Origin of the sequence: Croceicoccus marinus (assembly GCF_001661675.2) — a bacterium.
Lineage (GTDB): Bacteria > Pseudomonadota > Alphaproteobacteria > Sphingomonadales > Sphingomonadaceae > Croceicoccus > Croceicoccus marinus.
Genome location: NZ_CP019602.1, coordinates 1,951,239 through 2,007,136 on the forward strand (window position 1 = coordinate 1,951,239; position 55,898 = coordinate 2,007,136).

Annotated in this window: 57 protein-coding genes and 1 riboswitch (2 of these 58 cut by a window edge); of the genes, 33 read left to right on the plus strand and 24 right to left on the minus strand. The window is 65.6% G+C overall.

From position 1 onward, the window contains the following. Positions 1 to 84: riboswitch (TPP riboswitch) on the minus strand (it extends 25 nt beyond the left edge of the window). Positions 85 to 218: 134 nt separating this feature from the next. From crtY to A9D14_RS09340, 10 genes are all read left to right on the plus strand, one after another. After that, on the plus strand, positions 219 to 1,436 hold the full coding sequence (gene crtY, locus A9D14_RS09295; RefSeq protein WP_066845612.1) for a lycopene beta-cyclase CrtY: 1,218 nt from the start codon (positions 219 to 221) through the stop codon (positions 1,434 to 1,436). Positions 1,437 to 1,445: 9 nt separating this feature from the next. Then, a complete protein-coding gene (locus tag A9D14_RS09300; RefSeq protein WP_066845615.1) occupies positions 1,446 to 2,954 on the plus strand; it encodes a phytoene desaturase in 1,509 nt (502 codons plus the stop codon). A 5-nt stretch (positions 2,955 to 2,959) separates the two neighbouring features. Beyond that, positions 2,960 to 3,964 (plus strand): phytoene/squalene synthase family protein, encoded by a 1,005-nt coding sequence (locus tag A9D14_RS09305; RefSeq protein ID WP_066845618.1) that lies wholly within the window; start codon positions 2,960 to 2,962, stop codon positions 3,962 to 3,964. A 100-nt stretch (positions 3,965 to 4,064) separates the two neighbouring features. Continuing rightward, a complete protein-coding gene (locus A9D14_RS09310; protein ID WP_087910486.1) occupies positions 4,065 to 4,553 on the plus strand; it encodes a thermonuclease family protein in 489 nt (162 codons plus the stop codon). 164 nt (positions 4,554 to 4,717) lie between these two features. After that, complete coding sequence (locus A9D14_RS09315) at positions 4,718 to 5,347, plus strand: hypothetical protein (protein WP_066845621.1); 630 nt, start codon at positions 4,718 to 4,720, stop codon at positions 5,345 to 5,347. An 86-nt stretch (positions 5,348 to 5,433) separates the two neighbouring features. Then, complete coding sequence (locus A9D14_RS09320; protein WP_232468488.1) at positions 5,434 to 8,292, plus strand: ATP-dependent DNA helicase; 2,859 nt, start codon at positions 5,434 to 5,436, stop codon at positions 8,290 to 8,292. A 53-nt stretch (positions 8,293 to 8,345) separates the two neighbouring features. Next, a complete protein-coding gene (locus A9D14_RS09325; protein ID WP_066848755.1) occupies positions 8,346 to 8,897 on the plus strand; it encodes a SixA phosphatase family protein in 552 nt (183 codons plus the stop codon). Between the two features lie 134 nt (positions 8,898 to 9,031). Beyond that, positions 9,032 to 10,108, plus strand: a complete 1,077-nt coding sequence (locus A9D14_RS09330) for a PAS domain-containing protein (protein ID WP_269769191.1) — start codon at positions 9,032 to 9,034, stop codon at positions 10,106 to 10,108. 8 nt (positions 10,109 to 10,116) lie between these two features. Then, positions 10,117 to 10,497: a response regulator gene (locus A9D14_RS09335; protein ID WP_083987817.1), complete on the plus strand. Its 381-nt coding sequence runs from the start codon at positions 10,117 to 10,119 to the stop codon at positions 10,495 to 10,497. A gap of 48 nt (positions 10,498 to 10,545) precedes the next feature. Continuing rightward, positions 10,546 to 10,929, plus strand: coding sequence for a VOC family protein (locus A9D14_RS09340; RefSeq protein ID WP_198301999.1), 384 nt, complete (start codon positions 10,546 to 10,548; stop codon positions 10,927 to 10,929). 27 nt (positions 10,930 to 10,956) lie between these two features. Here A9D14_RS09340 and A9D14_RS09345 read toward each other — a convergent pair whose 3' ends face one another. The 8 genes from A9D14_RS09345 to A9D14_RS09380 all read right to left on the minus strand — a co-directional run bounded on the left by A9D14_RS09345 (position 10,957) and on the right by A9D14_RS09380 (position 16,888). Next, the gene (locus A9D14_RS09345) at positions 10,957 to 11,364 is read right to left on the minus strand and encodes a MerR family transcriptional regulator (RefSeq protein ID WP_083987819.1); all 408 of its coding nucleotides are present in this window, start codon (positions 11,362 to 11,364) and stop codon (positions 10,957 to 10,959) included. Between the two features lie 10 nt (positions 11,365 to 11,374). Continuing rightward, a complete protein-coding gene (locus tag A9D14_RS09350; protein WP_066848767.1) occupies positions 11,375 to 11,671 on the minus strand; it encodes an integration host factor subunit alpha in 297 nt (98 codons plus the stop codon). A gap of 206 nt (positions 11,672 to 11,877) precedes the next feature. Beyond that, a complete protein-coding gene (locus A9D14_RS09355) occupies positions 11,878 to 12,876 on the minus strand; it encodes a beta-ketoacyl-ACP synthase III (protein WP_066848771.1) in 999 nt (332 codons plus the stop codon). A gap of 14 nt (positions 12,877 to 12,890) precedes the next feature. Next, complete coding sequence (gene plsX / locus A9D14_RS09360) at positions 12,891 to 13,961, minus strand: phosphate acyltransferase PlsX (protein ID WP_066845630.1); 1,071 nt, start codon at positions 13,959 to 13,961, stop codon at positions 12,891 to 12,893. A 24-nt stretch (positions 13,962 to 13,985) separates the two neighbouring features. Continuing rightward, complete coding sequence (rpmF, locus tag A9D14_RS09365) at positions 13,986 to 14,165, minus strand: 50S ribosomal protein L32 (protein ID WP_066845633.1); 180 nt, start codon at positions 14,163 to 14,165, stop codon at positions 13,986 to 13,988. Between the two features lie 188 nt (positions 14,166 to 14,353). Then, positions 14,354 to 14,887: a hypothetical protein gene (locus A9D14_RS09370; protein WP_066845638.1), complete on the minus strand. Its 534-nt coding sequence runs from the start codon at positions 14,885 to 14,887 to the stop codon at positions 14,354 to 14,356. Positions 14,888 to 14,956: 69 nt separating this feature from the next. Beyond that, on the minus strand, positions 14,957 to 16,126 hold the full coding sequence (locus A9D14_RS09375; RefSeq protein ID WP_066845641.1) for a CNNM domain-containing protein: 1,170 nt from the start codon (positions 16,124 to 16,126) through the stop codon (positions 14,957 to 14,959). A gap of 117 nt (positions 16,127 to 16,243) precedes the next feature. Then, positions 16,244 to 16,888: an MBL fold metallo-hydrolase gene (locus A9D14_RS09380; protein ID WP_066848773.1), complete on the minus strand. Its 645-nt coding sequence runs from the start codon at positions 16,886 to 16,888 to the stop codon at positions 16,244 to 16,246. Positions 16,889 to 17,035: 147 nt separating this feature from the next. Here A9D14_RS09380 and A9D14_RS09385 point away from each other — a divergent pair, with 147 nt between their 5' ends. Further along, entirely contained in the window at positions 17,036 to 18,217 is a 1,182-nt protein-coding gene (locus A9D14_RS09385; RefSeq protein ID WP_157668185.1) for an acyltransferase family protein, read from the plus strand. On the opposite strand, the gene A9D14_RS09390 is transcribed toward A9D14_RS09385, so the two are convergent. Beyond that, a complete protein-coding gene (locus A9D14_RS09390; protein ID WP_066845647.1) occupies positions 18,214 to 18,909 on the minus strand; it encodes a LexA family transcriptional regulator in 696 nt (231 codons plus the stop codon). The two genes, A9D14_RS09385 and A9D14_RS09390, sit on opposite strands and share 4 nt — an antisense overlap. A 100-nt stretch (positions 18,910 to 19,009) precedes the next feature. Between A9D14_RS09390 and A9D14_RS09395 the strand changes: the two genes are divergently transcribed. Both A9D14_RS09395 and A9D14_RS09400 read left to right on the plus strand, forming a co-directional pair. After that, positions 19,010 to 19,201 carry a hypothetical protein gene (locus A9D14_RS09395; RefSeq protein ID WP_066845650.1) on the plus strand — a complete coding sequence of 64 codons (192 nt, stop codon included), beginning with the start codon at positions 19,010 to 19,012 and terminating at the stop codon, positions 19,199 to 19,201. Then, positions 19,191 to 19,556 (plus strand): hypothetical protein, encoded by a 366-nt coding sequence (locus A9D14_RS09400; protein ID WP_066845653.1) that lies wholly within the window; start codon positions 19,191 to 19,193, stop codon positions 19,554 to 19,556. Before A9D14_RS09395 ends, A9D14_RS09400 begins: the two co-directional genes overlap by 11 nt. A 28-nt stretch (positions 19,557 to 19,584) precedes the next feature. Here A9D14_RS09400 and cysS read toward each other — a convergent pair whose 3' ends face one another. After that, positions 19,585 to 21,069 carry a cysteine--tRNA ligase gene (gene cysS, locus A9D14_RS09405; RefSeq protein ID WP_066845656.1) on the minus strand — a complete coding sequence of 495 codons (1,485 nt, stop codon included), beginning with the start codon at positions 21,067 to 21,069 and terminating at the stop codon, positions 19,585 to 19,587. Positions 21,070 to 21,446: 377 nt separating this feature from the next. Between cysS and A9D14_RS09410 the strand changes: the two genes are divergently transcribed. Further along, positions 21,447 to 21,956, plus strand: a complete 510-nt coding sequence (locus A9D14_RS09410) for a TonB C-terminal domain-containing protein (protein WP_066845659.1) — start codon at positions 21,447 to 21,449, stop codon at positions 21,954 to 21,956. Between the two features lie 81 nt (positions 21,957 to 22,037). On the opposite strand, the gene cobT is transcribed toward A9D14_RS09410, so the two are convergent. The 4 genes from cobT to A9D14_RS09430 form a co-directional block, all read right to left on the minus strand. Next, positions 22,038 to 23,861, minus strand: a complete 1,824-nt coding sequence (gene cobT / locus A9D14_RS09415) for a cobaltochelatase subunit CobT (protein WP_066845662.1) — start codon at positions 23,859 to 23,861, stop codon at positions 22,038 to 22,040. A gap of 20 nt (positions 23,862 to 23,881) precedes the next feature. Further along, positions 23,882 to 24,535, minus strand: a complete 654-nt coding sequence (gene fsa, locus A9D14_RS09420; RefSeq protein WP_066845666.1) for a fructose-6-phosphate aldolase — start codon at positions 24,533 to 24,535, stop codon at positions 23,882 to 23,884. Between the two features lie 169 nt (positions 24,536 to 24,704). Then, positions 24,705 to 25,232 (minus strand): hypothetical protein, encoded by a 528-nt coding sequence (locus tag A9D14_RS09425; RefSeq protein WP_066845669.1) that lies wholly within the window; start codon positions 25,230 to 25,232, stop codon positions 24,705 to 24,707. After that, on the minus strand, positions 25,229 to 25,924 hold the full coding sequence (locus tag A9D14_RS09430; RefSeq protein ID WP_066845670.1) for a DUF4197 domain-containing protein: 696 nt from the start codon (positions 25,922 to 25,924) through the stop codon (positions 25,229 to 25,231). The genes A9D14_RS09425 and A9D14_RS09430 overlap by 4 nt, the downstream gene beginning before the upstream one ends. Before the next feature lie 72 nt (positions 25,925 to 25,996). On the opposite strand from A9D14_RS09430, the gene A9D14_RS09435 reads away from it, so the two are divergent. The 3 genes from A9D14_RS09435 to A9D14_RS09445 are packed head-to-tail and all read left to right on the plus strand — an operon-like array spanning position 25,997 to position 30,409. Beyond that, positions 25,997 to 28,162 (plus strand): primosomal protein N', encoded by a 2,166-nt coding sequence (locus tag A9D14_RS09435; RefSeq protein WP_066848783.1) that lies wholly within the window; start codon positions 25,997 to 25,999, stop codon positions 28,160 to 28,162. A gap of 26 nt (positions 28,163 to 28,188) precedes the next feature. After that, positions 28,189 to 28,821 carry a glutathione S-transferase family protein gene (locus tag A9D14_RS09440; RefSeq protein ID WP_066845671.1) on the plus strand — a complete coding sequence of 211 codons (633 nt, stop codon included), beginning with the start codon at positions 28,189 to 28,191 and terminating at the stop codon, positions 28,819 to 28,821. Between the two features lie 19 nt (positions 28,822 to 28,840). Beyond that, the gene (locus A9D14_RS09445) at positions 28,841 to 30,409 is read left to right on the plus strand and encodes a cryptochrome/photolyase family protein (protein WP_066845678.1); all 1,569 of its coding nucleotides are present in this window, start codon (positions 28,841 to 28,843) and stop codon (positions 30,407 to 30,409) included. Here the strand turns inward: A9D14_RS09445 and A9D14_RS09450 are convergent. After that, positions 30,406 to 31,449, minus strand: coding sequence for a bifunctional transcriptional activator/DNA repair enzyme AdaA (locus tag A9D14_RS09450; protein WP_066845681.1), 1,044 nt, complete (start codon positions 31,447 to 31,449; stop codon positions 30,406 to 30,408). The two genes, A9D14_RS09445 and A9D14_RS09450, sit on opposite strands and share 4 nt — an antisense overlap. 152 nt (positions 31,450 to 31,601) lie before the next feature. On the opposite strand from A9D14_RS09450, the gene A9D14_RS09455 reads away from it, so the two are divergent. The 7 genes from A9D14_RS09455 (at position 31,602) to A9D14_RS19815 (ending at position 38,865) form a co-directional block, all read left to right on the plus strand. Continuing rightward, a complete protein-coding gene (locus A9D14_RS09455) occupies positions 31,602 to 33,272 on the plus strand; it encodes a S1C family serine protease (RefSeq protein WP_083987821.1) in 1,671 nt (556 codons plus the stop codon). A 236-nt stretch (positions 33,273 to 33,508) separates the two neighbouring features. Beyond that, positions 33,509 to 34,063 (plus strand): F0F1 ATP synthase subunit delta, encoded by a 555-nt coding sequence (locus A9D14_RS09460; RefSeq protein WP_066848797.1) that lies wholly within the window; start codon positions 33,509 to 33,511, stop codon positions 34,061 to 34,063. Positions 34,064 to 34,096: 33 nt separating this feature from the next. After that, positions 34,097 to 35,626: a F0F1 ATP synthase subunit alpha gene (gene atpA, locus A9D14_RS09465; protein ID WP_066845684.1), complete on the plus strand. Its 1,530-nt coding sequence runs from the start codon at positions 34,097 to 34,099 to the stop codon at positions 35,624 to 35,626. Positions 35,627 to 35,657: 31 nt separating this feature from the next. Further along, positions 35,658 to 36,533: a F0F1 ATP synthase subunit gamma gene (locus A9D14_RS09470; protein ID WP_066845686.1), complete on the plus strand. Its 876-nt coding sequence runs from the start codon at positions 35,658 to 35,660 to the stop codon at positions 36,531 to 36,533. 87 nt (positions 36,534 to 36,620) lie between these two features. Then, a complete protein-coding gene (gene atpD / locus A9D14_RS09475; RefSeq protein WP_066845688.1) occupies positions 36,621 to 38,096 on the plus strand; it encodes a F0F1 ATP synthase subunit beta in 1,476 nt (491 codons plus the stop codon). 69 nt (positions 38,097 to 38,165) lie between these two features. Further along, a complete protein-coding gene (locus A9D14_RS09480; RefSeq protein WP_066845691.1) occupies positions 38,166 to 38,423 on the plus strand; it encodes an ATP synthase F1 subunit epsilon in 258 nt (85 codons plus the stop codon). A gap of 292 nt (positions 38,424 to 38,715) precedes the next feature. Further along, positions 38,716 to 38,865, plus strand: coding sequence for a hypothetical protein (locus A9D14_RS19815; protein ID WP_185885216.1), 150 nt, complete (start codon positions 38,716 to 38,718; stop codon positions 38,863 to 38,865). A gap of 12 nt (positions 38,866 to 38,877) precedes the next feature. On the opposite strand, the gene A9D14_RS09485 is transcribed toward A9D14_RS19815, so the two are convergent. After that, a complete protein-coding gene (locus A9D14_RS09485) occupies positions 38,878 to 39,171 on the minus strand; it encodes an HNH endonuclease (RefSeq protein ID WP_066845696.1) in 294 nt (97 codons plus the stop codon). A 113-nt stretch (positions 39,172 to 39,284) separates the two neighbouring features. On the opposite strand from A9D14_RS09485, the gene A9D14_RS09490 reads away from it, so the two are divergent. The 6 genes from A9D14_RS09490 to A9D14_RS09515 are packed head-to-tail and all read left to right on the plus strand — an operon-like array spanning position 39,285 to position 46,090. Further along, positions 39,285 to 40,337: a glycosyltransferase family 2 protein gene (locus A9D14_RS09490; RefSeq protein ID WP_066845699.1), complete on the plus strand. Its 1,053-nt coding sequence runs from the start codon at positions 39,285 to 39,287 to the stop codon at positions 40,335 to 40,337. 2 nt (positions 40,338 to 40,339) lie between these two features. Continuing rightward, the gene (locus tag A9D14_RS09495) at positions 40,340 to 41,455 is read left to right on the plus strand and encodes an ArnT family glycosyltransferase (RefSeq protein ID WP_087910487.1); all 1,116 of its coding nucleotides are present in this window, start codon (positions 40,340 to 40,342) and stop codon (positions 41,453 to 41,455) included. Continuing rightward, positions 41,452 to 43,134 (plus strand): ArnT family glycosyltransferase, encoded by a 1,683-nt coding sequence (locus A9D14_RS09500; protein WP_066845708.1) that lies wholly within the window; start codon positions 41,452 to 41,454, stop codon positions 43,132 to 43,134. Before A9D14_RS09495 ends, A9D14_RS09500 begins: the two co-directional genes overlap by 4 nt. 3 nt (positions 43,135 to 43,137) lie before the next feature. After that, entirely contained in the window at positions 43,138 to 44,343 is a 1,206-nt protein-coding gene (locus A9D14_RS09505) for a glycosyltransferase (RefSeq protein ID WP_066845709.1), read from the plus strand. Between the two features lie 59 nt (positions 44,344 to 44,402). Further along, positions 44,403 to 45,293, plus strand: a complete 891-nt coding sequence (locus tag A9D14_RS09510) for a glycosyltransferase (protein WP_232468917.1) — start codon at positions 44,403 to 44,405, stop codon at positions 45,291 to 45,293. Then, a complete protein-coding gene (locus A9D14_RS09515; RefSeq protein WP_066845711.1) occupies positions 45,290 to 46,090 on the plus strand; it encodes a rhamnan synthesis F family protein in 801 nt (266 codons plus the stop codon). The genes A9D14_RS09510 and A9D14_RS09515 overlap by 4 nt, the downstream gene beginning before the upstream one ends. A 44-nt stretch (positions 46,091 to 46,134) precedes the next feature. Here the strand turns inward: A9D14_RS09515 and A9D14_RS09520 are convergent, their stop codons facing one another. After that, a complete protein-coding gene (locus tag A9D14_RS09520; protein WP_083987822.1) occupies positions 46,135 to 47,193 on the minus strand; it encodes a class I SAM-dependent methyltransferase in 1,059 nt (352 codons plus the stop codon). Next, positions 47,190 to 48,656 (minus strand): flippase, encoded by a 1,467-nt coding sequence (locus tag A9D14_RS09525; protein ID WP_066845716.1) that lies wholly within the window; start codon positions 48,654 to 48,656, stop codon positions 47,190 to 47,192. Before A9D14_RS09525 ends, A9D14_RS09520 begins: the two co-directional genes overlap by 4 nt. 288 nt (positions 48,657 to 48,944) lie before the next feature. Here A9D14_RS09525 and A9D14_RS09530 point away from each other — a divergent pair, with 288 nt between their 5' ends. After that, positions 48,945 to 50,447, plus strand: coding sequence for a CpaF family protein (locus A9D14_RS09530; RefSeq protein WP_066845718.1), 1,503 nt, complete (start codon positions 48,945 to 48,947; stop codon positions 50,445 to 50,447). 28 nt (positions 50,448 to 50,475) lie between these two features. On the opposite strand, the gene A9D14_RS09535 is transcribed toward A9D14_RS09530, so the two are convergent. Beyond that, positions 50,476 to 50,697, minus strand: coding sequence for a hypothetical protein (locus A9D14_RS09535; protein ID WP_232468489.1), 222 nt, complete (start codon positions 50,695 to 50,697; stop codon positions 50,476 to 50,478). A gap of 88 nt (positions 50,698 to 50,785) precedes the next feature. Between A9D14_RS09535 and A9D14_RS09540 the strand changes: the two genes are divergently transcribed. Then, the gene (locus A9D14_RS09540) at positions 50,786 to 51,778 is read left to right on the plus strand and encodes a DMT family transporter (protein WP_083987823.1); all 993 of its coding nucleotides are present in this window, start codon (positions 50,786 to 50,788) and stop codon (positions 51,776 to 51,778) included. Positions 51,779 to 51,847: 69 nt separating this feature from the next. Beyond that, positions 51,848 to 51,985, plus strand: a complete 138-nt coding sequence (locus A9D14_RS09545) for an entericidin A/B family lipoprotein (protein ID WP_066848805.1) — start codon at positions 51,848 to 51,850, stop codon at positions 51,983 to 51,985. A gap of 84 nt (positions 51,986 to 52,069) precedes the next feature. Here A9D14_RS09545 and A9D14_RS09550 read toward each other — a convergent pair whose 3' ends face one another. The 5 genes in view from A9D14_RS09550 to gcvPA are tightly spaced (at most 31 nt apart) and all read right to left on the minus strand, a layout consistent with a single transcriptional unit that may run on beyond the window. Continuing rightward, positions 52,070 to 52,693, minus strand: coding sequence for a DUF938 domain-containing protein (locus tag A9D14_RS09550; protein ID WP_198302081.1), 624 nt, complete (start codon positions 52,691 to 52,693; stop codon positions 52,070 to 52,072). A gap of 31 nt (positions 52,694 to 52,724) precedes the next feature. After that, a complete protein-coding gene (locus tag A9D14_RS20035; protein ID WP_232468490.1) occupies positions 52,725 to 53,009 on the minus strand; it encodes a methyltransferase family protein in 285 nt (94 codons plus the stop codon). 6 nt (positions 53,010 to 53,015) lie between these two features. After that, on the minus strand, positions 53,016 to 53,195 hold the full coding sequence (locus A9D14_RS20040) for a hypothetical protein (protein WP_232468491.1): 180 nt from the start codon (positions 53,193 to 53,195) through the stop codon (positions 53,016 to 53,018). 5 nt (positions 53,196 to 53,200) lie between these two features. Further along, positions 53,201 to 54,808, minus strand: a complete 1,608-nt coding sequence (gcvPB, locus tag A9D14_RS09560; RefSeq protein WP_066845719.1) for an aminomethyl-transferring glycine dehydrogenase subunit GcvPB — start codon at positions 54,806 to 54,808, stop codon at positions 53,201 to 53,203. Then, positions 54,805 to 55,898: the 3' portion of an aminomethyl-transferring glycine dehydrogenase subunit GcvPA gene (gene gcvPA, locus A9D14_RS09565; protein ID WP_066845720.1), read on the minus strand. It continues 268 nt past the right edge of the window; 1,094 of the gene's 1,362 nt are visible here — the last part of the coding sequence; its start codon lies beyond the right edge, outside the window — the gene reads right to left on this strand; the stop codon is at positions 54,805 to 54,807. The genes gcvPB and gcvPA overlap by 4 nt, the downstream gene beginning before the upstream one ends.

The following is a 55,898-nucleotide window of genomic DNA, read 5'->3' on the forward strand; positions in this document are numbered from 1 at the left end:
GCCCGTGCTAACGGGTTCAGGTTCAACGGGTCGCGGGCCGCTACGCCCACCTCTCAGCCAAAGCAGGCTCCCCGGGGTACGGGTGCGATGATAGGGGGTGCGGACCCCTTGGTAAAGAGGGCTGACAAGGTCGCCGCGGTAAAGAGGTCCCAAGGGGCAGGTGCGCGGGCGGCGATTTCCTATGGCTGGCGGCGCCATCTGCCTCTAAGCAGGCCGGGATGGGTGCGCAGCATTTCGATATCGCCATTGCGGGCGGCGGACTTTCGGGCGCCTTGATCGCGCTGGCGCTGCGGGCGCGGCGCCCCGAACTCTCGGTCGCGCTGATAGAGGGCGGGCCGGCCATCGGTGGGCATCACATCTGGTCCTTCTTCGCCAGCGACATCGATCCGGCCGACCGCGCGCTGGTCGAACCGCTGGCAGCGGCGCGCTGGGACCGGGGCTATGACGTCGCCTTTCCCGAATATCGCCGCACCCTGCCCACGCAATATCGATCGATCGCGTCGGAAAATCTTGCTGCCGCGGTCGAACAGGCGATGCCGCGCGGCGCGGTGTTCACCGATGCGCGGGTCGAAACGCTGGACGCGGGGGGCGTCACGCTGCGATCGGGGGACCGGATCGCGGCGGGCGCGGTGGTCGATGCGCGCGGCCTGGGCGGCGAACAATTGTCCGCGCTGCAGGGCGGCTGGCAGAAATTCGCGGGGCAGATGCTGGAACTGGACGCGCCGCACGGGCTTACCCGCCCGGTGGTGATGGATGCCAGTGTCGCGCAGCTCGGCGGCTATCGCTTCGTCTATGTGCTGCCCTTCGGCCCGTCATCGCTGTTCGTCGAGGATACCTATTACGCCGACGATCCTGCGCTCGACAGCGAGCTTCTGGCGGGGCGGATCGCGGAATATGCCGCGGCGAAGGGCTGGCAGGTCACCTCCGTCTCGCGCCAGGAGACGGGCGTGCTGCCCGTCGTCACCGGCGGCGATTTCGCGGCGCTGTGGCAGGATGTTCCGCATGGCGTGGCGCTGGCGGGGGTGCGCGCGGGGCTGTTCCAGCCGCTCACCAGCTATTCGCTGCCCGATGCGGTGCGCTTTGCCAGCCATGTCGCCGCGCTGCCCGCGCTGGACGGGGCGGCCATCGCCGCAGCGTCGCACCGCTATGCCAGGGCGCACTGGCAGCGCGGGCGGTTCTATCGCATGCTGGCGGCGATGCTGTTCGGCGCGGCGAAGCCCGACCGCCGCTACCGCGTGCTGCAGCGCTTCTACCGCCTGAACGAAGGGCTGATCGAACGTTTCTACGCCGGTCGCAGCACCGCGGCCGACATGGCGCGGGTGCTGGCCGGACGCCCGCCCGTTCCCCTGGCGAAGGCGGCCCTGGTGCTGGCCGGCGTCGGCGCACCCACTTCGCTCAATCCAGATGCCCAGCTGCAACCAGCCAAGATTTCCTGAGGATCATCGATGACTTCTTCCATCCAACCCAAGCCGCGCCGCGCCGCCGTGATCGGCGCCGGTTTCGGCGGCCTGGCGCTGGCGATCCGCCTGCAGGCTTCCGGCATCGAGACTGTGCTGGTCGAGGGCCGCGACAAGCCGGGCGGCCGCGCCTATTACTGGGAGCGCGACGGTTTCACCTTTGACGCCGGCCCCACCGTGATCACCGATCCCGACTGCCTGCGCGCGTTGTGGAAGCTGACCGACCATGACATGGAGGAGGATGTCGAGCTGGTCCCGGTGATGCCGTTCTACCGCCTCAACTGGGAGGACGGGACCAATTTCGACTATTCCAACGACAACGCCCAGCTGGCGCGCGAGATCGCCAAGCTGAACCCCGACGATCTGGCGGGGTACGAGGAATTCCTGCAATATTCCGAAGGCGTGTGGCGCGAAGGCTATGTGAAGCTGGGCCATGTGCCGTTCCTGGATTTCAAGTCGATGCTGAAGGCCGCGCCCGCGCTGGCCAAATACCAGGCGTGGCGGTCGGTCTATTCGGTGGTGTCCAGCTATGTCTCGGACGAGAAGCTGCGCGAGGCGCTGAGCTTTCACACGCTGCTGGTGGGCGGCAACCCGATGGCGACCAGTTCGATCTATGCGCTGATCCACAAGCTGGAAAAGGACGGCGGCGTGTGGTGGGCCAGGGGCGGCACCAACCGGCTGGTCGCGGGCATGGTGAAACATTTCCAACGGCTGGGCGGCACGGTCCGGCTGGGCGATCCGGTCACCGCGATCGAGACCGCGGGCAACCAGGCCACCGGGGTCACCTGTGCCAGCGGCTGGCACGAGAATTTCGACGCGGTCGCCAGCAATGCCGACGTGATGCATTCCTATCGCGACTTGCTGACCGGCAACCGGCGTGGCCCGCGCGTGGCAGCCAAGCTGGCGAGGAAGCGCTATTCCCCCAGCCTGTTCGTGGTGCATTTCGGGGTGAAGGGCACCTTCCCCGACATTCCGCATCACATGATCCTGTTCGGTCCGCGCTACAAGGGACTGCTGGACGACATCTACAAGTATGGCGTGCTGCCGCGCGATTTTTCGGTCTATCTGCACCATCCCAGCGTCAGCGATGCGGGCATGGCGCCCGAGGGGCATTCGACCTTCTATGCGCTGGTGCCGGTCGCGCATCGCGGCAAGCTGCCGGTGGACTGGAACACCGCCGGCCCCGCACTGGAAAAGCGCGTGCTGGACGAGGTGGCGAAGCGGCTGATCCCCGACCTGCACGAGCGGATCGTGACCAAGTTCCACTATACGCCGTTCGACTTCACCCATGACCTCAACGCCCATCTGGGCAGCGCCTTCAGCCTTGAGCCGGTGCTGACGCAGAGCGCGTATTTCCGCACGCACAACCGTGACGACGAGATCACGAACCTGTATTTCACCGGCGCGGGCACGCATCCGGGCGCGGGCATTCCGGGCGTGGTCGGCAGCGCGCGGGCGACGGCGCGGCTAATGCTGGCCGATCTGGCGCGGCGCTAGCGTTCATGCCTGCCGTCGATTCCCCCAGCGTCCTGTCACGCCCCGAACTGGTCGCGCATGCCCAGCGCGCGATCGGCAAGGGGTCGAAGAGCTTTTCCGCCGCCAGCCGCCTGTTCGACCGCGAAACGCGGGAAAAGGTGTGGCTGCTCTATGCATGGTGCCGGGCCTGCGACGATCTGGCCGACGCACAGGACATGGGGGGCGAACTGGGTTCGCAGGAGGGCGCGAAGGAGCGCGTCGCCCTGCTTCGCACGCGCACCGCGCAGGCGCTGGCGGGGCAGCCGACGGGCGATCCCTCGTTCGACGGGCTGGGTCTGGTGGCGCGCGAATGCGGCATCACCCAGGCGCATTGCGACGACGTGATCGCGGGCTTCGTGCTCGACGCCGCCGACTGGCGCCCCCGCAGCGAGGGCGACATGATGGAATATTGCTATCATGTCGCGGGCGCGGTCGGCGTGATGATGGCGCTGGTGATGGGCGTGTCGCCCGATGACGAGGATACGCTTGAGCGCGCCTGCGACCTGGGGCTGGCGTTCCAGCTGGCCAATATCGTGCGCGACGTGTGGGAGGATGACGCGGCGGGGCGCTGCTATCTGCCCGTCGAATGGCTGGTGGAGCGGGACATTCCGCCCGGCCAGCACATGAAGCCGTGCTACCGCCAGCAGCTGGTCGAGCTGGTCGGCGAGGCCTGTGCGATCGCCCGCGCGCATGAGGCTTCGGCCCGGATCGGCGCGGCGCGGCTGCGGTTCCGCGACCGGTGGGCGGTGCTGGCCGCGACGGGCATCTATGGCGGGATCGCCCGCAAGGTAGAGGCCGCGGGCGCACATGCCTGGGACCACCGCGCCCATACCACCAAGCTGGAGAAGCTGGGCTGGCTGGCCCATTCCTGGGCGGGATCGCTGCGCCCGGCCGGCGATGAATGCGAGGCCGAGGCGGCGAAGCGCCGACACACGCTGGCGGACCTGCGCGACCGGGCGGCACGGAACCGGGTGTTGATCCTCGCCGCGTAAACCCCTGTGCATGAGGTTCAAAATGCCCTTTCGCGCCGTGCCCCGGAACTGGCAGGGGCATGAGCAGCGGGGCGTTCCCGTCCCCAGAACATAGGTCAGCATGCGCACCACCGGTTACATCATCCTCGTCCTGTCCGTATTCCTGATCGGCTTTGGCGTCACGCTGCGCCATGGCGCGCCATTCGTGGAGGACGGCGGCGCCCAGCCGCTGGCCGCGCCAGCCGCTTCGGCGAGCGATACGCTTTCGGGGCATTTCACCAATTGCGACGGGCCGCAGCGGGTGAACTGCGTGGTGGACGGCGACACCTTCTGGTTCGCGGGCGACAAGATCCGCATCCTGGACATCAACACGCCCGAGACGTCCTCTCCGCAATGCGACCGCGAATATGCGCTGGGCGTGCAGGCGACCGAGCGGCTGACCGAATTGCTGAACGCGGGGCCGTTCTCGATGGAAAGCGGGCCGGAGGATACCGACCGCTATGGCCGGCTGCTGCGCCGCGTGACGCGCGGCGGCAGGAACCTGGGCGAAGTGCTGATCGACGAGGGGCTGGCCGAGCGCTGGCGCGGCTACAAGGGGAACTGGTGCTGACGTCGTCGGCCGGTCGATTTGTCCGAAAATCGCACGCCGCGAACATGAATGTTTCCCGAATTCCGCGTTAAGCCGATATTCGCTTCCCTCGCCTCATTCCGGGACGGACGGATCGTCTTTGCGGCGGTCCGGAAACATTTTTCCTGGGCTGCGTTGGAGCCACTATGACCGTATCGGTAATCCTTCATAACGCTGCCGGCGCTTCTGACGCCGAGCTTGCCTTCATCCGCGAATCCGTAAGCCTGCTGAGGGAGGCCGTGCAGGCCCCCGGCTTCGGCGGGTCGGTTCGCCAGGCCCAGTATTCCAGCGCCAGCTGGCGCGGGCGCCACGGCAATGTGCGCCAGCTTGACGGCGACGGGGTGTGGGACCGCATCGTGCAGGGCCGGGAATCCGGCCATTGCGGCGATCATGCGCTGAATCTGTCGATCGAGATTGCCGATCTGCCCGACGACAAGGCGGGCCGCGGCGTCATCGGCGCGACCCGCATCGGCACGCTGCCGATCTATAGCGCGCGCTGGTTCCTTAACCGCTGCATGATCGTCGACGATCCGGTGAACTATGCCGCCCATCTGATGCACCAGTGGATGCATGTCTCGGGCTTCGTCCACCGCAAGGACGATGCGGGCAAGGATGCCCCCTCGGTCGTGTCGCGGCTGGTGCGGCGCACGCTTGAGCCCGCGCATGGCGAGCGTATCGACGCGCAGCTGACCGCGCTGGTCACGCTGAGCATCGAGGTGTGTGACTGCTGCGATGCCAAAGCTGCCGGCACCGTGGAGCACGTCGAGGCGGCCTGATCCCGCTGGACCTTTTTCACGCTTGCTGGGCATAGCGACGGGGGCACCCGTTCCCTTTTCGTGCCGCGCTTCCTATCTTGCGGGCCATGCCCGACAGCCCACCCACTGACATGGCCGACCGGAACTGGCCTGCGCTGACGCTGCCCGCGTTGCACGCCAGCCATTCGGGCTGCTGGCTGGCCGCGCCCGATGGAAAGGTGCGCGGGCTGTCGCGGGGCGAGGCGATCATGTCGGCGGCGGAAACCCCGCTGCTGATGCTGAACGCTCCGCTGGTCGCCAGCCGCCTGGGCTATCCCGAGTTGTCGGGGCTGGACCTGCTGGAACTGTTCGCCTTCGTCCATCCCGCGCGCTTCATGGTGCCGACGCCGCGCGGGCTTGCCCATGCGCTGGACCTGCCCGAACCGGCCAGCGAGGACGAGGTGCCGCTGCTGCTGGCCCGCGCCGCCGCCGCGTTGTTTGCGCGCTGCGATGCTGACGACTGGGCCGAGCGCGAGGGCGCGTGGAGCGTGCTGCAGTCGCTGGTGCGGCATCGCTGGCCATGGGCGCAATTGCTGCTGCCGCATGTGAAGCGGCCCGAACGCGCCGAACGCTGGGTGTTTTCGAAACTGCCCGAATGGGAGGAGCGCCCTGCCCGCCCGCAGGCCGCGCATACCGTGCTGGACGGCGACGCGGTAGCGGACCGGCTGGACGCGCTGACCGGTCACGGCTCCGAAAAGCGCGAAGGCCAGCGCGACTATGCCCGCGCCGCCGCCCACGTGTTCGAACCGCGCCGCGAGCGGGGCCAGCCCAACATGCTGCTGGCCGAGGCGGGCACGGGGGTCGGCAAGACCCTGGGCTATCTCGCGCCCGCCTCGCTGTGGTCGCAGCAATCGGGCGGGACGGTGTGGGTGTCGACCTATACCAAGGCTCTGCAACGCCAATTGCGCCGCGAGAGCCGCCGCGCCTGGCCGGACTTCGGGCCGAATGATGAAGCGGCGCGCGAAACGCCCGCCGTCGTCGTGCGCAAGGGGCGCGACAACTACCTCTGCCTGCTGAACCTGGAAGACGCATTGCAGGGCGGCGGCTTTACCGGGCGGCCCGCGATCTTCGCGCAGCTGGTGGCGCGCTGGGCCGCCTTTACCGAGGATGGCGACATGGTGGGCGGCGATCTGCCCGGCTGGCTGCCCACCTTGTTCCGCAAGCGGGGACTGGCCGCGCTGACCGACCGGCGGGGCGAATGCGTCTATGCCGGTTGCCCGCATTTCAGGCGCTGCTTCATCGAACGCGCCGCGCGCGATTCGGCGCATGCCGACCTGGTGATCGCCAATCATGCTCTGGTAATGGTGCATGCCGCCAGAGCGCAGCACCGCGAGGAAGGCGCCAATGCCCGCCCCGCCCGCATCGTCTTCGACGAGGGGCATCATCTGTTCGACGCCGCCGATTCGACCTTCGCCGCGCAATTGTCGGGCAGCGAGGCGATCGAAATGCGGCGCTGGGTGCTGGGGCCGGAAACCAAGGCCGGGCAGGCGCGCAGCGGGCGGCGGCGCGGTTTGTCGGCGCGGCTCGCCGATGTGGCCAGCTATGACGAGGTGGCGGGCAAGGCCATATCCGACGCGCGCGATGCCGCGATGCTGCTGCCCGCCGACGGCTGGCTGGCCCGCATCGGCGAAAGCGAGCCGATGGGCGCGATCGAGAACCTGCTCGCCCATGTGCGCCGCCTGACCCATGCGCGCGACGAAAGCGGCAGCGGCGAGGCGGGATACGGGATCGAGACCGAGGCCGCCGACCTCGACGGGCCGTTCCTTGAGGCGGCGGGCGAAGCGCGCGATGCGCTGGCCCGGCTGCGCCAGCCGCTGATGAAGCTGATGGCGCGGCTCGATGCGCTGATCGCCAGCGGCGAGGATGCGCCCGACTGGATGGACGGCCAGACCCGCCAGCGGATCGAGGGCGCGCGCCATGCGATGTCGTGGCGGATCGACAGCCTGTCCGCATGGGAAGCCTTGCTGGCGCGCATGGGCGGGCCTGCCGATCCCGATTTTGTCGACTGGCTGGCGGTCGACCGGGCCGAGGCGCGCGAGTTCGACATCGGCCTCCACCGCCGCTGGCTGGACCCGATGAAGCCCTTTGCCGCCACCGTGCTGGAACCCGCGCACGGAGTGATGCAGACCAGCGCGACCCTGTGCGACCGCTCTGCCATCGCCGAGGGCGACGCGGGGCGCGAGCCCGACTGGGCGCGCGCGGTGGCGCGATCGGGTGCGGGGCACCTGGGGCTGTCGCCGAAACTGGCCGAGGCCGCGAGCCCGTTCGATTATGCTGCGCAGGCCGAGGTGCTGATCGTGACCGACGTGCCGCGCGGCGACATCGGCGCGCTGGCCGCCGCATACGGCCGCCTGATCGAGACATCGGCGGGCGGCGTGCTGGGCCTGTTCACCGCGATCCGGCGGCTGCGCGCGGTGCATGCGCGGATCGCCGACCGGCTGGCGCGCGGCGGGCTGCCGCTTTACGCGCAGCATGTCGATCCGATCGATACCGGCACCCTAGTCGACATCTTCCGCGACGATCCGCGCGCATCGCTGCTGGGCACCGATGCCTTGCGCGACGGGGTCGACGTGCCGGGCGATTCGCTGCGGCTGGTGGTGATGGAGCAGGTGCCCTGGGCCAAGCCGTCGATCCTGCACCGCGCGCGCCGCGCCGCGCATGTGGAGCAGTTCGATGCGAACCGGCAGGCCTATGACGATGCCATCGTGCGCGCGCGCATCGCGCAGGCGTTCGGGCGGCTGATCCGCACCAAGGACGACCGGGGCCGCTTCGTCGTGCTGTCGCCCGCCTTCCCCTCGCGCCTGCTGTCGGCATTTCCCCAAGGAACACCTGTTCATCGGCTGACACTTGATGATGCTTTACAAAGATTGCAGGGAGGTGTTCTCTGCGCCGGACCGGCGACATTCGAAGAGGAACGTGAAGCTTGAGCGACGCTGCGCTGCCGGCAGGGGCCGGGCCGCCCCCGGCAGGGAAAAGAGCCGTGAAAATCCTGGGCCTGCTGCGCCATGCCAAGTCCGAGGAGCATCAGCCCTCGGGCCGGGACTATGATCGCGGGCTGAATCCCAAGGGCCGCCGCGCCGCCGCCGCCATGGGCCGCGCGCTCGCGCGTGTGCAGCCGCCGTTCGAGCGTGTGGTCGCCTCTGCCGCGGCCCGCGCGCAGGAGACGATCGACATCGCGCTGGACGCGATGGGCCGCAGCGCGCCGGTGGAGCGGGTCGACGACAAGAAGCTGTATCTCGCCGATCCCGGGCAGCTGATCGACAGTGCCGTCGAACATGGCGGCAATGCCGACAGCCTGCTGCTGGTCGCGCATAATCCAGGGCTTGAGGAGCTGGTGCTTGCGCTGGTGCCCGCCGATCCCGAAGACCGCCTGCGCGCCATCGCCGAGGAGAAATTCCCGACCGGCGCCTTCGCCCTGGTCGAGCTGGATATCGCCGACTGGAGCGAATTGCCCCGCGCGAAGGGACGATTGATCGCACTGACCCGACCGCGCGATCTGGACCCGGCGCTCGGTCCGGAATATGCGGGCTAGACGCTAGTTTCTCATTTAGCCGGTTCCGGAACAAACCGGCTTCTGTCGCCTTCCTCTTATCGATCCTGAACCGTCCTGCATGGCGCCGGCGCTGACACGCCACCAAGCGCCCCCAATCGTCTATGGAGTATTTCGTGGCATCAGATGGCAATGATGACAGCAAGCGGCTGAGATCATCCAACCAGGCCCACCGCCCGATCTATTCCCCCGATTCGCCCGCCTTCGACGGCGCGAGCGGGCTGCTGTTCGAGCAGGCGATGGCGCAGACCCGTATGGCGGTCTGCCTGACAGATCCCAACCTGCAGGACGATCCGATCGTCTTCTGCAACGAGGCGTTCCAGCAGCTGACCGGATACCGGACCGAAGAGATCATCGGCCGCAATTGCCGGTTCCTGCAGGGCCCCGACACCGACCAGGCGCAAGTGGGCAGGATCCGCGATGCCATCCGCAGCGAGGAAGTCGTGGTGGTCGAGATCCTGAATTACCGCAAGGACGGATCGACCTTCTGGAACACGCTGCACCTGGGGCCGATCTATGACGAGAATGGCGCGCTGAAATATTTCTTCGGCAGCCAGTGGGACGTGACCGACATCCACCAGTCGCGCGCGGACGAGCGCCATGCCAAGGCAATGGCGCGCGAGGTTTCGCACAGGCTTAAGAACGTGTTCGCCGTCATCGGCGGCATCGTGAACATCACCGGCCGGTCGATGAACGCCCGCGATGTCGCGCGCAAGATCAACGAGCGGGTGCAGGCGCTGGGCCGCTCCTACGAACCCACGCTGGACGAGGCCGTGCTGGGCACGATCCATGTCGGCCAGGCGATCCGCGCGGTGCTGGCGCCCTATGATCCGGAAAACGACCGCTTCGTCTTTACCGGCAACGGCATCCGCACCGAACCCAACGCGATTTCGGCGATCGGCCTGACCCTGCACGAGATGGCGACCAATGCCACCAAATATGGCGCCTTGTCGCAGGCCGGCGGCACGATCGAGGTGTCGTGGGCGCATGAGAAGGACAAATTCGCGCGCAATTCGCTGGTGATCCAGTGGATCGAGCGCGGCGGCCCCCGGATCACCGAGGCGCCCGAGATGACTGGCACCGGCTTCGACATTGCCCGCACCCTGCTGGGCCATTCGCGCGGCGTGCTTGAAACCGAATGGGAGCCCGAAGGGTTGAATGCCAGAATCCTGATCCCGATCACGCACGGATAGCGCACAGAATGAAGATTTTTCTTGTCCTCGAGGACGAACCTTTCATCGCCATGGACCTGCAATATGCGTTCGAGGATGCAGGCCACGAGGCCGTGACCGCGGTCGACAACGACGAGGCGATCGCCTGCATCGAAAGCAAGCCGATAGCGGGCGCTATCCTGGATGTCAGCCTGGGCGGCGGGGTGACCTGCCAGGCGACCGCCGCGCGGCTGGCCAGGGACGGGATTCCCTTCATCCTCCACACCGGCGACCTCGACCGGGTGGGTGAGCATCTGCGCGAGATCGACGCCCCGATCATCTCGAAGCCGCGACCGGCGGAGGACGTGGTGGCGCGGCTGATCGACCTGATCGGCCAGCCGCCCAGTGACCGCCCAGTGACCACCCAGTGACCGCCCAGTGAGCCTCCGTTGATTTCCGGCGCGGCTCGGGTGCCGGCCATGCCGATGCAGCCCGATCATCTGACCATCATGGTGTCCTCGCTGGATGCCAGCATGGCGTTCTATGGCGCATTGCTGCCGCTGCTGGGCTTTGCCAGGCGCAAGGACCATGTCTGGAGCAACGGCACCTTCTTCCTGCAGTTCATGCAGGCGCGGGCGGGGACGAGGCCCTATGAGCGCTATGGCGCGGGGATGAACCATATCGGCTTTACCGCACCCGACGCGGCCACGGTCGAGGCAGTGCGCCAGGCGATGCAGGACACCGGGTTCGATGTGCCCGACATCCAGCAGATGAAGGGCGCGACCGCCTTGTTCATGAAGGATCCGGACGGCATGCGCTTCGAGATCAGCCATTACCCGCCGGGTATGCCGCCGGTGGACTGAATTGCCGGCGGCTCTGGCCCTGACCTCTCAGACGAGCGCGCCGGCCAATGTCTTGCGAATGGATTTGAGCCGGGCGACCAGTTCCGCATCGGTGCCGCGGTCCAGCCGCGGATCGGGCTGGGCCGCGGGCGCAGGAACGGGCTCCTCGCCCGGCTGGCCCGATTTCAGCGCGCGGACCGCGCCCTTGATGGTGAAGCCCTCGCGGTTCAGCAGCCGGTCGATCGTCTGCAGCAGCGCCACATCGTCGGGGCGGTAATAGCGGCGCTGGCCGCTGCGCTTGACGGGTTTGAGCATGGGAAACTGCTCTTCCCAATAGCGCAGCACGTGGGGCTTGATGCCCAGCGCCTTCGCCACCTCTCCGATCGTGCGGAAGGCGGCGGCGTCCTTGCCGTCGTCGAAGATATCACCGTCCTTTGAATTACCGTCTGCGCTCACGCGATCCGTCCTAGAGCCCGCTGACCTTGTCCTTCAGCATCTTGCTGGCGCGGAAGGTCATGACGCGGCGCGGTGTGATCGGCACCTCGATCCCGGTCTTGGGATTGCGGCCGACGCGCTCGCCCTTGTCGCGCAGCAAGAACGTGCCGAAGCCCGAGATCTTCACATTCTCGCCATCCGACATGGCATCGCACATGTGTCCCAGGATGCCTTCCACCATGTCCAGAGATTCGGCGCGGCTCAGCCCGACCTTGCGATGGATGACATCGGCAAGATCGGCCCGGGTCAGCGTTCCGACTGATCGCATATCCAACATTCCCCTGTTCCCCTCGGTTGCAGGCGACCCCGAGTAATATGCGATAACTATTTCATAACCGCCGCGACGATCCAAACGAAAACGGGACGGTAGAGCCACTTATCAGGGGTTTTTAGGATAATCCGGGCATCAATCTGGCTAGGCTGCGAACGATTTGCAGGGCCGCAAAGACAAATTGTATCGGCCTATAGCTTTTGTCAGCTTCTCAGCAGGCAGGCGCCCCAGGTGAATCCGCCGCCCATCGCTTCCAGCATGACTAGCTGGCCGGGCTGGATTCGCCCATCGCGCACCGCCACGTCATAGGCCAGCGGCACGCTGGCGGCGGAGGTGTTGGCGTGGTCCTGCACGGTCTTCACGACCTTTTCGGGCGGAAGGCCCAGCTTTTTCGCGGTGGCATCCAGGATCCGCGCATTGGCCTGATGCGGCACCACCCAGTCGAGCGCGGCAGGGGCGATGCCGGCCTCGTCCATCACCTCGCGCAGCACATCGGCGAGATTGGTGACCGCATGGCGGAACACCTCGCGGCCCTTCATGCGCAGCTTGCCGACCGTGCCGGTGGTCGACGGGCCGCCGTCGACATACAGCAGCTCGTTATGCGCGCCTTCGGTGTGGAGGCGGCTGGCGATGATGCCGGGGGCGGTGTCGGCCTGATTCGCGGGGAAGTCGCGCGCTTCCAGGATCATCGCGCCCGCGCCGTCGCCGAACAGGACGCAGGTGCCGCGGTCGTCCCAGTCGAGGATGCGGCTGAAGGTCTCCGCGCCGATCACCAGCGCGCGGTGCCTGCCCCCCGCCGCCGCGCCCGCAGGCGTTTTCAGCAGCGCGTCGGCGGTGGCGATCGCATAGAGGAAGCCCGAGCAGACCGCCCCAACATCGAAGGCATAGGCGTTCGTCGCGCCCAGCAGGTCCTGCACCTTGCTCGCGCTGGACGGGAACGTCTGGTCGGGCGTGGCGGTCGCCAGCACGATCAGCGAGATGTCCGCCGCGGTCAGCCCGGCGGTGTCCAGCGCCTTGCGCGCGGCGTCGGCGGCCAGGGTCGCGGTCGTCTCGCCCTCGCCCGCGATATGGCGGGCGGCGATGCCGGTGCGTTCGCGGATCCATTCGTCGCTGGTGTCGACGGTCCGGGCCAGCTCCTCGTTCGTGACGCGCCGTTCGGGCAGCGCCGATCCGGTGCCGATGACGCAGCTGCGCCGGATCATGCCCTTGGGTATGTTCATGCCTCTTCCGCGCCGACGGATGTGCGCCGCGACCGGGTCTTGGCCGCCAGGCCGCTTTCGGCCAGGTCCGCCGTGATACGCTCTATCAGATCTTCTTCCAGCAGCCGCGCGGCGACCGCGACCGCATTGGCCACGCCCTTCGCATTGGCGCTGCCGTGGCTTTTCACCACCACGCCATTCAGGCCGAGGAAGACCGCGCCGTTATGGTTGTTGGGATCGAGGTGATGCTTGAGCAGTTCGGTCGCTGGGCGCGAGACCAGGAAACCGATCTTGGAGCGCAGCGAGGACTGGAACGCTTCCTTGAGCAGGTCGGTCACGAAGCGCGCCGCACCCTCGACCGCCTTGAGGGCGATATTGCCCGAGAAACCGTCGGTGACGACGACGTCGGTCTCGCCCCGGTTGATCTTGTCCGCCTCGGTAAAGCCGCCGAAGCTGAAGGCCAGCTGGTTCTGCGCCGCGCGCAGCGTGTCCGACGCCTCGCGCAGGGCTCCGGTGCCCTTCGTTTCCTCGGTCCCGATGTTCAGCAGCCGGACGCGCGGTTCGGCGAGATTGCTGGCGATGCGCGCATAGGCCGCGCCCATCACCGCGAACTGGACCAGGTTGCGCGCGTCGCATTCGGTGTTCGCGCCAAGGTCGAGCATGACCATGTCGGTCTCACCCAAAGTGGGCATCAGCGCGGCCAGCGCAGGGCGGTCGATCCCCGGCATGGTGCGCAGCGACAGCTTGGCCATCGCCATCAGCGCGCCGGTATTGCCGGCAGAGACGGCGGCCCCGGCCTCGCCGCGTTTCACCGCGTCGATCGCCATGCCCATCGAGGTCTTGCGCGCGCGGCGCAGCGCCTGCGTAGGCTTTTCGTCACCTGACACGATTTCGGGCGCGTGGAGGATTTCCGATGCGCCGCGCATGTTGGGATGATCCTCGAGCGCAGCCTTGATCCGCGTCTCGTCCCCGACGAGCAGGAACTTGAAGCGATCGTGACGGCGACGCGCGAGCGCCGCGCCTTCGATCATCACGCGCACGCCCTCGTCGCCGCCCATCGCATCGACGGCGATACGCGGCAGACTCATCCTACTCTCCGGCCGGTCGGTCTTTTACAGGCCGACCGCTACGATTTCACGGCCGTTGTAGTGGCCGCAGGCATCGCACAGATTATGCGGGCGCTTCAGTTCGCCGCAGTTCGAGCATTCGTGGAACGCTGCGGGCTTGAGCGCGTCATGCGCCCGGCGATTGCCACGGCGATGCGGGGATACTTTTCTCTTCGGAACAGCCATTTCGGCACCTGTTTAAAAAATCGGTCAATATTTGCGGGCCGCACTAGGCCATGCAGCGGCGGACAGCAAGACCCACCGGGAGCAAGACGCAAGTTTGCGGCGAAGGCGCGCCCTTTAGCGATTCTGACACGAAAAGCAAGGGAGCGTTTGCGGCGAGGCTTGCCCCCGGCGGTCGTGTCGGCCCGCGGTCACAGCCTGATCCTGAAGCCGTTCGACTCGTCCATTTCCGCATCGCGCGCGGCATCCGCCCCTTTTTCGGCATGGATCTTGAGGCGTGCGACCGCATTGTAGCATGAAGCCGACAGCAGCTTTTCCTCATGCGCGAACTGCCTTGCAGTCAGCCGGGGCACAAGTTGCGCGGTCACCGCCAGCTTTACCATGCAGGCGCCGCCGGCAAGCGGCGCGAGCGAATAGGCTTCGCGCGTCCGGACCAGCCTGCCGATCATCGGCACCACATTGCAATCGTACACGTATCGGACCGGCATTTCGCTGGCCACCAGCGCGATCAGATATTCGTGATTCTCAAGCTTGGTCACGACGAGCCGCCACTGTCCCGCCCCATCGCCCGGGGTCAGCATGTCGCCCTGCGCCTTTTGCGCATTCAGCGGGTCCGACCAGTCGAGCAGGCGATAGACAGCTGCCATCGGCCGCTCGATCCGTATCTCGTCGGTGAATTCGAAAGGGCCTTCGGGCGCCATCTTTCGCTTGAACAGACCGAACATCGGCTCGCCCCCTTGCCTGCGCTGTCGGACCCTGCATGGGGACCTGGGCGAAGCACACCACGAAGCCGGTTAAGAAATGCCTTCGCCCTCGCCCGTCGCCAGCGCCTCTCGCTGGCGGGCGACGGGGCCGGTGCGCGCCGCCCTGCGCCGCGACAGTTCGCGCGCATATTCCTGGAGGTCGGGCACCTCGTCCAGCTCGTCCACGATCTCGAAGCCGAAGATCGTCTCCAGCACGTCCTCCAGCGTGACGAGGCCGAGGAACGTGCCGTATTCGTCGACCACCGCCATGATGTGGTGATGTTCAGCGATCATGCGGTGGAACAGCCGGTCGACCGTCGATTCGTCCAGCACGCGGGGGAGCGGGCGGATCAGCGAAACGATGCCCCGTCCCCCGGCGCCCTGCTCATCGACGCCCTGCCCAGCGACGCCCTGACCAGCGGCGCCCTGCCCATCGGCGCCCCCGCCGCCCCTCCCGCCATCGAGCAGCAGGGACAGCACCTCGTGCTTGATGACGAAGCCCGCGATCTCGTCCGCGTTGTCGGCATAGACAGGGATGCGCGTGAACGGCACCTCGCGGATGCGGCGGGCGAACTCCTCGAGCATGACTTCGCGGCTGAGCGTGAAGACCACCGTGCGCGGCGTCATCACGTCGGACACCTTGAGCGCATTGAGCTGCAGCATGTTCTGCATGAAGCGAACCTCGCTGCTGTCGATCTGGCCAGAAGCCTGCCCCAGGCTGGCGACGGCAAGGATTTCCTCGCGGTGCTGCGGGATATCGGCGGCGCGGCCCATGGTGATGATCCTGGTCAGCTGGCGCGAGGCCCAGACCAGCGGTGCAAGGCACTTGATCATGATCGGCAGGATCCATGCCGAAAACGGCGCAAGCGCGCGGGCATATCTGGCGCCGATCGTCTTGGGGATGATTTCGGTCACCACCAGGATCGCCAGCGTCAATATGGCCGCGAAAACCGCCTCTCCGCCGCCGCCGTACAGCGCGGCATATTGCGCGCCCGCGCCCGCCGCGCCCATGGTGTGGGCGATGGTGTTGAGCGTCAGGATCGCGGCAAGCGGACGTTCGATGTCGTCCTTCAGCTGCTTGACCCGGCTGGCCCATTTCGCGCCCTGTTCCTCTGCCGTGCGCACCTGCGAGGGCGTGATCGTCAGCAGCGACGATTCGAGGATCGAACACAGAAAGGACACGCATAGCGCGAGAGCGATATAAAAGATCAGCAGCGCCATGTGGTCGAACGATTCCCCCCGGGGTTGGCGTGAAACTCTATTGCTTCAGTGCCCTATTGCTTGAGGGCACTATCGTTTGAGGGCCCTATTGCTTGAGTGCCCTATTGCTTTAGTGCCCTATTGCTTGAGTGCCATGTCGGCAACGAAGGGATTGGTCTGTCGTTCCGCGCCAAATGTGCTGACGGGGCCGTGGCCGGGCACGAAGGTGATGTCGTCGCCCAGCGGCCACAGCTTCTGCGTGATCGCGTCGATCAGGCTCTGGTGGTCGCTCATCGGGAAATCGGTGCGGCCGATGCTGCCCTTGAACAGCACGTCGCCGACAAAGGCGAAACGGCTGGGCTGGTGGACGAAGACGACATGGCCCGGCGTGTGGCCGGGGCAGTGGACGACATCCAGCACCAGTTCGCCCACCGTCACCGTGTCGCCGTCCTTCAGCCAGCGGTCGGGCTCGAATACCTGCGCCTCTACGCCCCAGCGGCCCGCGTCATCGTCCAGCCGCGCGATCCAGAAGCGGTCAGCCTCTTCCGGCCCCTCGATCGGCAGGTCCAGTTCCTTCGCCAGCACCCCCGCCATGCCGCAATGGTCGAGATGGCCGTGGGTGATCAGGATCTTTTCCAGCGTCACGCCGGATTTGGCGACGCCGGCTTTCAACTTGTCGAGATCGCCGCCGGGATCGACCAGCGCGCCCTTCATCGTCTTGGTGCACCAGATCAGCGAGCAGTTTTGCTGCAGCGGGGTGACGGGCAGGATGGCGGCGCGCATGGCGGGCTGGGCGTTTGTTTCGTTGGTGGTGGCATCGTTCATGGATCTGGAAATGGCCAGAGCGGTGCGCGATTGCAAGCCGCGAGCAGCGACCGGGCAGCCGCAACGCCCATTGACGAGCGGGCGATTCCGGGCATGGAAGGCATCATGAACCGTGCCAACACCATGCCGGACGCCGCTGCGCCCATGGCTGCGCGCCCCCCGCGCGAGCATTTCTGGGACACGCTGCGCGCGGTTCTGATGCTGCTGGGCATACCCTATCACGTGGCGCTGTCATACATGGTCGGGCGTCAATGGATCGTGAAATCGGGCGAAGGCGTCACCGGTTTCATCGAGCTTGCCCGGTTCATCAGCCTGTTCCGCATGCCAGCCTTTTTCCTGATCGCGGGCTATTTCGCCGCGATGCTGCTGGCGCGGCGCGCGCCGGGCACCTGGCTTGAGGGGCGGTTCCGGCGGCTGGCGATCCCGCTCGTCACCTCGGTCATCGTGCTGGTGCCGGTGATGAACTGGTTCTGCGAAATATCGAACCTGCCTTTTTCGCAGGCGGTGGCGAGCTGGATCGACAATTCGTCGAAGTCCGGCGGGTACTGGGTGCGGCATTTGTGGTTCATCATCGTGCTGCTGTATTTCTGCTGCGCGATCGCGGCGCTGGCGCTGTGGAAGCGTGATTTCGCGCAGGCACGGCTGCCGCAATGGGCGGACCGGCTGGTCGGGCGGCACATGGTGATCGCGCTGCTGATGCTGGCGACCATCGTCGGGTTGTGGGAAGCGCTGGCGGTGGAGGCATTCTATATCCAGGGCCTGAACACCAATGTGATCCAGGAAATCCTGCGTGTCGACCAGGCGATCATCTATGCGCCGTGGTTCGCGATGGGCTGTTTCCTGCAGCGCAGCCGCGAGGCGGTGGCGCGGGTGACGCGCTATTCGCATGCGGTGGTGGTTCTGGCCTCCCTTGCGGTGGTGCTGGCGATCATCACCAAGGAGATGGTGCACCCCGCGCTGTTCCGCTTTATCGAGACGTTCGCCGCGTTGATGATGACGCAATTGCTGATCAGCCTTGCCGCCCATCTGTTCGACCGGCCGATCCCGGCGGTGCAGCGCTTCACCGCGGCCAGTTTCGTGATCTATCTGTTCCACCTGCCGCTGATCTGCGCGCTGGTGTTCGCCGGGCAATATGTGGCGCTGCCGCCGCTGGTGAAGGCGCTGGCGGTCATGGGGCTGACACTGGCAATATCCTATGGCGCATGGCTGCTGATCGAACGTAGCAAGCTGCTGGCGCTGCTGTTCGATGGCGGCATGCGGCCCGCGCCGGTCGCATCGGCGCGCTAGACCCGCCCTCCCTTCCAGACGACCCGGCCCAGCACGTCGAGTTCCTCCAGCGGGACCGCCATGTCCGAGGGATAGGCGTGGTTGTCCGAGATGACCGCCGCCTGCCCGGTGCCGAACTGCAGGCGCTTGACCTGAAGCACGCCGTCGCGGCGGATCACGTGGACGCCGTCGCGCAGGCGCCCCGCCGGATCCGAATCGGCGCGGGCGACCAGGATCTCGTCCCCGTCGCGCAAGGTCGGTTCCATCGAATCGCCCGCCACGGTCAGTGCCGATAGCGCGCCCGGCGTCAGTCCCAGTTCGCGTAGCCAGCCCTGCGCGAATCGCAGATGGCCGACCGGGGCGTCTTCCTCAGCCACAGCGCCCGGCCCTGCCGAGGCGCCCAGCGCAAGGCGCGGCACGTCAACCCATTGCGAGCGCGCGGCGGGGAGTTTTCCCGCGATTTTGCCCCGTGCAGGGGAAATTTCCTCCATCTCCGGCGCGCCCAGCTCGTCCTCTCCCACGCCGAAGAATCGTGCGAGTGTGGCGCGGTCGGTCTCCTCCAGTTTCCGCGGGCTGCCTTTGCGAATAAACTGCTGAAGATAGCTGGCATTCCTGCCGATCAGCTTGGACAGGGCGGCCAGGCTGACACCCCGCCGCTCGGCGAGATCCATCAGCCTTTCGCGGGCCGGATCGAGTGTGAAATTGTTAACCATGCCTCATTCCTACATCAAAGATTTTTCCTAGACAAGTAGGATTTCTCCTGCGACCCGATAGGTGTTCCTACGGGGCGATTCGAGAAACAGGGAGTTCCAAGTGCTTATCCGTGAAATCGAGAAATTCCTGCGCAGCACCGGCATGCCTGCCAGCAAGTTCGGACGGATGGCGGCACGCGACCCAAGGCTGGTGCATGACCTGCGCAATGGCCGCGAACCGCGTCGCCGCATGGTTTTGCGCGTGGAACATTTCATGAACAAATACAAGCTGGAGATGCCCAATGCGCGCTGATCACCCCATTTTCGCCCGTTCACCCCGCGCGCCGCGTTCCGTTCGCCGCAGTGTTTCGGAACGGCTTGAGGACGCCGTTCTGGCGCTGGCCGGCGGTCTTGGCGCGGTTACGATCCACCGCGAGATGCCCTGGGCCAGCATCACCTTTGCCGGCACGCGCCACACCATGACATTGTGCTTCACCGGCAGCGGCGCGGTCGACGCGGGCGAGGAACTGCTGGCCCGCCTTCCCGACCACGAATTCACGATCCCCGGCCAGCTGGTCGCCGACGCGCAGATCCACAAGGTCGAGCACGAGATGCTGCCCGAACCCAAGCTGCGGATTCAGGTCGAACTGCTGCTGCTGGAGGAGTGAGCGTTCAACCGATTTGCGGATGCAGGCACTAGGCCAACTGCCACTCCCAGCCGAGCGGATCGCCGTCCATGACGTCCACCCCCTTCGCCGCAAGTTCGTCCCGCAGCGCGTCCGACAAGGCGAAATCCCTGTCGGCGCGGGCGGCTTTGCGGCGGGCGAGGATGTCCTCGATCTCGTCCTCGGTGATCGACGCGCCCTTGGGCGCGACGCGCAGGGCCTCGCGATCCGCCAGCGGGAGGCCGAGCGCGGACATCATCGCGGCGACCAGCGCGCCCATTTGCGCGGCGTCGACCTTCTTCAATGCCACCGCTTCTTCCAGCACGGTCAGCGCGACCGGGGTGTTGAGGTCGTCGGACAGCGCGGCATCGAACTTGTCCAGCAGCGGGGCCAGCCTGGGATGCGTCACCGCCGCCTGCACGTCGGCCAGCGCCGCGCCGTCCTCCACCGCGTCGATCACATTGCGCGCAGCCGCCAGCAGCCGCTTGAGCCGCACCAAAGCCGCGCCAAGGCCATCCCAGCTGAATTCCAGCTCGCTGCGGTAATGCGCCTGCAGGCACAGCATCCGATAGGCGAGCGGGTGGTAGCCCTTGTCGACCAGCAATTGCAGGCGCAGGAATTCGCCCGAGGACTTGCTCATCTTGCCCGACCGCTCGACCAGGAAGTTGTTGTGCATCCAGATGCGCGCGCCCGAATTGGCGGGATCAGCCAGGCTCATCGCCGACTCCCCGCCGCAACCGCAGAACGCCTGGTTCTGCGCGATCTCGTTCGGGTGGTGAATCTCGCGGTGGTCGATGCCGCCGGTGTGGATGTCGAAGGGAAAGCCCAGCACCTCCCCGCTCATTACCGAGCATTCCAGGTGCCAGCCCGGAGCGCCGCGGCCCCAGGGGCTGTCCCATTCCATCTGCCGCGTCTCGCCCGCCGGGGTCTTGCGCCAGATCGCGAAATCGGCGGCGTTGCGCTTGCCCTCCACCGCCTCGATGCGCCCTTCACCCTCGTCGGTCACCGCGCGCGCCAGCCGCCCGTAATCGGCCACGGTCGAGACGTCGAAATAAAGCCCGCTGTCGAGCTCGTAGCAGTGCTGCGGCGCAATCCGCTCGGCAAAGGCGATCATGCTGTCGATATAGTCGGTCGCGATCGTCCAGCGCGCCGGCTGGCGGATGTTGAGCGCCGCGACATCCTGCCAATAGGCCTGCGTGTAATGCTCCGCGATGTCCCAGATGGATTGCGAGCGGGCGGCCGCCATTTTCTCCATCTTGTCCTCGCCCTGGTCGGCGTCGTCGGTCAGATGCCCCACGTCGGTGATGTTGATGACATGGGTCAGCCGATAGCCCTTCCACGTCAGCAGCCGGCCCAGCATGTCGGCGAAGACATAGGCGCGCATGTTGCCGATATGGGGGTAGTTGTAGACCGTCGGCCCGCAGCTGTAGACGCGCGCCTCCCCTTCGTGGACGGGGGCGAAGACCTCGGCCTTGCGGGTCAGCGAGTTGAAGAGGGTGAGCGCGGTGCTGGTCATGGCGCGGTGCCATACGCGCGGCGGGGGCAAGGTCAAGCGCGGCGGGCGGATCGATTGGCACCTCGGGCAATTTCGACTCGCGCGCGCAGCGCAAAGCGCCCGCCATCGCAATATGCGCCGGACGCGGCAGAAAAGCTTGGTCGCTATCGCTGTCCATTCGCCATTTGCAACAATTATTTCAAAGTTGCAGAATATTACGCTATCCGAAACAATTGCCTTTGACAGTTTGTAACACGAGCGCAAGAAGCGCTACGGGACTGAGCAGTATGGTATTGTTCAAGACCGACCACTCGTCACGATCGCAAAGATCAAACGGGGTCGCATGGTAGCGATTTTGCCTGTCGGCCGGTCATGCCTTTAGAGTAAAGGATGATCCAATGAAAAAGATATTAGCTTGTGTTGCCGCAGCAATACTTCTGACCGGAGCCGCGCCCACCCTTGCCAAGAAGGGCAAGAATCCGCCCATCCTCGTCGATGCCGACATGTCGAGCATACAGTGGTCGAGCGAACTTTCCCGGAGTCTCGATCGCGAGTTGCTTCGCATCAGGCCCTCGGCACGCACCGGCATGCCCGACGCCCTCGTGCAGGTGCGCTTCGAGGTGCAGGACGGCAAGGCCGTGAACGCGCGGATGTTCCGGCGGTCGGGCGATAGGTGGCTGGACCGGCAGGCGATGCGGTCGATCCAGCGGCTGGACAACATACCCGATGTTCCCAGCGACGCGGGTGATAGCCGCACCGTGCAGGCGAACATCATAACTGCCAACAGCGACACTGCGTATCGCACGCTCAATGCCCGGCTGATGGACATGGAAAAGGCACGTATGGCCTCCAGCAGGGCGGACCGGACGGTGATCGCCCTTACCGCGGGACTCTCACCCGCAGGATAGCGCGATCATCACCTTGGGACTGCCCCGGTCGCAACACCCCCCCCCGTTGCCTCCGGGGCAGTCCTCTGCATCAGGCTGCGATCAGTCGCCCTCGAACAGGCCTGCCAGCTGCTCGATCATGGTGCCGCCCAGCTGTTCGGCATCCATGATGGTGACGGCGCGGCGGTAATAGCGGGTGACGTCGTGGCCGATGCCGATCGCCATCAGCTCGACCGGGGACTTCTTCTCGATCCATTCGATCACCTTGCGCAGATGCGCTTCCAGATAGCCCGCGCTGTTCACCGACAATGTCGAATCGTCGACCGGCGCACCGTCCGAGATCACCATCAGGATCCGGCGATCCTCGGGCCGCGCGAGCAGGCGCGAATGGGCCCACATCAAGGCCTCGCCGTCGATGTTTTCCTTCAGCAGCCCTTCGCGCATCATCAGGCCCAGGTTGCGCCGTGCGCGCCGCCATGGCTCGTCCGCCTGCTTGTAGACGATGTGGCGCAAATCGTTGAGGCGGCCCGGCGTTTCGGGCTTGCCCTTCGACAGCCATTGCTCGCGGCTCTGCCCGCCCTTCCACGCGCGGGTGGTGAAGCCCAGGATCTCGGTCTTCACGCCGCAGCGTTCCAGCGTGCGCGCCAGCACGTCGGCGCTGATCGCAGCGATGGAAATGGGGCGCCCGCGCATCGAACCCGAATTGTCGATCAGCAGGGTGACGACCGTGTCCTTGAATTCCTGGTCCCGCTCCATCTTGTAGCTGAGCGAGGAGCCGGGGCTGACCACGACGCGCGCTAGCCGCGCGGCATCGAGCAGGCCTTCCTCCTGGTCGAAATCCCAGCTGCGGTTCTGCTGCGCCATCAGCCGGCGCTGCAGCCGGTTGGCCAGCTTGGTCACAACGCCCTGCAGGCCCTTCAGCTGCGCATCCAGATAGGTGCGCAGCCGCGTCAGCTCTTCCTCGTCGCAGAGTTCGGAAGCGCCGGTGATCTCGTCGAAATCGGTCGTGAAGGCGCGGTAGTCGAAATCGTCGGGCAGCTCGGTCCACGGGCGATTGGGGCGCACGGGCATCATGCCCTCCTCGTCGCCCTCGCCCGGATCGAATTCGCCGTCGGCGTCGAACTCGCCGTCGTCCTCACCGTCCTCGCCCTCGCCGTCCTCGGGCTGAGCGGCGGCTTCCAGCGGGTTCTGCTGCTGGTCCGAGGGCTGCTCCTCGGGCGTGTCCTGGTCCTGGTCCTGCTCGCTCTCGCTGCCCTCGTCCTCGTCGCCCTCGTCCTCGGGCATGTCGGGCTGCGGCTCGCTTTCCACCATTTCCAGATGGCGCAGCATGTCGAGCGACAGCTTCTGGAACGCGCGCTGGTCGGTGATCGCGCTGGCCAGCGTGTCGAAATCGTCACCGATGGCGGAACGGATCGCCTCGCGCCGCAGGTTCAGCCCGTCCTGCGCGGCCTCGGGAATGGCCTCGCCCGTCAGATGTTCGCGCAGCATCAGTGCGAGCGCGGTGGCCATGGGCACATCCTCGGCCCGTTCGGCGCGGGTGATCGTATCGGCCGCCAGCCGCTTGTCGAGCGCGGCGGCCAGGTTGGCGCGCGTGCCCGACATCGCGCGCGCGCCGATGGCTTCCCAGCGCACCTGCTCCACCGCGTCGAATGCCTGCCGCGCCAGCGGGTCCGACGGGCGCATCCGGTTGTGCAGCGGCGCGTTATGATGCCGCTGCTTCAGGGCAAAGCTGTCGGCCACCCCGCGCGCGATGGCGACGGGGCCGGCCTCCAGCTTGCGGCCGGGCATGGGAACGCGCACCGAATTGCCCACCTGCGCGGGTGTGTCCGATGTCCAACTGACCTCGATCTCGGCATTTTCGGCGACGGCGCGGGCCGTGCCGGTCAATGCATTGCGGAAACGGTCGAGCTTCGATTCCTCTGCCAAGCGTCAGCCCTTCGCGCGGCTTACAGGATCGACTGGCCGGTCTTGGCCCAGTCGGCCATGAAGCCTTCGATCCCCTTGTCGGTCAGCACGTGATTGGCCAGCGCCTTGATCACCTTGGGCGGCATGGTGCCGACGTCGGCGCCGATCCTGGCGCATTCCAGCACGTGGACGGGGTGGCGGATCGAAGCGGCCAGGATCTGCGTCTCGAACAGGTAATTGTCATAGATCAGGCGGATATCCTCGATCAGCGACAGACCGTCGAAGCCGTTGTCGTCGTGCCGGCCCAGAAAGGGCGAGACATAGGTCGCCCCCGCCTTCGCCGCCAGCAGCGCCTGGTTGGCCGAGAAGCACAGCGTGACATTGACCATGGTGCCTTCGCCGGTCAGCGCGCGGCAGGTCTTGAGGCCGTCGATGGTCAGCGGCACCTTGATGCAGACATTGTCCGCGATCCTGCGCAGCACCTCAGCCTCCTTCATCATCGTCTCGTGATCGAGAGCGACGACCTCGGCGCTGACGGGGCCATCGGTCAGGCCGCAGATTTCCTTCGTGACTTCCATGAAGTCGCGGCCCGACTTGGCGATCAGGCTGGGATTGGTGGTCACACCGTCCAGCAGGCCCGTCGCGGCCAGGTCGGCGATTTCGGCGGTATCGGCAGTATCGGCGAAGAATTTCATCGTGGCTTCCCAGTCTGGTGCGCATCGGCGGCGATTCATTCGCCTCCGTTTTGTCCGGCTATATGCGCGTGCGGCGAACGAAGGAACCCCTTCCTGCCTCCAGCCCGGAAAGCGCAGCTTGTCGGACCCGCTGATAATCAGGCCGGTTATCGATCAGGCCGGTTATTGATCAGGGCCGCGGATAAAGCGCGATGCAGCTCGCGTCCTCGCCCGCCTGCGGGAAACGCACGCCCGGTTCGCCATCGTTCAGGCATGGCTGCGCCGGGCCATCGGCATTGATCGGCGGGTCGGCCAGCACAAAGCGGCCGCCGCGGTCGAACAGCACGAAAGTGGCGCAGCCGCCCGGCCCGCAATCGTTGCGGCTGCGGCGGCGCAGGATCAGGTCGCGCGCGCCGTCGCGGTCGACGTCCAGCCGCGCCTTCTCGACCGAAAGATCGGGTTCGGGATCGCCCGCGGCCAGCACGGGACGCAGGCAGATCGCTGCAGCCTCGGCAGGCAGCGCCTCGCAATCGGGCGCCTGGGCGAAGGTGCCGTCGGGCGGTCCCCCCGCCCCCGGCGCAGTGGCCGGGGCGGTTGCGGGTGTGCTGGCGGGCGCGGACGCGCCTGGCCCGTCTCGCTCTCCGGTCGGCGCGGCGGGCTCGTCGCCGCAGGCCGCCAGCGCCAGCAGCGCGGCCGCGGGTAGCGCAAGCCGCCTCATCGCAGGCCGAACGCGCCGATCAGCAGCGGATCGTCGGTGGCATAGGGATCCTCGCGGATCGCGGTCTCGGCGCGGCCGATGGCGTTCCAGATCACTTCCTCGGTATTGCGGGTGAGCGAGGTCGCGACGCCCGACAGGTTCACCCCCGCCAGTTCGGACAGGGCGGGACCCAGCACCGGATCGTTGATCACCTGCAGCGCGTCGCCGATCTCGGGCAGCATCACCTCGATCAGTTGCTGCCCCATGTTCTGGCGCAGGAAGCTGGTGGCCGCGGTCGGTCCGCCCGTTATCAGCGCGACCGCGTTCTGGAAGCCGATCACGCGGATCGTGTCGGCCACCACCGGCGCGGCGCGATAGGCGCCCTCGGCCGCGACCCGGTTGAACTCGCGCAGCATCCGGTCGCGGATCAGCGGCGAGCCGAGGATCGTCGCCACCGCGCCCGAGCGAGCGCCGAACACATCGTCCGCGGTCAGCCGGGCCAGCTGCGTGTCATAGAAGCCGTTCGGTGCCAGCAATTGATCGAACGCGTCCTGCGATGCGATGGTCAGCAGCCGCCGGATCGCCTCGGTATAGGAAAAGCCGCCGTAGGAGGCGCAGCCCGGCAAGGCCAGCGCACCCGCGCCCAGGGCTGCCAGCCCCAGGAAACGGCGGCGGCTGGCGATAGTGTCGGGCGGCGTCACGGCTTTATCCATATGCAAATCCTTCTTCACCCAAATGATCCGATGCTTCCATCGGGGCGTCCGTGCCGCCATATGGGGCGCAAGATGAACCGCGTCCGTCTCCTCGTGATGAATGCCGCGTTAGGGCCGCTCGACTATCGCGTGCCCGACGGCATGTCTCTGGAACCGGGCAGCATCGTCGTCGCGCCATTGGGGCCGCGCCAGGTGACTGGCATCGTGTGGGAAAGCGAACGACTTCCCGGCACCGAGGTTCCGGACGCGCGGCTGCGCCCGCTGCTGGGCGCGCTGCCCGTGCCGCCGCTGCGCGCACCCTTGCGCCGGCTGATCGAGTGGACCGCGGATTACTACATCGCCTCGATGGCGAGCGTGGCGCGCATGGCGCTGTCGTCCAGCGCGGCGCTGCGCGGGGGCGGGACGATCACCGAATACCGGCTGACCGGCGCGCTGCCGCCGCGCATGACCCCGCAGCGCGACGCGGCTCTGTCCGCGCTGGATGGCGAGCAGGGCACGATCCGCGAACTGGCCGATCTGGCGGGCGTGTCCGAAGCCGTGCTGCGCGGGCTGGTCAACGCGGACTGCCTCGAAGCGGTGGAGGTCGCGATCGACCGCCCCTTCCCCGCGCCGCGCCCCGATCATGCGCCGCCCGATTTGTCCCCCGGCCAGCAGGAAGCCGCCGACCGCTTCGTCGATGCGGTCAAGGCGCGCAAGTTCGCGCCCATGCTGCTCGACGGCGTGACCGGATCGGGCAAGACCGAGACCTATTTCGAAGGCGTGGCCGAGGCGCTGCGGCTGGGGCGGCAGGTGCTGGTGCTGCTGCCCGAGATCGCGCTGACGCAGAACTTCCTCAAACGGTTCGAGGCGCGCTTTGGCGTGGCCCCCACCGTCTGGCACAGCGCGCAGAAGCAGTCCGACCGCCGCCGCGCGTGGAGGCAGGTGTCCGAAGGCGGCGCAAGCGTGGTGGTGGGCGCAAGGTCGGCGCTGTTCCTGCCGTTCCGCGACCTTGGCCTGATCGTCGTGGACGAGGCGCATGAGATCAGCTTCAAGCAGGACGACGGGGTGCGCTATAACGCACGCGACGTGGCGGTGATGCGCGCCCGGTTCGAACGCATCCCCGCCATCCTCGCCAGCGCGACGCCTGCACTGGAAAGCCTGCAGATGGCCGAGGCGGGGGTGTACGAGAAAATCGACCTGCCCGCCCGTTTCGGCGGCGCGGTCCTGCCCGATATCCGCATCCTCGATCTGCGTGAGGAAAGCCCGCCGCGTGGCCGCTGGCTCGCCCCCTCGCTGGTCAAGGCGATGGAGGAGCGGCTGGAGCGGGGCGAACAATCGCTGCTGTTCCTCAACCGCCGGGGCTATGCGCCGCTGACCCTGTGCCGCCAGTGCGGTTACCGGTTCCAGTGCCCCAATTGCTCGGCCTGGCTGGTCGAGCACCGTCTGACCCGCCGCCTTGCCTGCCACCATTGCGGACATCAGGTCGCCAGCCCCGAAGCCTGCCCCGAATGCGGCGAGAAGGACTGCCTTGCCGCCTGCGGCCCCGGTGTCGAACGGATCGCGGACGAGGTGGCGGAGATCTTCCCCGACGCGCGCACCGCCGTCGTCACCAGCGACACTCTGTCCAGCCCCGACAAGATCGGCGAATTCGTCGATGCCGCGCAAGCCGGAGAGATCGACGTGATCGTCGGCACGCAGCTTGTCACCAAGGGTTATCACTTCCCCGAACTCACGCTGGTGGGCGTGGTCGATGCCGATCTCGGCCTTGAAGGCGGGGATCTGCGCGCCGCCGAACGCAGCTATCAGCAGATCGCGCAGGTCGCGGGCCGCGCGGGCCGCGCCGCGAAGGCCGGCGAGGTGCTGATCCAAACGCGCCATCCCGAAGCGCCCGTCATCGCCGCGCTGGCCGCCTACGACCGCGACGCGTTCTATGAAGCCGAGAGCGATGCGCGCCGCAACGCGGGCGCCCCGCCCTTCGGCCGCTGGGCCGCGATCATCGTGTCGAGCGAGGACGAGGCCGAAGCCGCCGAAGCCGCGCGCAAGATCGGCGGCAGCGCGCCGCGGCTGGACGATATCGCGGTCTATGGCCCCGCGCCCGCGCCGCTGTCGATGCTGCGCAGCCGCTATCGCTATCGCCTTTTGATCAATGCGCGGCGCAGCGCCGCCCTTCAGCAGACGATCCGCGAATGGCTGGGTCCGCTGGATCATCCGCAGAGCGTGCGCGTTGGGGTGGACATAGACCCCTACAGCTTCGTCTGATGCAACAAACCGGGAGAGAACACGACATGCTGACCGTCCATCATCTGCGCATCTCGCAATCCGAACGCATCGTCTGGCTGTGCGAGGAACTGGGCCTCGACTATGACCTCAAGCTCTACGAACGGCGCAGCGACAACCGGATGGCGCCCGACCAGTACAAGGCGCTGCACCCGATGGGTGTCGCGCCCGTCATCACCGATGGCGAGCTGGTGCTGGGCGAAAGCGCGGCCATCTGCGACTATATCGATGCGCGCCATGGCGGCGGGCGGCTGAGCCCCGCACCCGACAGCCCCGATTTCGCGGAGCATCTGTTCTGGTTCCATTTCGCCAACGGGTCGATGATGCCGATCTCCTATGTCGAGATCTCGGCGCATTTCATGGGCGTCGACACCATTCCCGATTTCATGAAGGACCGGAAGGCGCGCGCCTGGTCGATGATCGAACAGCGGCTGGCCGATGCACCCTTCTTCGGCGGCGAGGCGCTGACCACCGCGGACATCATGATGAGCTGGTCGCTGACCACCGGGCGCGCGTTCCATCCGTTTCCGTTGGACGATTATCCGGCGACCCGCGCCTATCTGAGGCGCATCGGCGAACGCCCGGCCTATCGATCAGCCCGCGAGAAAGCGGAACCGGGCGTGGAGCCGATGCTGAGCTGAGCCGGCGCCGCAAGCGACAATGCCCGGCCCCGTCCTGATACCGGTCCTCGGCGACCAGCTGACCCATTCGCTCGCCAGCCTGGAAGGCTGCGACAAGGCGGACGCCATCGTGCTGATGATGGAGGTCGCCGAGGAGACGACCTATGTCCGTCACCACAAGGCCAAGATCGCGCTGATCCTGTCGGCCATGCGCCATTTCGCCGCCGAGCTGCGGACACGCGGCTGGACGGTCGACTACATCGCGCTGGAGGACGAGGGGAACAGCGGCAGCTTCACCGGAGAGATCACGCGCGCAGTCGAGCGGCACGATGCGCGCGAAATCCGCATCGTCGAGCCGGGCGAATGGCGCGTGCTGAAAGCGCTGCAGGGGCTGAAGGGCACCCTTGCCGTACCGCTGGAGATCCTGCCCGACGACCGCTTCCTGTGCTCGATCCCCGAATTCATCGGCTGGGCGCAGGGGCGGCGCACGCTGCGGATGGAGAATTTCTATCGCCAGATGCGCGCCAAGACCGGCCTGCTGATGGAGGACGGCGCGGGGCGTCCCGGGCCGGCGGGCGGGCAGTGGAACTATGACCACGACAATCGCGCGTCTCCCGACAAGCACATGGACCCGCCGCCCGCGCCCAAGTTCGCGCCCGACGATGTGACGCAAGAGGTGATCGCGATGGTCGCGCGCCGCTTCGACGCGCATTTCGGCAGTCTCGATCATTTCGGCTGGCCGGTGACGGCGGCGCAGGCGGAAGAAGCGCTGGATGCCTTCGTCGCCGACCGCCTGCCCGATTTCGGCACCTATCAGGATGCGATGGTGACGGGGGAGGACGACCTCTATCACTCGCTGCTGTCGACATCGATCAACCTGGGCCTGCTCGATCCGGTCGAATGCTGCCGCCGCGCGGAAAAGGCGTGGGCGGACGGCAAGGCCCCGATCAATGCGGTGGAGGGCTTCATCCGGCAGATCATCGGCTGGCGCGAATATATCCGCGGTATGTACTGGCTGGAAATGCCCGAGCTGGCAGAGGCGAACGCGTTGGACGCCCATCGCCCGCTGCCCGAATTCTACTGGACCGGCGAAACCGAGATGCTCTGCATGGCCGAGGCGGTGCGCTCGACGCGGGATAACGCGCATGCGCACCACATCCAGCGGCTGATGGTGCTGGGCAATTTCGCGTTGATCGCCGGGGTGAAACCGCAGGAGGTCGAGGACTGGTTCCTGGTGGTCTATGCCGACGCCTATGAATGGGTCGAGCTGCCCAATGTGGCGGCAATGGCGCTATGGGCCGACAAGGGGCGGCTGGCGACCAAGCCCTATGCGTCGAGCGGGAACTACATCAACAAGATGTCGGATTACTGCAGGAAGTGCAGCTATTCGGTGTCGAAGAAGACCGGCGAGGGGGCGTGCCCGTTCAACCCGCTCTACTGGGATTTCATGGTGCGCAACCGCAAGCTGCTGGAAAGCAACAACCGGGTGGCGCGGGTCTATACGACATGGGACCGGATGGATGAAGACCGTCGGCGCGAATATCTGGACAGCGCGAAGGACGTGCTGGACGCGCTGGTGCCCGCCAGCAAGGGCTGGGCGAGGGACTAGCGGGGCTTTTCGCGCTCCAGCAGGGCGATCTTGATCTCGGGCCCGTATGCATAGCCGCCGACGCTGCCGTCCGACCGCACGACGCGGTGGCACGGGATCAGCACCGCGACATTGTTCGCCCCATTGGCGCTGCCCGCCGCGCGCACGGCTTTCGGATGGCCCGCCGCTGCCGCAAGCTGGGCATAGCTGCGCGTTTCGCCGGGCGGGATGTGGCGCAGTTCGGCCCAGATCCGCTCCTGAAAGGCGGTGCCCTTCACGTCGAGCGGGATGTCGGGATCGCTGCCGGGGGCCTCGACCTCGGCGATGACGCGGGTGAGCAAGTCGGCGAAATCCTCGCCGCCCTCGACCAGTTCCGCATTGGGAAAACGGGCGGCCAATGAACCGACGCCCTCGCCGAACGACAGGCGGCAGATGCCCTTGTCCGTCGCCGCGACCAGCATGTCGCCCAGCGGGGTCGGCACCGCCGCCCAGCGGATCGTCACCCCCTCCCCGCCGCGATGCCAGGCCGAGGGGGTCATGCCCAGCCGGTCCTTCGCCTCGTCGTAAAAGCGCGAAGGGGTTTCATAACCGGCCTCCAGTATCGCATCGGTCACGTTCGCTTCCTTTCCCAGCGCATCGCGCGCATGCTCCAGCCGCAGCGCGCGGCCATATCCGGCGGGGCTGAGGCCCACCGCGCGGCGGAATATCCTTGCGAGGTGGTCGGGCGAGTAGCCGGTCCGCTCCGCCAGAACAGACATCGGCACCGGACCGCCCTGCCCGCTGATCGCATCCAATGCGGCGCGCACTGCATCGCGGTCCTGCATCGCATCGTCGGGCAGGCAGCGTTTGCACGCACGCAGCCCCGCCGCCTGCGCCGATGGAATATCGGGATAGAGCGCCAAGTTCTCAGGCCTCGGCCTGCGCGCCGGGCAACTGGGGCGGCAATAGATGCCGGTCGTGCGCACCCCCACCACGAAGCGCCCGTCATAGCTGCGGTCACGGCGCACGAAGGCGGCCAGCGCTTCTGCTTCGGGCAGCGGGAGGGACAGGGCCTGCGTCATGGCAACCGTTCTAGCCGCTTGCCGCGCGCCCCGCATCCCGAAAGCCGCGATCAAACCGCAACCGGCCCGCGAAAAACCCTGTGGGACGGCCAGAGATACCCCCTGCCATGGCGATCCGAAAGCCGCTAAGGCCCGCAGCCATGGACGTTGGGATGAGTTTCGGAACCTTGGGTCGCCGCGTGGCGCGGCTGGCTGGTGGGGCGCGCGGGTTTGCTGCCGCGCTGCTGCTGGCGCTGGCGGCGGCAGGTTCGCTGCTGGGCGGCGTGCCTGCCGCGCGCGCCGACACCGCCGACATCAATGCCGCGGCCCGCTCGGTCGTGCGCGTGGTCATCGTGATGCGCGACGCCTCGGGCTATGACGTGATCGGCCACGGCACCGGCTTTGCCGTCACCCCCACGCTGATTGTCACCAATGCCCATGTCCTCGCCCCGCTGATGGAGGACGACCGGCTGCGGCTGGGCATCGTGCCCGCCCAGGGGCGCACCGGCTATTTCGCGCGCATCGTGCGCATCGCGGGCGAGGTCGACCTCGCGCTGGTCGAGCTCACCGAGGATGCCTCGCTGCCTGCCTCCACGCTCTATTCCGGGCGGGTCGAGGACGGGCAGGACGTCTATGCGGTGGGCTATCCCGCCAATGTCGACCAGGCGCTGGGGCTCGGCCTCAATGGCCTCGTCTCGCCGCAGCCGCCGGTGAAGACGCGCGGGCAGGTCTCGGCGGGGCGCACCTCTGCCGATTACGACACGATCCTGCATACCGCCGCGATCGGCGTCGGCAATTCGGGCGGGCCGCTGCTCGATCCCTGCGGCCGCGTGGTGGGTGTCAACGCCTTCGGCACGATCAGCGACAATGGCAGCGATTCGGAATTCTATTTCGCGGTCTCGATGCGCGAGCTTGCCCCGTTCCTGCGCGCGGCCGGGGTCACCCCGCGCACCACCGCGACCGAGTGCCGCTCGCTCGCCGACCTCGATGCCGAGGAAGCCGCCCGCTCGCTGCGCGAGGATGCGGACCGCCGCGCGCGCATCGCCGCCGCCGCGAACCAGCGCAGCCTGGCCGCCGAAAAGGCCGCGCGCATGGCCGAACTGGAAGCCATCGACGAGCGCGAGACGCTGATGGGCCTGGCCGGGCTGATGGTGGTGTTCGCGATGATGGGCGGTCTTGGCGGCATCTATCTGCTCGACAACGGGCGCCGCGAACAGGCGGTGGCGGCGGGCGCGTTCGCCGGCTTCTCGCTGCTGGCCGCGCTGGCGTCGTGGATCGCACGCCCATCCATCAGCGACATCGTAACCCGCGGGGACGATGCGCAGCGCAGCGTGATGACCGCGCGGGGCGAAGCGAAGCTGCCCTCGCCCAGCGTGGACCGCGGTCGCTTCATCTGCCGCTTCCAGCCCGACCGCAGCCGCGTGACCGTGTCGACGAGCAACGACATCGACCTGCAGTGGAGCGAGGATGGCTGCGTCAACGGGCGCACCCAATACGGCCTTTCCTCTGACGGCTGGACCCGCATCATGGTGCCGGGCAACGAGCAGACCGTCTCGGTCTCGCGCTATGACCCGGCGACGCGTATGCTGCGCACCGATCGTTTTTTCCTCGACCTCAATACGATGAGCGCCGCGCGCGAGGCGCGGGCGGCCTATCAGGCCCCGGCCTGCGACGCTGGCGAGGACGCGGCGCGCGACCTGGGCGACCAGCAGCAGGCGATTCGCCAATTGCTGCCCGAAACCCCGAACGAGCGGCTGGTCTATAGCTGCGAGCCGGGAGCGATCGTCCCGGCGGGGGATGAAACCGCAAGCGCCGTAGACGGCGCCGAAGACGAAAACGGCTGATTTGCGCCAAATCCGCTGGCGGCGGGTGCGCGGCGCTGCATAATGGTACCGCTACCCCGCAAAACAGACCGCGCGCCGGTTGTCATGCCGCGGTTTCATTGCTAGGCGCGCCGCCGTGACGGACGCTCCCCGCGGGCCGGGCATTTGCGCTACATGACGATCAGGTGGCGACGGTTCGGCAGATGCGTTTTGGGGGGTCAGGCCGTTTTCACGGCATGCATGAGGACAGGACAAGCGTGGAGAATACGGGCGGCATCACGGCCAGTCTTGCGGGGCGCTACGCCTCGGCACTGTTTGAACTGGCAGTGGACGAGAACCAGGTCACCGCGGTCGAAAGCGACCTTGAGAAGCTGCGCGCGGCGATCGCCGAATCGCGCGATCTCGCCGCGTTGCTCAAGGACCCGGAGATCGGCCGCAAGCAGGCGGGCTCTGCCATGACGGGCGTCGCCGATTATCTGCACCTCGCGCCGCTGACCAAGAATTTCCTGGGCGTGCTGGCGAAGAATCGCCGGCTGTCCAGCCTGCCCGACATGATCCGCGCGTTCGCCACCATCGCCGCCGCCCAGCGCGGCGAGGTGACCGCCAATGTCACCACCGCGCACCCGCTGAACGATTCGCAGCTGAGCGCGCTGACGCAGAAACTGACCGCGCGCGAAGGCCGCGATGTAAAGATCCGTACCGAGGTCGATCCGTCGATCCTTGGCGGGCTGATCGTCAAGATCGGCAGCCGCCAGATCGACAGCTCGATCCGCACCCGTCTCAACACTCTCGCCCAGGCCATGAAGGGCTGACCGTAAAAGGTCCCAGGAAAAGGCATTAGACCCATGGAAATCCGCGCCGCAGAAATCTCGAAGGTCATCAAGGACCAGATTGCCAGCTTCGGCACCGAAGCGCAGGTAAGCGAGGTCGGTTCCGTCCTCTCGGTGGGTGACGGCATCGCCCGCATCCACGGCCTCGACAAGGTCCAGGCCGGCGAGATGGTCGAATTCTCCGACGGCACCCAGGGCATGGCCCTGAACCTCGAGGCCGACAATGTCGGCGTCGTGATCTTCGGCTCGGACGCCGCCATCAAGGAAGGCGACCAGGTCAAGCGTACCGGTACCATCGTGGACGTCCCCGTCGGCAAGGGCCTGCTGGGCCGCGTCGTCGACGCGCTGGGCAACCCGATCGACGGCAAGGGCCCGATCGTCGCCGGCAAGCGTTCGCGCGTCGAGGTGAAGGCCCCGGGCATCATCCCGCGCAAATCCGTGCACGAACCCGTGCAGACTGGCCTGAAGGCCGTCGACGCCCTGGTCCCCGTGGGCCGCGGCCAGCGCGAGCTGATCATCGGCGACCGCCAGACCGGCAAGACCGCCGTCGCCATCGACACCTTCATCAACCAGAAGGGCCCGAACTCGGGCGATGACGAGAGCAAGAAGCTCTACTGCATCTATGTCGCCGTCGGTCAGAAGCGTTCGACCGTCGCGCAGATCGTGCGCCAGCTCGAAGAAAACGGCGCGATGGAGTATTCCATCGTCGTCGCCGCCACCGCGTCGGAGCCCGCTCCGCTGCAGTTCCTCGCGCCCTACACCGGCTGCGCGATGGGCGAATTTTTCCGCGACAACGGCATGCACGCCGTGATCGTGTACGACGACCTTTCCAAGCAGGCCGTCGCCTATCGCCAGATGTCGCTGCTGCTGCGCCGTCCTCCGGGCCGCGAAGCATACCCCGGCGACGTGTTCTACCTGCACAGCCGCCTGCTGGAGCGCGCGGCCAAGATGAACGAGGAAAACGGCGCCGGTTCGCTGACCGCCCTTCCCATCATCGAGACGCAGGCGGGCGACGTGTCGGCCTATATTCCGACCAATGTGATCTCGATCACCGACGGCCAGATCTTCCTTGAAACCGGCCTGTTCTTCCAGGGCATCCGCCCGGCCATCAACGTCGGCCTGTCGGTCAGCCGCGTCGGCGGTGCCGCCCAGACCAAGGCGATGAAGAAGGTCGCGGGCTCGATCAAGCTGGAGCTGGCGCAGTACCGCGAGATGGCGGCCTTCGCGCAGTTCGGTTCGGACCTCGACGCCTCGACCCAGAAGCTGCTGAACCGCGGCGCGCGCCTGACCGAGCTGCTGAAGCAGCCGCAGTTCTCGCCGCTGCCGTTCGAGGAGCAGGTCGTGTCGATCTTCGCGGGCACCAACGGCTATATCGATCCGATCGCCGTGGACCGCGTGACCGAGTACGAGGCCGAGATGCTGTCGTTCATGCGTTCGCAGCATGCCGACGTTCTGGCCGAGATCCGCACCACGCAGAAGTTCGAGGGCGAGACGAAGGACAAGACCGTCGCCGCCCTTCAGGCCTTCGCCAAGCAATTCGCCTGAACCCCAAGAGAACACTAGCTAGGGAGCCGAAATGGCCTCGCTGAAGGAACTCAAGGGTCGGATCAACTCGGTCAAGTCGACCCAGAAGATCACCAAGGCCAAGCAGATGGTGGCCGCCGCGAAGCTGCGCAAGGCGCAGGCCGCGGCGGAAGCCGCACGCCCCTATGCCGAACGGCTGACGGGCGTGATGGCCAGCCTCGCCGGCAAGGTCGGCAAGAACGACCAGGCCCCGCGCCTGCTCGCCGGCACCGGCTCGACGCAGAAGCACCTGCTGGTCGTCGCCAACTCGGACAAGGGTCTGGCCGGCGCGTTCAACTCGAACATCGTCAAGGCCGCGCTGGTCAAGGCGCGCGCCCTGATTGCGGACGGCAAGGACGTCGAATTCTACCTGATCGGCCGCAAGGGCCGTCCGGTGATCCGGCGCACCTTCCCCGACCGGATCGGCGTACAGTTCGACACCACGCAGGTGCGCGAGCCCGGCTTCAACGAGGCCGAGCAGATCGCGGACGAGCTGGTCGGCATGTACCAGGACGGCCGCTTCGACGTGGCGCATCTGTTCTACTCGCGCTTCCAGTCGGCGCTGGCGCAGATCCCGACCGAGCAGCAGATCATCCCGGTCGCCGCTCCCGAAACTGCCGCTCCCGAAAGCGACGCGGTGGTTGAGTACGAGCCCGGCGAGGAGGAAATCCTCGAGGCGCTGCTGCCGCGCTATCTGAAGACGCAGATCTTCAAGGCGCTGCTTGAGAATAATGCGTCGGAACAGGGCGCGTCGATGACCGCGATGGACAATGCCACGCGCAACGCCGGCGACCTGATCCAGAAGCTGACGATCCAGTACAACCGCAGCCGCCAGGCCGCGATCACCACCGAACTCATCGAGATTATTGCTGGCGCGGAAGCGCTGTAGCAACAACATGCAGCTGGCGCGGAAGCGCTGTAGCAACAACATGCAGCTGGCGCGGAAGCGCTGTAAGTTAAAGGCAAGGAAACACCCATGGCCACCGCACCCTCGCTCGACTATTCGGGCACGTCCAATGTCCCCGCACAGGGCAAGATCAGCCAGGTCATCGGCGCCGTCGTCGACGTCGTGTTCGAAGGCGAGCTGCCCGCGATCCTCACCGCGCTGGAAACCGACAACAACGGCCAGCGCCTCGTTCTCGAAGTCGCGCAGCACCTTGGCGAAAGCACGGTCCGCACGATCGCGATGGACGCGACTGAGGGCCTGACCCGCGGCCAGCCCGTCGCCAACACCGGCAAGCAGATCTCGGTCCCCGTCGGGCCCAAGACGCTGGGCCGCATCATGAACGTCGTCGGCGAAGCCATCGACGAGATGGGACCGGTCGGTTCGGACATGTATGCTCCGATCCACGCCAAGGCTCCGGAATTCATCGACCAGTCGACCGAAGCGGCCATCCTGGTCACCGGCATCAAGGTCATCGACCTGCTCGCTCCCTATGCGAAGGGCGGCAAGATCGGCCTGTTCGGCGGCGCCGGCGTGGGCAAGACCGTGCTGATCCAGGAACTGATCAACAATATCGCGAAGGGGCACGGCGGCGTGTCGGTGTTCGCCGGCGTGGGTGAGCGTACCCGCGAGGGCAACGACCTCTATCACGAATTCCTCGACGCGGGCGTCATCGCCAAGGACGCCGACGGCAACGCAACCTCGGAGGGTTCCAAGGTGGCGCTCGTGTTCGGCCAGATGAACGAGCCGCCGGGCGCGCGTGCCCGCGTGGCGCTGTCTGGCCTGACCATGGCCGAGTACTTCCGCGACCAGGAAGGCCAGGACGTGCTGTTCTTCGTCGACAACATCTTCCGCTTTACGCAGGCGGGTTCGGAAGTGTCGGCGCTGCTCGGCCGTATTCCCTCGGCCGTGGGCTATCAGCCGACCCTGTCGACCGACATGGGTGCGCTGCAGGAACGCATCACCTCGACCACCAAGGGTTCGATTACCTCGGTGCAGGCCATCTACGTGCCCGCCGACGACTTGACCGACCCTGCGCCGGCCACCTCGTTCGCCCACCTTGACGCGACGACCACGCTGAACCGCGCGATTTCGGAACTGGGCATCTATCCCGCGGTCGACCCGCTGGATTCGACCAGCCGCGTTCTGGAACCCCGCGTCGTCGGTACCGAGCATTACGAGACCGCCCGCGCCGTTCAGGAGACGCTGCAGAAGTACAAGTCGCTGCAGGACATCATCGCCATCCTGGGGATGGACGAGCTGTCGGAAGAGGACAAGCTGACCGTCCAGCGCGCGCGCAAGATCCAGAAGTTCCTGTCGCAGCCGTTCCATGTGGCCGAGGTCTTCACCGGCATTCCGGGCAAGTTCGTCCAGCTGGAAGACACCGTTAAGTCGTTCAAGGCCGTGGTCGAAGGCGAATACGACCATCTGCCCGAGGCGGCCTTCTATATGGTCGGCGGCATCGACGAGGCGGTCGAGAAGGCCAAGAAGCTGGCCGAAGACGCCTGATTTGATTGAGACGGGCGGAGGCTAATGCTTCCGCCCCCTCCTTCACGATATTGACTGAAAGCTGAAACGATGGCGCTGCATTTCGAACTCGTAACCCCGGCCAAGCTGGTCCGCTCGGAAGACGTCCACATGGTGGAAGTCCCCGGCAGCGAGGGTGCGTTCGGTGTCCTGGAAGGCCACGCCCCCTTCATGTCGACCATCGCCGACGGCCAGATGCGCATCTACAAGACCGCGAACGCCGTGCCGGAGATCATCACGGTGTCGGGCGGTTTTGCCGAGGTGGGCGACAACGGCCTGACAGTGCTGGCCGAGCACGTCGAGGATTGATCTTCCATAAAAGGCCGATACACTTCGGCCCGCCGTTCAAGGCATGACAAAGGCCCGCCCCGCGCGGGCTTTTTCCGTTTGGGGCGGCGCCATGGCGGCACCGGCAAGCGTGACGGCCCAACGGCTTGCCTCGCCTTGCTGAGGGCGCCATCGATCCAAGCGACCACCACCCCGGCCTATTGGCAGTCCTGCCATTGTGGATAAGTCGGCGGATCGTCAGCGCCCGGCTTCCGCTCGTCTTAAGGGCCCCCGTAAGCGTTCAGTTTCCATCGGCAGCCAGGGGGGCACAAGCATGTCGAGATACACGTTCCACAGATCGGGCAAGGACAGCTGGAGCAGTCCGCGCCCCTTCACCGACGCCAATCTGCGGCGCCAGCATTACGGCCGGATCCAGCCCATGGAAGAGCCCGGCCTGCTGCAGCGCCTCCTGCGGCTGGCCTGATCTCGCGAAAGCTCAGCGGCGCTTTCGCGTGGGGGCGTGGAAGTCGGCGGGCTTGTTCGCGACCCAGCGCAGGAACGCCGCGATCTCTTCGTCGCTTCTGATTGCCTCCACGTTCTCCCCCAGCCTTGCCATTTCCGAATTGGTATAGCGCGCGTGCAGCGTGCGGTGGCAGATCGGATGCACGTCAACCACCAGCCGCCCCCTGCGGCTTTTCGGCACCGGATGATGCCGCTCCACCGTTTCGCCCAGCGGACGTTCGCAGAGCCAGCATAGGGGCAGATCGGGATCTTCGTCGCTTTGGGCCATGGGTGGCAACAAGACCGACTAAACAGTCCGACTGCAAGCCCCGTGATGGTTAACGTTTTTTCAAGCCGAATTGCCGATACCCGGCTGCGCTACGATTCTGCGCGGCAGGAGGAATGACATTGACGCGGCTTATCATCCAGATTCCGTGTTTGAACGAGGCGGACGACCTGCCTGCGACGCTGGCCGCCCTGCCACGTCAGATCCCCGGCATCGACGCGATCGAGATCCTGGTCATCGACGACGGATCGCACGACGATACGTCCGAAGTCGCACGCCGCTGGGGTGTCCACCATGTCGTGCGTCATCGCCGCAATCGCGGGCTTGCCAATGCGTTCCAGTCGGGGCTCGACATGTGCCTTGTCGCGGGGGCCGATATCATCGTGAACACCGATGCCGACGGACAATATGAAGGCGCGGATATCGCCGCGCTGGTGCAGCCGATCCTGCGGGGAGAGGCGGATATCGTGATCGGCGATCGGGGCGTGGGCAAGAACGCCCATTTCGGCCCGATCAAGCGGCGGCTGCAGAGGATGGGCAGTTCGGTCGTGCGCAAGCTGTCGGGAACCGACATCACCGATGCAGTCAGCGGCTTTCGCGCCATCAGCCGAGAGGCTGCACAGCGCCTGACCATCACGACCGAGTTCAGCTATACCACCGACATGCTGATCCAGGCCGGGCGCAAGCGCATGGCGATCACCAGCGTCCCGGTCCGAACCCACCCGGCGACGCGGCCCTCGCGCCTGTTCACCTCCATCCCGCGGTTCATCAGCCAGACCGGGGTGACGATCGTGCGCGCCTATACCACCTATAACGCGCTGCGCGTGTTCGTCGGCACCGGTATGCTTCTGACGCTGGCGGGCCTGCTGCCGATCGTGCGGTTCATGTGGTTCTATGTGAACGGCGATGGCAGCGGTCATATCCAGTCGCTCGTCATTGGCGGCTCGCTGCTGGTGCTGGGCGCGCTGGTCGCCGTGATGGGCATGCTGGCCGATTTGATCACCGCCAATCGCAAGCTGCTGGAGGCGACGCTGCACAAGGTCCGCAGGCTCGAGGAGCGGCTGGCGCAGGACGACGGCATGGCCGAGGCCTGCGAAAAGGAGGGCGAAGCGGCCGACATCCTCCCCCTCGTGAAACGCAAGCGCGAGCCTGCGCGCCGGAGCCGCTGAACTTGGCGAATACAGCGACGCCTGTCCGGCGCGGCACGTCTGGTCTTGTGCCCGATCCCGACAGTCCCTTCTGGCCGACCGCCGGGATAGCGCTGCTGCTGGCGGCGCAATCCACGGTGATTGTAACCAAGGCGGTGAACTGGGACGAATTCCATTATTACGCGATGGTCGAACACTTCCGCTCGGGGCAGCTTCCGACAGCGCTGCAGACATTCCATGTTCCGCATTTCAACGGGTTGCCCGGCACGGCGAACAACGTCGACGCAATCGTCGTAGCACGCCGGGCCATGTTCGCCTGCGAACTCGTCACCCTGGCGAGCATCTATGCTGCGGCTCGGCAATTTGCGGACCAACGGATCGCGCTTTTGTCGGTTCTTACGTATCTGACTACCGGATACGTCCTCCAGCACGGTTTCACCTTTCGCACCGATCCGCAAGCCACTGCCGCGCTCATGGTCGCATTGGCCATTCGTGCCCGCGCGCCGTTTGGCGTCCGGCAGGGACTGCCGCTTGCACTGATAGCGGGCACCCAAGCCGGACTGTCAGGAATGATAAAGATCAAGGCCGTCCTGTCTGCTCCGGCATTTCTGGGCCTCGCCTGGTTGCGGTTTACCAATGATGGGCACAGGGCTCGCCCCAGCAATGGTTTCATGACCCCCTGGGGTATGCAAGCCTACCGGGATACCGGTCAGCCGCTATGCAGGGAGGCAGCGGAAGCTGCTCCCGTTCCCCTGGCGCTGGCGAACTGGTGGGCGAATTGGTGGGTGTTCGGCGATCTCGACAATGGCCGGCCCAAATTGTTTGCTTCGCGCGATGCGGAAGCGCTCAGGGATAAATACATACAATTTAGCGGTCCGCTATTTCCTGCCGGCAAAGAGGTTCCCGACGGCGCCGCTGTCCGCGCAAGCGAATTCCTGGTCCCCGGGCCATACACCGCCCATGACGCGCCGCTGGTCCTGGACGGCGATCTCCTCGCCCCGGCGCAGACCGTGCATGTCTCTCGCGCCGTGCATCATCTGCGTTCTGCAGGTGAAGGCGATGCCCGCCTGGTCTGGGAGCCGGCGAAACTACTTCCCGAACCCGATGACCTGAACGGGCCAAGCCGGGTGGCCTTGTGAGGAGAGACGTCAAGCTAACTGAACGCGAGGCGCTCTGGCCGCTTGCCGTCATCGCGCTGCTGCTGGTCCTGCAATTCAGCATGATCTTCACCCGGTCCATCAACTGGGATGAATTCTACTGGAACTACGAGATCGAGGCCTTCGTGAAGGGGGGCGTCAGCCGCCCGCTGCAGACGCTGCATGCACGGCTGTTCTCATGGCTGCCCGGCCGGCCGGGTAACGCGGTCGACCACATCGTTGTCGCACGGTGTTTCATGTTCGCGTGCGAAATTGCGACCCTCTGCTTCATTGCCGGCATAGCGCGGCGCTTTACCGGACGAGCCAACGCCTACCTCTGCGCGCTGGCCTATCTGTCGGCGGGATATGTCTTTCAGCATGGCTTCTCGCTGCGATCCGACCCAATGGTCACGGCGGTTCTGACGGGCGCGCTCTACGTATTGGCGCGGCTGAGGGTAACCCCCGTGTCGGTGCTGTGCTTCGGCCTGCTTGCAGGCAGCGCACCGTTAATCACGATCAAGTGCGTCCTTTACCTGCCCGCCTTTGCCGCGCTCTTCTGGCTGCGCCTTTCCGAAAGCGGAAGGAGCATCGCCGCGCGGGGCCGGCTGGCCCTGTATCCCGTCGCTGCCGTCTTCGGATTCGCGGTCATCTATCTTATGCATTCCGCCACGATGCCGGCGGCCACGCTGATCGCTTCGTCGGGGGGAGACGCAGCGACATCCGCAGCCAAGGCTTCCGGGGCGATGATAGGCGCCTCGATCCGCGCGATGTTCTTCATCGGCACCCCGCCCTATCTACCGATAACGATAAAATCGGCCAGCATCTCTCCTGCATTTGCCGCGCTGCTCCTGCTGTCTCCATTCGCGATCTGGCGGATCACGCTGACCCGGCCTGAAAAGCTGGCGCTTTCCGGATTGCTTTCGGTAATCCTGACGCTGTTCTTCTACCGCAATTCCGCAGCCTATTATTATGTCTTCGTGCTGGCACCTGCGGCGGCGGCTCTCGGCCCCTCCCTGTCGCTGGCTCGCAAGCGATTGCCCGTCTGGGCCCTGTCCGCGATCTTTCTCGTCTTCGCTCTGCTGGTCTTTGCGAAGGAAGACCGAACCGTCATCGCCCGTCAACGCCAGACGCTTGGCGCGGTCCACCAGATATTTCCCGATCCGGTGGCTTATATCGACCATAACGGCATGATCGGCGACTTCCACAAGATGAACCTGCTAATGACGCCGTGGGGCATGGAACAGTATCGCGCGTCGAAAGAGAACAGCTATCGTTCGGCCATGCAGAGCCGGCCAGTGCCCCTTCTCCTCGAAAACGACACCCTGCTGACCGAGGTGATGACCGGCGATCGGCCCGCAAGCATTCTGTCCGCCGCCGATGTTGCAGCACTGCGCGGCAATTACGTGCGCTATTGGGGGCCTGTCTGGATCACCGGGAAACGCATCCCGGGTTCTGCGAAGTCGGTCCGCACCGAATTCCTTGTGCCCGGCGATTATCGAGTGGTCGGAAGCCCGCTGCGGATCGATGGAGCGGTTTACGGTCCGGGCGCCATCGTCTCCATCGACCGCGGAATGCACGAGCTCTTGGCAAAGGGAGACCGCGACACGCTGCTGCTCTGGGCCGATGCTGCCGAGCCGCCATCGACGCACCCGCCCCAGGGCTACCTGTTCGTCGGTTTCTGAACGATGCCCGCACCCGAACACGCCGCCGCGCCCATCGATGTCCTGCTGTGGGGTTGCTGCGACATGGGCAAACCCCGCAACCGGATCACGCTGGCGGCCATGAAAGCCGCAGGCATTCCGGTGCGATCCATCTGCAAGGACCTGTGGAGCGGGGTAGAAGACAAGAGTCGGCTGGGCGGAACCGGAATGCTGCTGTTCGCCCTTCGCTACCTGTTCGCCTATCCCGCTCTTGTCCTTCGCTTCCTGCTCGCCCCCAGGCCCGACGTCATATTGCTGGCCTATCCCGGAGTGATCGACGCGCTCGTCATCGGGCCGGTCGCTAGGCTGCGAGGCATCCCTGTCATCTGGGATGTTTTCATCTGCGCCTATGACACCGTCGTGCGCGACCGGCAGATGCTCGATCCAGATGGCTTTCCCGCCCGGTTGCTTCGCTTCGCCGAACGCCTCGCCGCCCGGAACGCGGTGAAGCTTGTTCTCGATACCCGCGCCCATGCGAGAATGTTTGCCGAACTATATGATCTTCCACCGGACCGGCTGTCGGCAATCTTCGTGGGAGCCGAAGCAGATGCATTCTCAGCCGCCGGGGCGGCGCAATCCTCTCGCAACGACGCCGATTCTTCGACTCGCGTCCTGTTCTACGGGCAATTCATCCCGCTGCATGGCATCGAAACGATCATCGGGGCAGCTTCTCTGCCCGAAGCTGCCGGCATCGACTGGACCATCATTGGCACCGGTCAGGAAGCCCGTCGTATCCGCCAGATGCTGGACAGGAAACCGGTCGCTACTCTCGAGTGGATCGACTGGTGCAACTACCGCGATCTCCACCGCCATATTGGCCGCGCCGATGTTACGCTCGGCATATTCGGACAGAGCGAGAAGGCCGCCAGCGTGATCCCGAACAAGGTGTTTCAGCTGATCCTGTCGGGAAAGCCCGTGGTGACGCGCGACAGCCCCGCCATGCGCGAACTGCTGACGGGCGAGGAATCTGGCATCGCTCTTGTTCCGCCGGGCGATCCCCAAGCGCTGCTTGCAGCCATAAGGCGGCTTGCCGCAGAACCGGTGCATACCGATCACGCGGCAATTGCGGCGCGCTTCTCCATCGATGCACTCGGCAAGAACTGGCGTGCCATGTTCGAGGAAGTTCTGGATCGCGGCGCGCAGCCTGGTCTAAAGCAACGGATCAGCAGTTCGCGGAAAGGTATCGCTTGACGACCCGGATAGACATACTGCTTGCCACCTATAATGGCGCGCGCTTCCTGCCGGAGCAATTGCAGTCGCTGCTCGGGCAGACCCATAGCGACTGGCGCCTGATAGTGCGCGATGACGGTTCGAGCGACCGATCCCGCGAGCTGGTCGGCGAATGGGCGCGCGATCATGGTGTCGAATGCGAAATGCTCGACGACGGGCTTGGCAACATCGGTGCATGCGCCAGTTTCGGCAAGTTGCTCGAAGCGACGGATGCCCCCTATTTCGCTTGCTGCGACCAGGACGATGTCTGGCTGCCGGAAAAGCTCGGCATCATGTTGAAGGCCGTCAGGACCTTGGAAACGCCGAACGGTGCTCAGACGCCATTGCTGGCCTATAGCGATCTCGTCCTTGTCGACGGAGAACTCAACCGGATCGCGGGGTCTTTCCGCCAACATTGTTCGATCGCTTCAATCCCATCCAGCTTGCCGCTACGCCGACTGCTTGTGCACAATGTGGTGACGGGCTGCGCCACCCTGGGGAACAACACGCTGGCAAGGCTCGCCGCTCCGATTCCGGAGGGCACGCGCATGCATGACTGGTGGCTGGCCCTTGTCGCGGCCGAATTCGGCCGGTTGATCGACGTTCCGGTGCAGACCGCACTTTATCGCCAGCATGGCCGAAACACCCTAGGCGCGGCCCGGCTGGGAACGGCGGGCGCCCTTTCGCGGTTCGCGGCCGAACCACTGGCGGTGCTGAAGACGCGCGCCGCCATCATCGAAGGGGAAAAGCGTCAGGCGCGTGCGTTCCACGACCGCTTCCTCACCCGCCTATCCGACACCTCGCGCGAGATTGCCCGCGGATATGGCTATCTCGACGAGCGCGGTTTTCTTGCCAGAAAGGCTTTCGTGATACGGAACGGGCTGAAGCGGCACAATCTGCTTTCCCAGCTGACATTTCTAGCAACTGTATGACGCGCCGCCTGACAGCTTTCGCCAGCTTTCACGGCGATCCCGACTTGCCAGCTTACATCCGATACCACCTAGCCGCCCTCAGGCCATTTTCGGATTGTCTGGTCTTCGTTTCAAATTCGCCGGTATCAGCGAGTGGAAAAGACTTTCTGGCTTCGATCGGCTGCGAATTTCTTCAAAGAGAGAACACGGGATTCGATTTCGCTGCTTGGCGCGACGGTCTCGACAAGTTCCCCACGGAGGACTTCGACGAAATTCTACTTACGAACTCGAGCATCATCGGTCCGGTCCGCGATCTTTCCTCGGTCTTTGCGCAGATGAAACCGTTTGATGGTGATTTCTGGGGGCTGACCACCAGCTTCGGGGGAGGAAGAAAGCATCTGCAAAGCTTTTTCCTAGTCTTCAGAAAGCCGCTGATCACATCCAGAGCATGGGCGGACTGGTGGAGAAATATCGAGGATCTGCACGACAAGAACGAGGTCATCCGCCGATACGAGATCCCGCTGTACCGTTATTTCGAGAAGGCAGGTTTCAGCGGGAGCAGCTTCATCAGTCCTCCCCGCAAACGCGAGATGACGCGCCCTTTTCTGCGCAAGCGCGAAGGCACACTGCCGGTCGTGCCTGCCATGCGTTACTGGACGAATGTGACCATTCATTCGCCGGTCGAGCTGGTCCAGCAGGGATTTCCCTACGTAAAAGCGTCGCTAATCTGGGGTCACAATCGCAGGCAGGGGATCGATCTTGCCCGCCTGCAACAAATGCCGGACCTGTCTTACGACTGGGACATCATCCAGCCCTGAAGAGCACTGTTTGCGAAGCAGAGAACTGAGTCAGGCATCGCCGGTCAGCTGTCGAGGTCAGCAGATGCGCTCAAGCGAATGAATTCGCCCTCGTCTGCAGGGCCTGGCCTCAGATCGGCAAATCCTTCCATCAGTTCCCTAAGCCGTTCGGGGGTCCGCGGAAGGCCTTCTTCAAGAGCCCGGCTTTCGGCGAACATTCCAGGCGCAGCGTTACCCATATATTCGTCCCGGATTTCGGTGAATCCGGCCGCTTCGAGCGCTTCTTTCAACGACCGCCTGGTAAACAAAACGAGATGGCGCGGCGCTTCGATGCCTCGCCAATAGCGGCCGAAGCGGCGATAGCCTCGGCTGCCGATGTTCGGCGTTTCCAGCCAGATGCGCCCACCGGACTTCAGCAATGCGCGGCATTGCCGCAATGTATCAACGGGCCGGTGAACGTGTTCGATCACGTGGCTAAGCGTGATTACGTCATATTTCCAGCCCTTTTCCGCCAATTCGGGAAGAGTGTCGTCGGTGACGGGCAACCCCAGGGCATTGGCACTGGCCCGTGCCTGCGGGTCTGGATCGGTCCCATGGACCATCCAACCTAGCTGACGTGCAACGGCAAGAAAACTTCCGCTACCGCAACCGACATCCAGAACGCTTGCACCCGCTTCCGGCAGACAAGGAAGGTTTCGCAATTCTCCTTCGACTCCAAGCGCCGATTTCCTGCGTAGTAGTCTTAGAAAGCCTCCGAAAGGAACAGCCGGCTTCAACTGACTGCCAAACCGGGCATTTACATAGCCTTTTGCGAAATAGCGGCTTGGCCCAGCAAACCGGTTCCAGGGAGCCAAGCCATCCGCCGGGCCAGCGTCGTGCGTATAATAGCTCTCGTAAGCCTGGCCGATCGAAGCTTCGTCCGGCCTCGGGTCCAGATAGGCGCTATGACAGGCATCGCACTTCCAGAGTGTCCACTCTCCCCGAGCGGTGCAGAAGGTATCGTCGATCAACGCCGCTTCCAGTATCTCCCGCTCAATACCGCCACAGACCAGACATTCGCCAAGATGTTCGAGCGCATCTGCTGGCCATGGATCCTGCCATGGGCAAGGTGTTTCCCTGTTCATCCGCCCGGCTCCGACTTGCGAAAGACAACGGTGAGTAGATCAATGATTTCCGTGCGAAGGCTGGTCGGCATGGATACGAAAGCCCAACCCGAGGCCGCGCAGGCTACGAAGGCGAAAGACAGCCACCAAAGCTGGCTCCACGATTCAACCGTGGAGGAAAGCACCAAGGTTACCGCGAGAATGATCAAGGGCATCACAAGCTTTTTGAACATTTCGGCCAGCACTCCCGCAAAGCCGAGCATGAGGACGGTATCGGCGCCGACACGCATCAGAAACGCAAGTCCGGCGCCCCATAAGCCAAAAAGCCATAGACCGGCTGCCAGAAGCGCAAAATAGGGGAGCAATTCGAAAAGGTGGATCTTCGCGATGATATCCGGCCTGCCACGCGCCTGGATAAAGCTGAAGGGAAGATAGGCGACCGCATTCACGAAGAAGGCGAACAAGAGCAATCGTCCTACGGGCGCTGCTTCAGCGGCAAAATCTGGGTCGATCCAGATCTCAAGAAACGGCCCCACCGCCAGGATAGCGACCGCAAACAGTGGCGTCATGGCAACAAGCAGACGATCGGACCCTGTTCCCAGCAAGCGTCTGGCATCATCCTCCGGCAGCTCCGAAAATCGAGGGAAAAGCGTACTGCCGAGAGCAGAAGCGATCAAAGTCGTCCGATCCGCCAGATTAAAGGGCACCGAGTAGTGCGCCACTTGTCGAGCGCCCTGCAAGGCTCCGATCACGAAGCGGTCGAGCATCGTCATCAGCGGTCCGACAATCGACGAAATCGTTACCCACGAACCGAAGCTGACCAACCGTCTGGCAGTCGAGCGGTCGAAATGCAGAAGTTTCCATCCGGTAATCGATCGTGCCACAAACAGCAGCATCAGAAAAAGCGTGACGACCCTCGTCAGAAGCGCCGCCGGTATTAAAAGCGCTAGCGAATTCGAAAATTCATAGGCAAGACCAAGCGGCACAAGCTGAAAGAGCAGGGCACCCAAGACGAGGATCAGATTGAGTGCGCGAAACTGGCTTGCCCCCTGCAAGGCGCCGCCAAGCACCGCGCTGATCGTGGCGATCGGCACCGCGAAGCATAACCAGGGGGCGATCTGAACAATTTCCTCACGGATCGGCTTATCAATTCGCAGCACGTCCGAAAAAACGAAGGGTAATGCGAACCATAGAACCGCGAAGGCAATAACCGCCAGCCCGATGTTGAGCGACATTGCGGTGCCAAGCGCCCTTGCCTTCTCGAACCGGGAGCGGCTCTCTATCCGAGCGATTTCCTGGGCGGTGGCGCGTCCAAGGCCAAGGTCGAAGATGCCGAAATACCCCAGCAATGCCCAGACGATCGCCAGAACGCCATATCGCGTCTCACCAATAAGCCCAAGATACGCAGGTACCGTCAAAAGCGACACCGCCAGCATCGCGACGGGCCCGAGCAGATTGTAGAGTGTGTTTTTCCTGAGGCTCATCGTTTCATTTAAAGCCTCTCACAAGAGCCTCTTTCGCAAAGCCGGAAGAAGCCCCATCAGTAAGGAATTGGCCGGCAATGTCATCCATTCGCGTCGGCCCCCTCCACATCTCTTGCCGATAGCACGGCCTGCGGATTGGTGGGTCCGCCGCGACGCCATGCGGCACGATCCCTTAAAACAAAATCAAGGTTTCCGGCTTATTCACCAAACCCTGTCAGCAATTGGTGAACGGCGGCGCGCCATTCATGCCAGCTGCGCGTCGCGGGCTTTGATGCAGGGATTGAGTGAATGAACGCTTTCGGCCGGAAGAACGGAATGGGCGGCATGGGGCAGCGGCCCGCCTTCGGGGTGGCGCGGCCGATGAAGGGCGGGTCCGAACCGCTGCGCACCACACCTCCTCCGCCGCCGGGCATGGACGAGCAGTTTCCGCCGCTTCCCGAACACAGGCCCGACGCCAATGACGAGGCGCTGGCCCGGCTGGCCGAGCGGTCGAACGCGATCCACGAACCCGACAAGGGGCCCGAGGGGTTCGAGGCGAGCGTCCACAAGATCAAGGAACAGGTGCTTCCCCGCCTGCTGGAACGCGTCGATCCCGAGGCCGCCTCGACCCTCACCAAGGAAGAGCTGTCCGAGGAATTCCGCCCCATCATCATGGAGGTGCTGCAGGAGCTGAAGATCACGCTCAACCGGCGCGAGCAGTTCGCGCTGGAAAAGGTGCTGGTCGACGAGCTGCTGGGCTTCGGCCCGCTGGAAGAGCTGCTGAACGATCCCGACATCTCGGACATCATGGTCAACGGCCCGCAGCAGACCTATGTCGAGAAGAAGGGCAAGCTGCAGCTCGCCAAGATCCAGTTCCGGGATGAGAATCACCTGTTCCAGATCGCGCAGCGCATCGTGAACCAGGTCGGCCGCCGCGTCGACCAGACCACGCCGCTGGCCGACGCCCGCCTGAAGGACGGCAGCCGCGTCAACGTGATCGTGCCGCCGCTCAGCCTGAAGGGCACGGCGATCTCGATCCGCAAGTTTTCCGAAAAGCCGATCACCATCGACATGCTGCGCGACTTCGGGTCGATGGACGACAAGATGGCGACCGCGCTGAAGATCGCGGGCGCCAGCCGGATGAACATCGTCATCTCGGGCGGTACGGGTTCGGGCAAGACGACCATGCTCAACGCCCTGTCCAAGATGATCGACCCGGGCGAGCGCGTGCTGACGATCGAGGACGCGGCCGAGCTTCGCCTGCAGCAACCGCACTGGCTGCCGCTGGAAACGCGCCCGCCGAACCTAGAGGGCGAAGGCGCGATCACCATCGGCGACCTTGTGAAGAACGCGCTGCGCATGCGCCCCGACCGCATCATCCTGGGCGAAATCCGCGGCGCGGAATGTTTCGACCTGCTGGCCGCGATGAACACGGGCCACGACGGTTCGATGTGTACGCTCCACTCCAACAGCCCGCGCGAGTGCCTGGGCCGTATGGAGAACATGATCCTGATGGGCGACATCAAGATCCCCAAGGCCGCCATTTCCAAGCAGATCGCCGATTCGGTCGATTTGATCGTGCAGGTGAAGCGCCTGCGCGACGGTTCGCGCCGCACCACCCAGATCACCGAGGTGATCGGCATGGAAGGCGACGTGATCGTCACGCAGGACCTGTTCAAGTTCGAATATCTGGACGAGGGCGAGGACGGCAAGATCATCGGCGAGCACCGTTCCACCGGCCTCAGGCCCTATACGCTGGAAAAGGCGCGCCAGTACGGGTTCGACCAGGCGTTCCTGCAGGCCTGCCTCTAGGGGCATCGCCGCCCGAAAGCATCGCCCCCTAGGGCGACAGCCACGTCAGCAGCGCCAGCGATCCGGCGACTACCGCCACCAGCAGGGCGGCCATGAACACGGCGGTCCACGGCATGCAGCCCACTGCATCGGGCCGCGCCCGGCGTGCCCGCCGCCAGTCGCCCAGCCACGCGACGATGGCCAGCAGCAACGCGCCCAGCGCCAGCATCGTCCAGTGCCCTGCATCACTCGCGATCAGCCAGTCGATCACTTCTGCCCTGCCTCCGTCAGCTTCGCCCGATCATGCTGCAGCGCAAAACGCACTTGATCCATGGGACGCCGCGGTCCCATAGGGCCCTATGGCCAAGACCCCAAGCCCTGCCGACACGCTGACCGGCCGGGACGCACCAGACACGGCGGCAGGCGGCCCTCCGCCGGAAGGTCTCGGCAAGACGCCTCTGGCGCGGCAAAGGCCCACGCTGGCTTTGGTGCTGCGGCTGGGGGCGGCGCTGACGCTGGCCACCATGTTCGCGCTGGTGAAGCTGGGGCACGAACACGGGCTGGCGCTGTCGCACATGCTGCTGATCCGGCAGGCCGCCTCGATCCCGATATTATGCGCGTGGCTGGCGCTGACTGCCGGCTTCGCGGTGATGCGCACCGACCGGCTGGGCGGCCATCTGCTTCGTTCGGCCTATGGCGGGGTCGGCATGGTGCTGAATTTCCTGGCCCCGATCCTGCTGCCGCTCGCCGTGTCGACCACCTTCAGCTTCACCGCGCCGATCTTCGCGGTGATCCTGTCAGCACTGGTCCTGCACGAACATGTCGGCAGATGGCGCTGGCTGGCGGTGCTGCTGGGGTTTGCCGGCGTCTTGGTGGTGGCTGGGCCCGGCGGCGGGCAGATTCCGCTTCTCGGCGCGATGGTGGCCGTCGGCGCGGCGTTCATGGTCGCGCTCGTGTCGATCCAGATCCGCGATCTTGCGCAGACAGAGAACAGCGTGGCGATCGTGCTCTATTTCGCGATCTTCACCGTGCCCGTCCTGTTCGTCTGGTCGCTGTTCGACGGCTGGACGAGCGATCCGGTCGACCTTACGCTTCTGGTCGCGATCGGCGTCGCGGGCACGCTGGCCCAGGTGCTGCTGACGCTGGCGCTGCGCTTTGGCCAGGTGGCGAGCGTTATCGTGATGGATTACGTCTCGCTGATCGCGGCGGCCTTCTATGGCTGGTACCTGTTCGACAATCTGCCGCCCGCCAGCCTGTGGGTGGGCGCGCCGCTGATCATCGCGGCGGGCATGACCATCGTGGTACGCGAACAGATCCTGCGGCGCAGGCGCATCCGCACGATGGAACCATAGGCACGAACATCGTGGAACCGGCATCGCCGCCCGGCGTTGTGCGAGGTACAGATGAAAAAGGAGCTCTACATGATCCGTCGTATCGCTATAGCCTGTGCGCTTGGCTCGCTGGCCTTCTCAGCCGCCGCCTGCAACACCGTTCAGGGAGCTGGCGAAGACATCGAATCCGTCGGCGAACGCGGTGAAGAAGCGCTCGACGGGGTCTGAGTCCAGACCCGCGAGTTCGGAATAACGGAAACGCCCGCCCTCACCGGCGGGCGTTTTCTTTTGTGCCCCGAGCCCTTGATGTCGTCAGGCGCGGAAATGCAGCAGCAGATTATTGGCGGGCAATTCGCGGCGTTCGGCCAGCTCAAAGCCATTGCCTTTCGCCAGATCGACCACATCCGCCAGATCGCGCAGGCCCCAGTTTGCATCGCGCGCCCTCAGCGACTGATCGAATTGCAGGTTGGACGGCGCGGTCTCGATATCCTCGGCGATGAACGGACCATAAAGGATCAGCGGCGTGCCCGACGACAGCACCCGCGCGGCGCCAGCGAACAGGCCCTCGGTCGCTGCCCACGGACTGATATGGACCATGTTCACGCACAGCATCGAGTCGGCGCTCGCCACCGGCCATTCGGCGGCGCTGGCATCCAGCGCAACCGGCGCGCGCAGATTGGGCGGTCCCTCAGCCTCGCGCCATGATGCGATGGATCGGATCGCGTCCGGGTCGGGATCGCTGGGCAGCCAGTCGAGCGCCGGGAACCGGCGCGCGAAATACAGCGCATGCTCGCCCGAACCGCTCGCGATTTCCAGCACCAGGCCGGTTTTCGGCAGGATCTCGGCAAGGCAGGCCGCAATCGGCTCGCGGTTGCGCTCGGTCGCGGGGGCGTGGCGGCGCTGGTCGATCCAGCGGTCGGCGGGATCGTGGCCTATTGCGGCCTCGGCCCTTTCGGTTTCGGTGCGGTCAGATCCAGCGGCGGACACGGGTGCGATACTCCTCGAACGCGGGGCCGAAGCGGGCGGCCAGATGGCGCTCCTCGCGCGCGATCACCAGCCGGTCGATCAGCACGATCGCCACCGGCCAGGCCAGCAGCGCGCCCAGGCTGTCCAGCGCCAGCGCCAGCCCCAGATGCGCCAGCGCCATGCCCAGATACATCGGATTGCGGGTGAAGCGATAGATTCCCTGCGCCACCAAGGCCGCATCGGGCTTCCACGGTTCGGGATCGTTGCCGGCGGAGCGGAACTGCACCAGCGCCTAAGCGATCGGCACCAGACCGATGACCACGATCACCGCCCCAGCGCTCCGCACTGCGCCGGGTATCGCCGGACGAAGCCCCAGCCAGTCGTCTGCCGCCAGCCCCGCCAGCAGCAGCCCGGCAAAGATCAGCGGCGGCGGAAAGCGGACGCCTGCGCTCGCTTCCCCGCCGACGTTCATCGTCTTCAGCTACCGCCCAGTTCGCACAGGGCCGGTTCGCCCGCCGGGCTCGGAGGCGCCTTCCACGTCAGCACGGGTTTGCGCGCGGCCCTGGTCTCGTCCATCCGGCGGCGCGGCGCGAAATGCGGCGCGGATTTCAGCGTCTCGTCGCCCGCCTTTGCCCGCTGGGCCAGGCTGCGTAGCGATCCGATCAGCCGGTCGAGGCCCATCTTGCTCTCTGTCTCGGTCGGCTCGACCAGCATCGCGCCGTGCACGACCAGCGGGAAATAGACCGTCATCGGGTGGAACCCCTCGTCGATCAGTCCCTTCGCGATGTCGAGCGTGGTCATGCCCTCGGGCAGGTCGTCGTCGCTGAACAAGGCCTCGTGCATGCACGGCCCCGCATCGGCAAAGGGCGCGTCCAATACGTCGTCAAGGCTACGCAGGATGTAATTGGCGTTCAGCACCGCATCCTCCGCCACCTGCCGCAGCCCGTCCGCCCCGTGCGAGAGCATATAGGTCAGCGCCCGGGTGAACATGCCCATCTGCCCGTGGAACGCGGCCATGCGGCCAAAGCTCTGCGGTGCCTGATCCGTGCACTGGCGTTCCTCGACCATGCGCAGCCGCCCCTTGTCGTCGCGGCGCACGAAGGGGATCGGCGCGAAGGGCGCCAGCGCTGCGGACAGCACCACCGGCCCGCTGCCCGGACCGCCGCCGCCATGCGGGGTGGAGAAGGTCTTGTGCAGGTTGATGTGCATCGCATCGATGCCAAGGTCGCCGGGGCGCACCTTGCCGACGATGGCGTTGAAGTTGGCCCCGTCGCAATAGACCAGCCCGCCCGCCGCATGCACCGCGTCGGAAATCGCCTTCATGTCGCGCTCGAACAATCCGCAGGTGTTCGGGTTGGTGATCATCACGCCGGCGACATCGGGACCCAGCCGTGCCTTCAGCGCCTGCAGGTCGACGCGGCCGTCCTTCGTCGCGGGAATATCCTCGACGCGGTAGCCTGCGAAGGCCGCGGTCGCCGGATTGGTGCCATGCGCGCTTTCGGGGACCAGGATCACCTCGCGCGCATCGCCGCGCGCTTCCAGCGCCGCACGAATGCACAGGATGCCGCACAATTCGCCATGCGCGCCTGCCTTGGGGCTCATCGCCACCGCGCTCATGTTCGTCAGCTTCATCAGCCAGTCGGACAGCTGCTCGATCACAGCATAGGCGCCCTGCACCGTGTCCATCGGCTGCAGCGGGTGGATGTCGGCGAAACCGGGCATGCGGGCCACCGCCTCGTTCAGGCGGGGATTGTGCTTCATCGTGCACGAGCCAAGCGGGAACGGACCCAGGTCGATCGCATAGTTCTGCCGCGACAGGCGGGTATAGTGCCGCACCGTCTCGGGCTCTGCCAGCGCGGGCAGGTCTACCGGGGCCTTGCGCGCGAATTTCGCCAGCGCGGGCGACAGCGCCTCGGGCACATCGTCGAAATCGACGCCGCACTTGCCTTCCGAGCGAAGCTCGAAGATCAGCGGTTCTTCCAGGTTCAGCGCGCGGTCGCCGCTCGCCGTGGGCGAGGCTTCGCCGCCATGCACGTCGGGAGCGCCCATTTCCGGCTTCCAGCCGCTGCGATTGATGCTGTTCATGCCATTTCCTCCCGGAGCGCGCCGGCCAGATAGTCGATGTCCTCGTCGTTCACCGTCTCGGTCACGGCGACCAGCAGCCCTTCGGCCATGTCGGGGCGGTCGGGGAACAGGCGGCCCATCGAAACGCCGCCCAGGATCTCGCGCTTGGTCAGCGCATGGGCGACCTCGCGCGCGTCCCTGCCGCTCAGCTTCAAAGTGAACTCGTTGAAGAAATTGCCTTCGTTGACGACGTCCACGCCGGGGATCGCACCCAGCCGTTCGGCCACCGCCAGCGCACGGGCATGGTTGATCCGGGCCAGCCTGCCCAGCCCGTCGCCGCCCAGCAGCGTCATGTGGATCGAGAATGCCAGCGCGCACAGGCCCGAGTTGGTGCAGATATTGCTGGTCGCCTTCTCGCGCCGGATATGCTGCTCGCGCGTCGACAGGGTCAGCACGAAGCCGCGCTTGCCGTCGGCGTCCACCGTCTCGCCGCACAGCCGGCCGGGCATCTGGCGCGTGAACTTCTCGCGCGCGCCGAACAGGCCCAGATAGGGCCCGCCAAAGTTCAGGCCGACACCCAGCGACTGCCCCTCGCCCACCACGATATCCGCGCCGAGCGATCCGGGGCTTTCCAGCAGGCCCAGCGCCACCGGCTCGGTCACAACCGCGACCAGCAGCGCGCCCTTGGCGTGCGCCGCATCGGCGATCCTGGCCAGATCGGGCACGCGGCCCAGGATGTCGGGATATTGCACCACGACCGCCGAGGTCCTGTCGTCGATCGCGGCGATCACCGCATCCTCGCCCGCATCGGCGGACAGCTGCGGCCCCACGCTTACCAGCTCGTCGCCGGTGAAGCGCGCCATCGTCTGGGCAGAGGACAGATAATGCGGGTGGATCGGGCCGATCACGGCGCGTTCCTTCCGGGTGATGCGCCCCGCCATCGCGATCGCTTCCCAGCACGCGGTCGATCCGTCATACATCGACGCATTGGCGATGTCGGTGCCGAACATGCGCGCGACCTGCGTCTGGAACTCGAACAACACCTGCAGCGTGCCCTGCGCGATCTCGGGCTGATAGGGGGTATAGGCGGTCAGGAACTCGCCGCGCTGGA

Coding starts and splice junctions, on each gene's coding strand:
- crtY (WP_066845612.1), top strand. CDS start 219: ATGGGTGCGCAGCATTTCGATATCGCCATTGCGGGCGGCGGACTTTCG.
- A9D14_RS09300 (WP_066845615.1), top strand. CDS start 1,446: ATGACTTCTTCCATCCAACCCAAGCCGCGCCGCGCCGCCGTGATCGGC.
- A9D14_RS09305 (WP_066845618.1), top strand. CDS start 2,960: ATGCCTGCCGTCGATTCCCCCAGCGTCCTGTCACGCCCCGAACTGGTC.
- A9D14_RS09310 (WP_087910486.1), top strand. CDS start 4,065: ATGCGCACCACCGGTTACATCATCCTCGTCCTGTCCGTATTCCTGATC.
- A9D14_RS09315 (WP_066845621.1), top strand. CDS start 4,718: ATGACCGTATCGGTAATCCTTCATAACGCTGCCGGCGCTTCTGACGCC.
- A9D14_RS09320 (WP_232468488.1), top strand. CDS start 5,434: ATGCCCGACAGCCCACCCACTGACATGGCCGACCGGAACTGGCCTGCG.
- A9D14_RS09335 (WP_083987817.1), top strand. CDS start 10,117: ATGAAGATTTTTCTTGTCCTCGAGGACGAACCTTTCATCGCCATGGAC.
- A9D14_RS09340 (WP_198301999.1), top strand. CDS start 10,546: ATGCCGATGCAGCCCGATCATCTGACCATCATGGTGTCCTCGCTGGAT.
- A9D14_RS09350 (WP_066848767.1), bottom strand. CDS start 11,671: ATGCGATCAGTCGGAACGCTGACCCGGGCCGATCTTGCCGATGTCATC.
- A9D14_RS09355 (WP_066848771.1), bottom strand. CDS start 12,876: ATGATCCGGCGCAGCTGCGTCATCGGCACCGGATCGGCGCTGCCCGAA.
- plsX (WP_066845630.1), bottom strand. CDS start 13,961: ATGAGTCTGCCGCGTATCGCCGTCGATGCGATGGGCGGCGACGAGGGC.
- rpmF (WP_066845633.1), bottom strand. CDS start 14,165: ATGGCTGTTCCGAAGAGAAAAGTATCCCCGCATCGCCGTGGCAATCGC.
- A9D14_RS09370 (WP_066845638.1), bottom strand. CDS start 14,887: ATGTTCGGTCTGTTCAAGCGAAAGATGGCGCCCGAAGGCCCTTTCGAA.
- A9D14_RS09375 (WP_066845641.1), bottom strand. CDS start 16,126: ATGGCGCTGCTGATCTTTTATATCGCTCTCGCGCTATGCGTGTCCTTT.
- A9D14_RS09380 (WP_066848773.1), bottom strand. CDS start 16,888: ATGCGCGCCGCCATCCTGCCCGTCACCCCGCTGCAGCAAAACTGCTCG.
- A9D14_RS09385 (WP_157668185.1), top strand. CDS start 17,036: ATGAACCGTGCCAACACCATGCCGGACGCCGCTGCGCCCATGGCTGCG.
- A9D14_RS09390 (WP_066845647.1), bottom strand. CDS start 18,909: ATGGTTAACAATTTCACACTCGATCCGGCCCGCGAAAGGCTGATGGAT.
- A9D14_RS09400 (WP_066845653.1), top strand. CDS start 19,191: ATGCGCGCTGATCACCCCATTTTCGCCCGTTCACCCCGCGCGCCGCGT.
- cysS (WP_066845656.1), bottom strand. CDS start 21,069: ATGACCAGCACCGCGCTCACCCTCTTCAACTCGCTGACCCGCAAGGCC.
- A9D14_RS09410 (WP_066845659.1), top strand. CDS start 21,447: ATGAAAAAGATATTAGCTTGTGTTGCCGCAGCAATACTTCTGACCGGA.
- fsa (WP_066845666.1), bottom strand. CDS start 24,535: ATGAAATTCTTCGCCGATACTGCCGATACCGCCGAAATCGCCGACCTG.
- A9D14_RS09425 (WP_066845669.1), bottom strand. CDS start 25,232: ATGAGGCGGCTTGCGCTACCCGCGGCCGCGCTGCTGGCGCTGGCGGCC.
- A9D14_RS09430 (WP_066845670.1), bottom strand. CDS start 25,924: ATGGATAAAGCCGTGACGCCGCCCGACACTATCGCCAGCCGCCGCCGT.
- A9D14_RS09435 (WP_066848783.1), top strand. CDS start 25,997: ATGAACCGCGTCCGTCTCCTCGTGATGAATGCCGCGTTAGGGCCGCTC.
- A9D14_RS09440 (WP_066845671.1), top strand. CDS start 28,189: ATGCTGACCGTCCATCATCTGCGCATCTCGCAATCCGAACGCATCGTC.
- A9D14_RS09445 (WP_066845678.1), top strand. CDS start 28,841: ATGCCCGGCCCCGTCCTGATACCGGTCCTCGGCGACCAGCTGACCCAT.
- A9D14_RS09450 (WP_066845681.1), bottom strand. CDS start 31,449: ATGACGCAGGCCCTGTCCCTCCCGCTGCCCGAAGCAGAAGCGCTGGCC.
- A9D14_RS09455 (WP_083987821.1), top strand. CDS start 31,602: ATGAGTTTCGGAACCTTGGGTCGCCGCGTGGCGCGGCTGGCTGGTGGG.
- atpA (WP_066845684.1), top strand. CDS start 34,097: ATGGAAATCCGCGCCGCAGAAATCTCGAAGGTCATCAAGGACCAGATT.
- A9D14_RS09470 (WP_066845686.1), top strand. CDS start 35,658: ATGGCCTCGCTGAAGGAACTCAAGGGTCGGATCAACTCGGTCAAGTCG.
- atpD (WP_066845688.1), top strand. CDS start 36,621: ATGGCCACCGCACCCTCGCTCGACTATTCGGGCACGTCCAATGTCCCC.
- A9D14_RS09480 (WP_066845691.1), top strand. CDS start 38,166: ATGGCGCTGCATTTCGAACTCGTAACCCCGGCCAAGCTGGTCCGCTCG.
- A9D14_RS19815 (WP_185885216.1), top strand. CDS start 38,716: ATGTCGAGATACACGTTCCACAGATCGGGCAAGGACAGCTGGAGCAGT.
- A9D14_RS09485 (WP_066845696.1), bottom strand. CDS start 39,171: ATGGCCCAAAGCGACGAAGATCCCGATCTGCCCCTATGCTGGCTCTGC.
- A9D14_RS09490 (WP_066845699.1), top strand. CDS start 39,285: ATGACATTGACGCGGCTTATCATCCAGATTCCGTGTTTGAACGAGGCG.
- A9D14_RS09505 (WP_066845709.1), top strand. CDS start 43,138: ATGCCCGCACCCGAACACGCCGCCGCGCCCATCGATGTCCTGCTGTGG.
- A9D14_RS09515 (WP_066845711.1), top strand. CDS start 45,290: ATGACGCGCCGCCTGACAGCTTTCGCCAGCTTTCACGGCGATCCCGAC.
- A9D14_RS09520 (WP_083987822.1), bottom strand. CDS start 47,193: ATGAACAGGGAAACACCTTGCCCATGGCAGGATCCATGGCCAGCAGAT.
- A9D14_RS09525 (WP_066845716.1), bottom strand. CDS start 48,656: ATGAGCCTCAGGAAAAACACACTCTACAATCTGCTCGGGCCCGTCGCG.
- A9D14_RS09530 (WP_066845718.1), top strand. CDS start 48,945: ATGAACGCTTTCGGCCGGAAGAACGGAATGGGCGGCATGGGGCAGCGG.
- A9D14_RS09540 (WP_083987823.1), top strand. CDS start 50,786: ATGGCCAAGACCCCAAGCCCTGCCGACACGCTGACCGGCCGGGACGCA.
- A9D14_RS09545 (WP_066848805.1), top strand. CDS start 51,848: ATGATCCGTCGTATCGCTATAGCCTGTGCGCTTGGCTCGCTGGCCTTC.
- A9D14_RS20040 (WP_232468491.1), bottom strand. CDS start 53,195: ATGAACGTCGGCGGGGAAGCGAGCGCAGGCGTCCGCTTTCCGCCGCCG.
- gcvPB (WP_066845719.1), bottom strand. CDS start 54,808: ATGAACAGCATCAATCGCAGCGGCTGGAAGCCGGAAATGGGCGCTCCC.